The organism is Streptomyces sp. NPDC031265 (genome assembly GCF_055570295.1).
In genome coordinates, this window is the sequence record NZ_JBVIHM010000039.1 from 1 (window position 1) to 57,671 (window position 57,671).

The window sequence follows — 57,671 nt, forward strand, 5'->3', positions numbered from 1 at the left end:
TCTTTCTGTTAGGGCCGAGGGCGTTTGCTCGAACCCACTTCGGGCGGGGAACGGTGCTAGTGGGGCGGGCGGGCCCCCCCTGGTAACCCCTCCCAACCCCCCCGGGGCCGCTTCATATGTGGCGGCCTGCTACGGCTGCCGCTCAAGCAGTACGTATCCGTACGCCACGCCCGTGACCGCGTACCGGGTGCCCGGGTGGAGCTCGCGGGCGTACTCCAGCGGGTTCCCGGCCCAGCCCGAGACGTTGTCGAGCGCGATGTACTCGGGGACGACCCGGCGGGTGTCGCCGACCCAGAACACCCGGCAGCGGGAGGTGAGACGGGCGATCGGCCCGACGTCGGCCTCGACGGTCGCCCCGTCCGGGACGGTCGCCAGCATCCGTTCCCGCTCGGCCACTTCGGGGCTCTTGCGGTAGGTGGCGGACTCGGTGAGCGAGTACAGCGGCAGTGAGGTGGTCAGCGCGAGGGCGGCGGCGGCCGCGGCGCCGGGCAGCTGGCGGGCGTAGGTACGCAGCCAGGGGCGCGGGCTGCGGCGGCCGGTGTCCACGGCGTCGGCCAGGGCGAGCGCGAGGACGGGCATCAGCACGGCGCTGTAGTGCCAGTCGGTGGACCAGTAGTGGTCGTCGGAGGAGAGGAACCGCCAGCCCAGGGTCGGCACGGCGGCCAGGAACAGCGGGGAGCGCACCGCGAGCAGCCCGGTGGGGAGCAGCAGCCACAGCAGGGTGCGCAGCTTGGTGCCGGTGGCGGCGAAGGGTCCGGCGCCCGTGGTCTTGCCCCAGTAGTCGTACGCGCCGGTCGAGTTGAAGGCCGGTATCACCGCGGTGAGGATGACCGCGACGGCCGCGATCCCGAACGCGGCGACGCCGAGCGCGTACGCGGCGGTGCGCGGCGAGTTCCGCCGGGCGCGCAGCGCGACGACCACCGCGACGGCCGCGAGGGTCAGCCCCAGGTCCTCCTTGACCAGCACGAGCGGCAGGGCCCAGCACAGTGCCGCCCGCCAGCGCCGGTCCAGTACGGCCTCCAGGGCGTAGGCGAGCAGCGGCACGGCGAAGCAGATCTCGTGGAAGTCGAAGTCGGCGGCGCGCTGGAGCCCCCAGGAGAGCCCGTACGCGACGCCGACCGCGAGCCCCGCGCCCCGGCCGAGGAGCCGGGCGGCGCCCCGGGTGACCGGCACCGCCGAGAGCGCGAACAGCGCCGCCTGGGCGACGAGCAGGGTGACGGGGGTCGGGAAGAGCCGGTAGAAGGGGGCGAGCAGCGCGGTGACGGGGCTGAAGTGGTCCCCGAGGATGTTCGCGCCCGGCCCCTTGAGGTCGGCGACGGGGGCGCGCAGATGGGCGTAGGCCCGGACCGCCTGCTCGAAGATCCCCAGGTCCCAGGAGAGCGTCTCCATCCGCCGGTACCGGAGCACGGAGACGGTGGCGTACGCGGCGAAGAGCGCGGCGGCCAGGAGGTACGGGTCGCGGGCGCCGGGCGCGCGGATGCGGCTCTTCGGTGCGGTGCCCTCCGGTACGAGTCCGGGGCGGACCCGTTCTTCGGGCAGCGCGAGTAGAACTCCGTGCACGGTGAGGTCCTCGGGTCAGTGGATGCGGGACGGGGTGGCGGTGGGGGACAGCGGCGGGCTCGCGTGGTCGGTCGGGGTGGGCGATCCGGTGTCCCTGGGGCCGCCGGGCAGGGCGCCGCCGGGCGAGCTCTCGGGAGGGGAGGGCGGCGGCACGCTCGACGAGGGGACCGCGCGGGACGCCGAGCCGGACCCGCCGGGCGACGGAGTGCGGACGGCGGACGGGCTCCGCGACGGCGTGCCGTACGACGGCGACCCGGAGGGCGTGCCGGACGGGGTGGGCGGGTTGGCCGGAACCGTCGTCCCGGAGCCGCCCTGGATCTTGAGCGCGGCCACCGCGCCCGTACCGGCCACCAGGCACACGACACAGGCGGCGGTCGCCGCGAGGGTGCGGCGACGGCGCCGCAGCCCGCGCTCGGCGACCCGCGCGGGCGGCTCCGGCACGATCCGGCGCCCGCTCTCGGCGGCGGCCCGCTTCAGCGCCCGGGCCAGGGCCGGATCGCCTTCGCGGCCGTCGGGGGAGCCATGGGGGAATTCAGACACCCTGTTCCTCCTCGGAGGTGAGGTGGGGCCGCAGCGCTGCGCGCGCCCGGGAGAGGTGCGTCTTCACCGTGCCGGTGGACAGGCCGGTCTCGGCGGCCACCTGCTCGACGGTGAGATCGCAGACGTAGTGCAGGACGGCCGCGCGCCGCTGGCGTTCGGAGAGCAGGCGCAGAGCGTCGACGAGGGCGACGGAGGACGGGTCGGGGCCGCGCGCGGCTTCGGAGCGGCCGCCGCTGTGCAGCCGCCAGGCCTCACCGGCCCGGCGGCGCCGGCGCCAGCGGCTCACCGCGAGCCGCCAGGCGACGGTGCGGATCCACGCCTCGGGCCCGGCCTCGCGCCGCAGTTTCGCGCGGCGGCCCCAGGCCCGTACGAATGCTTCCTGGACGACGTCCTGCGCCTCGTGGAGGTCGCCGGTCATCAGATAGACCTGGCCGACCAGGTCCTTGACCGAGTGAGCGTAGAACTCCTCGAACTCGTCGTCGGTCAAGGCGGCTCCCGTCGGATGGACAGACCTGTCGGCGGACAGGTCTCACGGGATGTACGCCTGGCGGCGGCCGTTCGGTTGACAGGTCACCGCAAGAATTTTCGGACGGGACTCAGGAAGGGACTCAGGACGGGTCGCGCGACGGGTCTCACGACGGTCCCGGAAGGGGGCTCAGGACGGGTCCCCGAACCGGTCTCAGAGCTTCTGCAGGCCCTGCTTGAGCCGCTTGCCGAGCGGCCGCTCCACGTACCGGTGCACCAGCCAGGACACCATAAGCATCAGCGCGATCACCCCGCTGACCAGCGGGACCGGCTTCACCTGGGGCGAGAGCGCGCCGATGATCTCCCAGCCGATGTACTCGTGGAGGAGGTAGAGCGGATACGTCAGTGCGCCCGCGTACGGCAGCCAGCGCCACTGGATCCAGGACAGCTTCCCGGTGGCGACCAGGCCCATCACCGCGAAGCACACCCCCACGATCACGGTGACCGGCCAGTCCGGCATCGGGTGGCTGAGGCGCTCCTGGGCGTGCTCCCAGGTGCGGCGGGCGGAAGGCAGCGAGGCGGCGGCGCAGAACAGGACGATGCCGGTGAGCATCAGGTTCGGCCGGAACCGGTACATCAGATAGAACGCGACACCCGCGATGAAGCACCAGCTGTTGTCCGGCATGACGATCATCCGGATCGTGCTGTCGTCGGACTGGTAGGCGAGCGCGCTGGCCACCGCCCAGGCGCAGCAGAAGAAGAGGACACGGCGGTAGGTCAGCCCCCGCCAGGCCACCACTGCGAACAGCAAATAGAACCGCAGTTCGGCAAAGAGGGTCCAGTAGACGCTGTCGACGCTCTCGACGCCCATCGGCTCCTGGAACATCGTGAGATTGGTGAGGACGTCGGAGAACGCCTGCGCCCTCAGCCCGTTCGGGACGGCCGTCACGACCACCGTGGTGGCGATGACCGCGAACCAGTACGCGGGGTAGAGCCGCACCACCCGCGAGACGAAGAACGACTGGAGCGGTTTGCCCCAGCTGCTCATGCAGATCACGAAGCCGCTGATGAGGAAGAAGAGCTGGACGCCGAGCCAGCCGTAGGCGGCGATCGGGTACGTGGCCGGAAATCTGGCCCGCGAGTCGGATTCCGGCCATCGTCCGGTGAGTGCCATGTAATGGAACATGACGACCATGAGGGCCGCGAGGAGGCGCAGACCGTCGAGCGCGTAGATACGGCTCGGCCGGCTCCCCTCGACCGCGGGGCCGGTCCGCTGCGGGGCGCCGGTGCCGCTGAGCACCGGCTCGGGCTGAAGGAGCGCTGTCCGCGCCTGGTCGGGCATGTCGAGCGGGTTCCCCTCGGGCACTGATTTCATGGCGTGGTCGCCGCGACGCCGCCGTCTTGCCAGGCGTTCGGCACGTCCGGGCGAGCCTATGGGGTTCCACAAGATTTGCAAAGGCTCACCCTTTGCTCAGGGGTACCGCCAAAGGGGTGATCCGGCCCACTGTTCCCCTTGGCTTGCTTCCCGCGCGGCTGTCACACCCACGCCGTACGCTGGGAACCCCCGGCCCGTACGACGTGTCGGGTGGTTCGCGTTGCCCTCTCCCCGGGATGGATCCCTTCATGAGCCTGCACGGTCTGCTGGACGCGGTGGTACGAGACCCGGCGCTCGCCGAAGCGGTGAAGGCCGCCACCGACGGCCACCGGATGCACATCGACCTGGTCGGCCCGCCCGCCGCGCGGCCCTTCGCGGTGGCCGCCCTGGCCCGCGAGACCGGGCGCCCGGTGCTCGCGGTGACCGCGACCGGGCGCGAGGCGGAGGACCTGGCTGCGGCACTGCGCTCGCTCCTGCCTCCGGACGAGGTGGCCGAGTATCCGTCCTGGGAGACGCTGCCGCACGAGCGCCTCTCGCCCCGCAGCGACACGGTGGGCCGCCGCCTCGCCGTACTGCGCCGGCTGGCGCACCCCCGGGACGACGACCCGGCGGCGGGCCCGGTCAGTGTGGTGGTCGCGCCGATCCGTTCGGTGCTCCAGCCCCAGGTCAAGGGGCTCGGGGAGCTGGAGCCCGTGGCGCTGCGGACCGGGCGGTCGGCGGATCTGAACGAGATCGTGGAGGGCCTGGCGGCGGCCGCGTACTCCCGGGTCGAACTGGTCGAGAAGCGCGGCGAGTTCGCGGTCCGCGGCGGCATCCTGGACGTCTTCCCGCCGACCGAGGAGCACCCGCTCCGGGTCGAGTTCTGGGGCGACGACGTCGAGGAGATCCGGTACTTCAAGATCGCGGACCAGCGGTCCCTCGAAGTCGCCGAGCACGGTCTGTGGGCGCCGCCCTGCCGCGAGCTGCTGCTCACCGACGAGGTGCGGAGCCGGGCCGCCGCGCTGGCCGAGGCGCACCCGGAGCTGGGCGAGCTGCTCGGCAAGATCGCGGAGGGGATCGCGGTCGAGGGCATGGAGTCGCTCGCACCGGTCCTGGTCGACGAGATGGAGCTGCTGCTCGACGTGCTGCCCAAGGGCGCTATGGCGGTCGTCTGCGACCCCGAGCGGGTGCGCACCCGGGCGACCGACCTGGTGGCGACCAGCCAGGAGTTCCTCCAGGCCTCCTGGGCGGCGACGGCCGGGGGCGGGGACGCTCCGATCGACGTCGGCGCGGCCTCGCTGTGGGGCATCGCGGACGTCCGCGACCGGGCCCGCGAGCTCGGCATGATGTGGTGGTCGGTCTCGCCGTTCGCGGCCGACGACACCGACCTGACGGTGACATCGGCCGCTGACGCGGCGGGTTCAACGCTGAAGCTGGGCATGCACGCGCCGGAGACCTACCGGGGCGACACCCAGCGGGCGCTCGCGGACACCAAGCAGTGGCTCGCCGACGGCTGGCGCGCGGTGTACGTCACGGAGGCCCACGGCCCGGCGTCCCGGACCGTCGAGGTCCTCGGCGGCGAGGGCATCGCCGCGAGACTCGACGCGGATCTGGCCGAAATCAGTCCCTCGGTCGTCCATGTCGCCTGTGGCGCCGTCGAGCACGGGTTCATCGACCCGGCCCTGCGGCTCGCCGTGCTCACCGAGACCGATCTGACCGGGCAGCGCACGGCCAGCAAGGACATGGGCCGGATGCCGGCCCGCCGCCGGAAGACCATCGACCCGCTCACCCTCCAGGCCGGCGACTTCATCGTGCACGAGCAGCACGGCGTCGGCCGCTATCTGGAGATGGTCCAGCGGACCGTCCAGGGCGCCACCCGCGAGTATCTGCTCGTCGAGTACGCGCCCGCCAAGCGCGGCCAGCCCGGCGACCGGCTCTACATCCCCACCGACCAGCTGGAGCAGGTCACCAAGTACGTCGGCGGCGAAGCCCCGACGCTGCACCGGCTCGGCGGCGCCGACTGGACCAAGACCAAGCAGAAGGCCAAGAAGGCGGTCAAGGAGATCGCCGCCGACCTGATCAAGCTGTACTCGGCGCGGATGGCCGCCCCCGGCCACGCCTTCGGCCCGGACACCCCCTGGCAGCGCGAACTGGAGGACGCGTTCCCGTACGCGGAGACGCCCGACCAGCTCTCCACCATCGCCGAGGTCAAGGAGGACATGGAGAAGACGGTCCCGATGGACCGGCTGATCTGCGGCGACGTCGGCTACGGCAAGACGGAGATCGCGGTCCGCGCGGCCTTCAAGGCCGTCCAGGACGGCAAGCAGGTGGCGGTCCTGGTGCCCACCACGCTCCTGGTCCAGCAGCACTTCGGCACGTTCTCCGAGCGGTACGGACAGTTCCCGGTCAACGTGAAGGCGCTGAGCCGCTTCCAGTCGGACACCGAGGCGAAGGCGACCCTGGAGGGGCTCAAGGACGGCGCCGTCGACCTCGTCATCGGCACCCACCGCCTCTTCTCCGCCGAGACCAAGTTCAAGGACCTCGGCCTGGTCATCGTCGACGAGGAGCAGCGCTTCGGCGTCGAGCACAAGGAGCAGCTGAAGAAGCTCCGCGCCAACGTCGACGTGCTGACCATGTCCGCCACGCCCATTCCCCGTACGTTGGAGATGGCGGTCACCGGCATCCGCGAGATGTCCACGATCACCACCCCGCCGGAGGAGCGCCACCCGGTGCTCACCTTCGTGGGGCCGTACGAGGAGAAGCAGATCGGCGCCGCGATCCGCCGCGAACTGCTGCGTGAGGGCCAGGTCTTCTACATCCACAACCGGGTCGAGTCCATCGACCGGGCGGCCGCCCGGCTGCGCGAGATCGTCCCCGAGGCGCGGATCGCCACGGCCCACGGCCAGATGGGCGAGAGCCAGCTGGAGCAGGTCGTCGTCGACTTCTGGGAGAAGAGGTTCGACGTGCTCGTCTCGACCACGATCGTCGAGTCCGGCATCGACATCTCCAACGCCAACACGCTGATCGTCGAGCGCGGCGACAACTTCGGCCTCTCCCAGCTCCACCAGCTGCGCGGCCGCGTCGGCCGGGGCCGCGAGCGCGGGTACGCGTACTTCCTCTACCCGCCGGAGAAGCCGCTCACCGAGACCGCCCACGAGCGCCTGGCGACCATCGCCCAGCACACGGAGATGGGCGCGGGCATGTACGTGGCGATGAAGGACCTGGAGATCCGCGGCGCGGGCAACCTGCTCGGCGGCGAGCAGTCAGGACACATCGCGGGCGTCGGCTTCGACCTGTACATCCGGATGGTCGGCGAGGCCGTGGCCGACTACCGGGCCGCCGTCGAGGGCGGGGTGGAGGAGGAGCCGTCGCTGGAGGTCAAGATCGAGCTGCCGGTCGACGCGCACGTCCCGCACGACTACGCGCCGGGCGAGCGGCTGCGCCTCCAGGCCTACCGGGCGATCGCTTCGGCCAACTCCGAGGACGACATCAGGGCGGTCCGCGAGGAGCTCACCGACCGGTACGGCAAGCTGCCGGAGCCGGTCGAGAACCTGCTGCTCGTGGCCGGGCTGCGGATGCTGGCGCGGGCCTGCGGGGTCGGCGAGATCGTGCTCCAGGGCGCCAACATCCGGTTCGCCCCGGTGGAGCTGCGCGAGTCCCAGGAGCTGCGTCTGAAGCGGCTGTATCCGCGTACGGTCGTCAAGGCGCCCACGCACCAGATCCTGGTGCCGCGCCCGACGGCGGGCAAGATCGGCGGCAAGCCGGTGGTGGGCCGCGAACTGCTGGCGTGGACGGGGGAGTTCCTCACCACGATCCTGGGGTCCTGACGAAGGAGGACGGTGGGCGGCGCCCACCCGGCCTGCGGCCACCGGGACGAGGATCCCCATCCGCGGTCTCCTTCGTCGGGGGAGGCAAGTACGGTCACGACGCTGCGCGCCGCCGCCCCGTTCTGGGCGGGCCCCTGCCGGTGGAGAGGGGCACGGCCGGATGCGGGCCCCGCGCCGCCGTGCGCGGGCGGCCGGCCCGGCCGCGGCTTTCCGCCTTCGGGCCCCTATGGCCGCCGGGTGGCCGGGTGGGACTCTTAGGATCGCGGGGTTCCGCCAACTTCCTTCGAGGACGGCCCGTTGTGATGCGTACGTACCGAATTGCCCTTCCCGCCGCCGCGCTCGCGGCCGCGCTCGCCCTCACCGGATGCTCCGACAGCAAGACCGACGCCAAGAAGGCGAAGCCCGGCGCGCCCGCCGCGCAGGGTTCCGCCGCGGCCGCCGTCGACACCCTCACCGTGAAGGGCCGGGCGGCGAAGACCGGTTACTCGCGCGACCAGTTCGGCAAGGGCTGGACCGACACGGACGCCAACGGCTGCGCCACCCGGGAGGACATCCTCAAACGGGATCTCAAGGACCTGAAGTTCAAGGGCAAGTGCGACGTCGCGTCGGGGACGCTGACCAAGGACGTCTACACCGGCGAGACCATCAAGTTCGTACGGGGCAGCAGCAAGGTCGACATCGACCATGTGGTGGCTCTCTCGGACGCCTGGCAGAAGGGCGCCCAGCAGTGGGACAAGAAGAAGCGGGTGGCCTTCGCCAACGATCCGCTGAACCTGCTGGCCGTGGACGCGAGTGCCAACCGCCGCAAGAGCGACGGCGACGCGGCGACCTGGCTGCCGACGTTCGCGGCGGGCCGCTGCACGTATGTGGCGGACCAGGTGGCCGTCAAGAAGAAGTACGGGGTGTGGGTGACGGACGCCGAGAAGGAGGCGATGAAGAAGGTCCTCACCGAGTGCCCGCAGCAGAAGCTGCCCACGGGGTGAGGCCCGGCCGCCTCTCCGGCCACGGCGTGCGGCCCGGCCGCTGCTCGTGGCACGGCGTCTCCGCTTGGCACGGCTGACGCTGGGCCCGTCTTGAACGTGCCCCTGTTGCCTTGAACGTGCCCTTCGGGGTGCCGGTGGCCTTCGTGCCGCCAAGCGGCTGCTCGGCGAGGGGCATCACCCCGGCCGTGGACATCCTCGGCGCGATCCTGCCGGCCGCCGCCGCCCGGCACGGCGAGGGCTCCCCCGGCCGTGCGGATCCTGCGTAGGGGTACGCGGCGACGCCGATGGGCGACGGCCAGTACCGCCGGGCGCTGCCCGAGCTGCGCCGGCTCGCCGAGGAGCGGGCCGCCGAGGCGGGCCCGGCCGACCCGCGGGCCCTGGCGTTCCGCCACGACGCCGCGCTCCGCCTGGAGCAGCTCGGCGACGGCGCCGCCGCGCTCGCCGGGTACCGCGCGGTCCTGCCGTACTTCGAGAGCCGCTACGGCACCGGCGACCCGGCCCGCGGCCGGGATCCGGCGGCCCGTCGACGGTCTGCTGCGCCTCCCGTCGCCCGCGGGACGCGCTTGACCATTGCCTTTCCCTGACCGGCGGATGCATCCCGCCGGACTTCTTCTGGCAAAAATACGGGAAAGCGCGAAACGGACAGACGGAACAACCCATTCCACTTAAGCAATGGGTTGCTCAAGCAGCTGCCAAGAACAGGTCTGCTGACTGTCATTTAGGTGCTCTTTACGGACAGGATCGGCGCGTTTCTGCCTTTGGCCGATCTGTGCCCATCTCCAGGGAGTCGCCTCGTGCGCCCGCGCCCCTTCCGCCGTTCCATACGGCGGCCTTCGTTGTACCGCCGACGTCAAAGACGTGTGGCGCTGCTGCTGCTCACCAGCCTCGCGCTGATGCTGACCACCCAGCAGGCCATGGCCGACGACGCCCATCTGGGCCGTATATCGCTGCCCAGTCTCAGCTCGATCACCGCCTGGTTCAAGGACCCGCACTGGGGCTCGCTGCCCAAGCAGCAGAGCGGCACCGCCGCCGGGCACAGCCACCACGCCGCCGCCGCCGCGACCAAGGCGAACAAGGGCAAGGGCCACAAGCCGGGCAAGGGCCACGGCGAACTCGACGCGTACCATCCGTACGCGAAGGCCACCAAGGGCGGCAAGAGCCGCTCGGCCCAGGGCTTCAACGCCAAGACGAGCCACCGCAATCCGGCCAAGTCGTCCCGTACCGCCACGGTCTTCGACAACGCGGACGGCACGCTGACCCGGCAGGTCGCCATGGCGCCGGTGAACTACAAGGACGAAGAGGGCAAATGGCAGCCCATCGACGTCGATGTGAGAGCCGGTCCCGACAAGCGCTGGCACGAGTCCGCCAACTCCCTCGACGTGGACTTCGCCGCAAAGGCCGCCGACTCGGCGCTCGCCTCGTTCGCCACTGACGGCTCGCACGCCCTCAGCTACGGCCTCCAGGGCGCGGCCCCCGTCACCGGCACCGCGCACGGCTCGCGCGTCACCTACGCGAACGTGCTCCCCGGCACCGACCTGGAGCTCGCGCCCACCGCGACCGGGCTCAAGGAAGCGATCGTCCTGCACTCGGCGAAGGCCGGGAACACCTGGACGTTCCCCCTCGACCTCAAGGGCATGACCGCCCGCCAGGCCAAGGACGGCTCCATCGACCTGGTGGACACCGCGGGCAGGACCGTCGAGCGCATCCCTTCCGCGTACGCCTACGACGCGAAGGTCGATCCGCGCTCCGGTGACCCGGCCACCACCCACTCCGTGACCTACGAGCTGGTCCGCCAGGGCGCGAAGACCGCGCTGAAGGTCACCCTGGACCCGCGCTGGCTGCACGACCGCGCCCGCGTCTTCCCGGTCACCGTCGACCCGACCGTCACCGACGGCTGGACCACCACCTACGCCGAGTCCGGCGCCCCCGGCGACCACTCCTCGGAGCAGACCGTCAAGGTCGGCTCCTACGACTCCGGCCCGCACTCGGCGGCCGCGTACGTCAACCACTGGTACAACACCTGGGACGGCACGCACGCCACGGTCACCTCGGCGACCCTGCACCTCTTCGACACCTGGGCCTCCACCTGCACCCCGGAGCGGTTCGACGTCGCCCTGGTCACCCAGGCCTGGCAGCCGAACACGGTGACCGGCTACCCCGGCCCGTCCTACGGCTCCTCCATCGGCAACGCCACCCCGAGCGTGCCCAAGGCCTGCGCCAACACCGGCGCCGACCGGACCGTGGGCGACTGGGTGGACGTGCCGCTGACCACCAGCGCGATCCAGGGCTGGTTCAACGGCACCACCGCCGACAACGGCCTCGCCGTCTACGCGGCCACCAACGACAGTCTGCACTGGAAGCAGTTCGGCTCGTTCAACGACCCGGCGCTCGGCCCGTACATGTCGGTCACCTACACCGGCAACGCGGCCCCGCAGATCTACCAGCAGTACCCGAACAACAACGCCGTCGCGAACACCACCACGCCCGAGCTGACCGCCTGGGCCGGTGACGACGTCACCACCACCCCGCAGTACGACTTCCAGGTCTACGACAACACCAACACCAAGATCGCCGACTCCGGGCTGATCGCCAACGGCGACTGGACCGTCCCGGCGGGCAAGCTCAAGTGGGGCCAGACGTACTACTGGACGGTCCAGGGGTACGACGGCTCGCTCTACACCCCGGCCGCCGACTGGTACGCGCTGCAGATCCAGGTGCCCCAGCCGGTGATCACCTCGGGGCTCTCGCAGAACAGCGGCGACCACGGCTTCGACGCCTCCAGCGGCAACTACACCACCAGCGACACGGACGCCTCCCTGTCCACCGTCGGCCCCAGCCTCGACGTGGTGCGCGACTACAACTCCCGTGACCCGCGCTGGACCGGCTCGTTCGGCGCCGGCTGGTCGTCGATCTTCGACACCCGGGCCACCGAGCAGTACAACGCGTCCGGCGCGGTCACCAGCGCGGTCGTCTCCTACCCGAACGGCTCGCAGGTCGGGTACGGCAAGAACGGCGACGGCAGCTTCTCGGCCGGCTCCGGCCGCTTCTCCACCTTCAAGTCGGTCACCGGCGGCTACTCGCTGACCGACAAGGACGACACCGTCTACACCTTCACCCAGGCGCTCGGCTCGGGCGGTTACGGCCTCACCTCGGTGACCGACGCCAACGGCCGCGCCCTGACCTTCACCTGGTCCGGCGGCCACGTGTCCAAGATGGCCTCGGCCGTCTCCGGGCGCGCCCTGAACGTCACCTGGTCCACGCCGTCCGGCGCGACCGCCGCGCACGTGGCGACCGTCGTCACCGACCCGGTCGTCGGCACCGACCAGTCCACCGCGCTGACCTGGACCTACGGCTACACCGGCGACCAGCTCGTCTCGGTCTGCCCGCCGTCCTCCACCACCGCCTGCACCAAGTACACCTACACGGCGGGCTCCCAGTACCAGAACGCGTCGCTCGACCTCGACCCGCGCGCCATGTGGCCGCTGACCGAGTCGTCCGGCACCGTCGCCAAGGACGCCGTCCTCGGCAACGAGAACACCCTCGACGCCACGTACAAGAACGTCACGCTCGGCCAGGCGGGCCCGCCGAACGGCGGCACCGCCGCCGGGTTCAACGGCACCTCCTCCGCCGTGGCGCTCCCCAACGACACCGGCAACAACACCGACTCGGGCGCCCTGTCGCTCTGGTTCAAGACCTCGGCCGGTCCCGGCGTGCTCTACTCGTACGCCTCGCAGCCCATCGACGCGGGCAACGCGGCGGGCTACTACACTCCGTCGATCTACGTCGGCAGCGACGGCAAGCTGAACGCCGAGTTCTGGTACAGCGGCGGCATCGCCCCGCTCACCACCTCCGCCTCGGTCGCCGACGGCAAGTGGCACCACGTGGTGCTCTCCGCCGCGGGCAACTCGCAGTCGCTGTTCCTCGACAACGCCAAGGTCGGCTCGCTTTCGGGCACCGTCTCCATCAAGAGCGGCACCGCCTTCGGCAAGAACCAGCCGTTCAACTACCTCGGCACCGGCTTCCTCGGCGGCAACTGGCCCGACCAGCCGCACCAGAGCAGCACCAGCAAGACCGGCTACGCCACCTACTTCAACGGCTCCATCGCGGGCGCCGCGTGGTACGACCGCCCGCTGGTCGCCGCCGACGTCAGCGCGCTCTACAACTACGGCACACACGCCTCCAGCCTGCTCGCCTCGGTCACCCGCCCGTCCGGCAAGACGTACGCGGCGATGACCTACGACCCGGGCACCGCGGCGCTCACCCAGCTCACCGACGAGAACGGCGGGGTCTGGAAGCTCGGCGCCCCCACGGTCACCGGCTCCAGCCAGACCTACCGGGGCGCGGTCCTCGGTGGCGCACCCGCCACGTACTTCCGCTTCGGTGAGGCGGCGGGCGCGGGCACCGCGGTCGACGAGACGCGCGGCGGCACCGGCACGTACAGCAATGTGACGCTGGGGGCCACCGGGCCGTTCAGCGACCAGAAGACGGCGGCCTTCAACGGGACCAGCTCCTGGGTGAAGGTGCCGGACGTCCAGACCGGCAGCACCTCCGCCTCCGCCGAGCTCTGGTTCAGCACCACGCGCGGCGGCGCGATCCTGATGAACGCGCAGAGCGCGCCGATCGGCGGCACGGTCTCCTCGACCACCCCGCAGCTGTGGATCGGCACCGACAACAAGCTGTACGGCGGCTTCTACACCACCTCCGGCTCCGTCCAGATGGGCACCACCGGCACGGTGACCGACGGCAAGTGGCACCACGTGCTGCTGAGCGCCTCGCCCACCAGCCAGACGCTGTACCTGGACGGCACCCAGGCCGCCACCAAGGCCGGCACGGCCGCGCTCACCACGGGCGGGCGCACCACCGACTACCTCGGCGCCGGCACCACCGGCTCCGGCTGGGCCGGTCTGCCCTACCCGGCGACCGTGTACTTCAACGGCTCGCTCGCCGAGGCCGCGACCTACCGCTCGGCGCTCACCGCGCAGGACGCGGCGGCGCACTTCCAGGCCGCGAAGAACTCCACGGGCCTGCTGCCGGTGTCGACCGTCAAGGTCACCTCCCCGGCCAACGCCACCCTCACCTACCAGTACGACGTCAACCACAACAACCGGACGCTGACGGAGACCGACGGGCTGGGCAACACCACCAGCTTCGGCTACGACACCGGCGGCTTCGAGCACACCGTCACCGACCCCAACGGGGCGACGACGGTCACCGGCCATGACGTCCGCGGCAACACGGTCTCCACGACCACCTGCCAGAACCAGGCCGCCAACGCCTGTTCCACGGAGTACTTCAGCTACTTCCCGGACGACACCACCGAGCAGCTCACCACCGCCGACCCGCGCAACGACATCCTGCTCACCCGGCGGGACGGCCGCTCGGCCTCGGCGGCGGACAACACGTATCTGACGTCCTTCGGCTACGACAGCGCGGGCAACCAGACCACCATCACCGGTCCGGCCGTGGCAGGGTTCCCGAACGGGCGCACCACCACGACCGTCTTCAGCGACGGCACCGCCACCTACCCGGCGACCGGCGGCGGCAACGTCCCCAAGGGCCTGCCGGTGCGCACGGTCAGCCCGGGCGGCGCGGTCAACTCCGTCGCCTACTTCAAGAACGGCGACGTGGCCTCGACCACGGACGCCGGCGGTCTGGTCACCTCGTACACCTATGACGGTGTCGGCCAGGTCCTGAGCAAGAAGGTCGTCTCCGACACCTACCCGGCCGGGCTCACCACGACGTACACGTACGACGCGGACGGCCAGGTCGTGCAGGAGAAGGACCCGCAGCTCACCGACCGGGTCACCGGCGCGGTGCACGCGGCGGTCTCCACCACCGTCTTCGACGTCGACGGCAACATCACCTCGCAGTCGGTGGCGGACGGCAGCGGCGGCGACTACACCCGCACCGAGACGCAGACGTACGACGCGTACGACCACGTCGCCACCAAGAAGGACGCCAACGCCAACGCGGGCGCGTCCAACGGCAACACGGTCACGTACACCTACGACAGCCAGGGCAACAAGACCAAGGAGGTCTCCTCCTCCGGTACCGAGACGCGCTACACGTACGACGACAGCGGTCAGCTGCTGACCCAGGGCGTCATGTACGCGGGCGACCCGGTGAACCCGCAGACCCCGTCGCTGCTGACCGAGTCGTCCCGGGCCTACGACCCGGCGGGCCGGCTCGCGTCGGTCACCGACGCCATGGGCGCGACGACCTCGTACACCTACACCGACAACGGTCTGACCTCGACGGTCACCAAGAAGAGCGCCGACGGCAGCAGCTCCAGCGTCCTGCAGTCCAACTCGTACGACGCGGCGGGCAACCTGCTCTCCAGCACCACCGACAACGGTGAGACCGTCACGACCCACACGGTCGACGCGGCCTCCCGCCACACCTCCACCACCCTCGACCCGGCCGGGGTCGCCCGGGTGACCAGCGTGTCGTACACGCCGGACGACGAGATCGCCACCGAGAACAGCCACGACTCCTCGGGCTGGGACCGCACGGTCACCAACGCGTACGACGCGATGGGCAACAAGATCGCCGAGACGCTGTACGGGGACGCCGCGGGGCACCCGACCGGCTGGTGGAAGCTCGACCAGTCCTCCGGCTCGACCGTCACCGACGCCTCCGGCTCCGGCAACACCGCCGCCGCCACCGGCGTGACCTGGAACGGCTCCGAGGCCACCTTCGCGGGCAACGCGGGCCAGCAGATCGCCACCAACGGTCCGGTGCTCGACACCGCCGCCTCCTACACGGTCTCCGCGTGGGTGAACATGGCGTCGCTGCCGACCCACAACGCGACGGTCGTCGCCCAGGCCGGCACCACCAACAGCGCGTTCATGCTCCAGTACAACTACGCGCACACCAGTGCGCCGCTGTGGTCCCTGGAGCAGACCAGCACGGACGCGCCGGGGACCTCGTTCCCGGCCGCCTACTCCACGGCGAAGCCCGTCGCGGGCAGCTGGACGCACGTGGTCGGCGTGTACAACGCCACCAACGGTGCCGTGCAGATCTACGTCAACGGCACGCTCTCCGGCAGCGCCACCAACAGCGCGCCCTGGAGCGCGCACGGGCCGCTGATGATCGGCGGCGCCAAGTACGGCGGCGCCGTGGGCGACGCGCTGCCCGGCGGGGTCTCGAACGTGCAGGTCTACCAGCGCGCGTTCACCTCGTCCGACATCACCTCGCTCTACGGCAAGGGGCGCACCGGCGGCACCGCCGCCTCCTCGGACGAGCAGAAGACCACGTACACGTACGACAAGCGCGGTCTGCAGACGTCCATGACGGACGCCAACCAGAACACCACCACCTACGCCTACGACGAGGCCGGGAACCTGGCGGTCGCCACCGCCCCGGCCGTCCAGGCGGAGACGGACGGCACCAACCCGCTGACCGTGCGCCCCGTCACCACCAGCGGCTTCAACACCTTCGGTGAGGCCGTCGAGGAGCAGGGCCCGGGCGGCGACGTGACCACCACGGCCTACGACGCCAACGGCAACAAGGTCATGGCGACACTGCCGTCCTACACCCCGGCCGGTGGCAGCGCGTCGGTCACCGCACCCGCCACCTGGACGTACGACAGCGAGGGCAACGAGACGTCGTCGACCACCCCGGGCGGGCGCACCACCAGCTACCTCTACGACCAGCTGGGCCGCGTCGCCCAGGTCACCAGGCCCGACGGCGCCACCGTGCACACCACGTACGACAACGCCGGCGACCCGCTCTCGGTGACCGACGGCACCGGTGCCACCGTCCAGGCGACCTACGACTACCTGGGCCGCCAGCTCACCGCCACCACCCTGGAGCGGTTCCCGTCCACCCGGACGCTGACCAGCACCAACTCCTACGCGGTGACGACGGGCAACCCGTACGGCACGCACATCTCGTCGGCGACGACGCCGGGCGGGGTCACCACCTCGTACGGCTACAACCGGGCGGGCGAGACCACGTCCGTCACGGACGCGGCGGGCAACACCACCCGGTACACCTACGACTTCGAGGGCAACCAGCAGAAGACGATCCTGCCGGACAACACCTGGACGCAGACCGACTACAACGCGTCGGGGCAGCCGACGTACAACAAGCAGTACGACGCCTCGGACACCCTGCTCACGCAGGCCTCCATCACCTACGACGCGGTGGGCAACGCGGTCACCACGACCGACGCGCTGGGCCACACCTCCCGCTTCACCTACGACGCGGCGGGCACGGTCACCCAGGAGATCCAGCCGGTCTCCGACACCTCGTCCATCACCACCAGCTTCGGCTACGACCAGGCGGGCCACCGCACCCGGTTCACCGACGGGCGGGGCAACTCCTGGCGCTACACCTACACACCATGGGGCCAGCAGGAGAAGGTGATCGAGCCGTCCACCGCGCAGTACACCTCGGCGGCGGACACCACCACCACCTTCAGCTATGACGCGGACGGCCGGATGGTGAAGGCGGTCAAGCCGGGCGGTACGTCGACATCCCTGACGTACGACATGAACGACCAGGTCCTGACGATGGACGGGCAGGGCGCAGACGCCGCGACCGCCACCCGCTCCTTCAGCTACGACAAGTCGGGCCGGATCCTGTCGGCCGACACCGCCGAGGCGGGCATCACGGGCCGCGCCGACCACCAGTCGGCCACCCATGAGGCGTTCGGCTACGACGACCGCGGCGACCTGCTCAACGCGTCCGGCTCCGCCGGTTCGTCCAGCTTCACCTACAACGCCGACTCGGCGCCGCTGACCCGCACCGACGCGGCCGGCACGACGACGTACGGCTACGACAACGCGGGCCGGCTGTCCACCCTGGACGACGCGGCCACCGGCAACCGGCTGACGTACACGTACGGCAAGCTGAACGAGATCTCCCAGATCAAGTACGGCGCCACCGGCCAGACCCGCACCTACACCTACGACACCGCCCACCGGCTGACCGGCGACACCCTGATGCAGGGCGCCACCGGCCTGGCGTCCATGGGCTACGGCTACGACAAGAACGGCAACCTGACGTCGAAGACGACGACCGGGGTGCCGGGCGCAGCCACCCACACCTACACCTACGACTACGCCAACCGCCTCACGTCGTGGAACAACGGCTCCACGACGACCAACTACGGCTACGACGCCTCCGGCAACCGCACCCGGGTCGGCGCGGACGTCTACACCTATGACGCCCGCGACCAGCTGACCTCGGACGGCAACCACAGCTACGCGTACTCGGCCCGGGGCACCATGACCCAGCAGGCCGGGTCGGACGGCACGGTCGCCTTCACCACCGACGCGTTCGGCGCCCAGATCACCGCGGGCACCCACGCGTACAACCTGGACGCGGCCGGCCGGAACATCACCGACACCGACACCGCGACCCAGGGCAGCCGCACCTTCCAGTACTCGGGCGCGAGCAACACCATCGCCTCCGACGGCAACTACACCTACACCTACGACCCGTCGGGCTCTCTGGTCGGCGTCGGCAACGGCACCTCCGGCAGCGCGCTGGCCCTCACCGACCAGCACGACGACGTGATCGGCACGTTCACCGCCGGCGCGACCGCGCTGTCGGGCTCGGCGAGCTACGACCCGCTGGGCAAGAACACCGGCACCAACACCGTCCTCGGCCACCTCGGCTTCCAGTCCGGCTGGACCGAGCCCGGCTCGGGCGACGTGGGCACGGCCTCGCGCTGGTACAACCCGGCGACCGGCCAGTTCCGCAACAAGGACTCCATCTCGCTGAACCCGGTCCCGAACTCGGTGTCCGCGAACCCGTTCGCGTACGTCAACGACAACCCGCTCGCGGGCACGGACCAGTCCGGCAACTGCTCCTGGTACGACGTGGTGTGCGGCGCCAAGAAGGTGGCCCACAAGGCCGCCGCGGTGGTGCACCAGGTCGCGGCGCCGGTCTACCACGCCGCCGTCCAGGTGGTGCACCAGGTCGTCCAGGTCGCCAAGCACGTGGCGAAGAAGGTCGTCCACCAGGTCCGCGACGTGTACCGCAAGACGGTCCGCGTGGTGCGCCGCGTCTACCACTACGCCGTACGCAAGGTGAAGCGCGTCTACCACGCGGCGGTACACGCCGTGCATACGGCGTACCACAAGGTCACCAAGACGGTGAAGCGTGTGGTCCACGCCGCGAAGAAGGTCGCCAAGGCGGCCGTCCACACCGTCGCCAAGGCGGCCCGTACGGCCTACCACGCCACCGTGAAGGCGGCGAAGACCACGGCCACGTTCGTGAAGAACCACGCGGCCGCGATCACCTCGTTCGTGGTCTCCACGGCGGTCTTCATGGGCTGCGAGGCGGTCACCGCGGGCGTCGGCTCCATCGGCTGCGCGGCGGTCGCCGGAGCGGTCGGCTCCCTGGTCACCCAGGGCTTCGCCTGCGCCCAGAAGGGCGGCGACGAATGCAGCCTCGGAGCCTTCGCGGGCTCCGCGGCGGAGGGCGCGGTGTCCGGCGCGCTGGGCGGAGTCCTCGGCAAGATCGGCGGCTCCCTGCTCGCCAAGGCGGCCCCGAAGGCGATGAAGGCCGTCGGTGGTCTGTTCGGCAAGGGGGCCGCGGCCGAGGAGACCGCGGCCAAGGATGCGACGGAGGCCGCGGCTTCCCGAGCGGAGGCGCACGGGGCCGGCTCGCGTGCCGAGTCGGGCATCGGCTGCCGTGTGGCCCGTCCGCACAGCTTCACCGGCAACACCAACGTGCTGATGGCCAACGGCACGACCAAGGCCATCGACAAGGTCAAGGTCGGCGACACGGTCGCCAACGCGGTGCCGGGTGCCTCCAGCACCGAGGCGCACAAGGTCACGGCCGTCATCGTGACGAAGACGGACCACGACTTCGTCGACGTCACGATCAAGGCCACCAAGCGCGGCGCGGCGGTCAAGAAGGCCGTCCGCAGGGCGGCGCTGGGCCTCGCGGCCTCGGCGGCGGTGCTGGGCGCGCTGACGGCGACCCCGCAGAAGGCGCAGGCGGCGGAGGTGACCGCCAAGGGCGACCACCTCACCACCACGTTCCACCACCCGTTCTACGACGCCACGCAGTCGGCGTTCGTGGAGGCCAAGGACCTCCACGAGGGCGACGTCCTCCAGACCCCGACCGGCACGGCCGAGGTCACGGGCGTCCGCCTGTACCACGCGAACACGACGACGTACGACCTGACGGTCGGCGACCTCCACACGTACTTCGTGGCGGCGGGCGACACTCCGGTCCTCGTCCACAACTGCGACGCGGACGCACTCGCGGCAGGGGCCAAGAAGCTGGCCGACGACATCCACATGCAGATCCCGAGCGAGTTCGCGCGCAACGTCTTCAGGACGACCGCGGTCACGGTCGCCCGCAACACCGAGGGTGACCTGATCCACGTGGTCACGGGCGCGGGCAAGGGGCTGGAGAAGGCGCAGCTCAACTACATCAAGTCGCTCGGTCGTGACGACATCGTCGCCGCGACGAACATGGAGGGAGCCCACGCGGAGGAGACCGCCGTCCACTACATGGCGCAGAACAATCTGACGCCCGTGGCGGGTGGCGTGTCGCGGAACGCCTGTGCGCCCGGCGGCTGCGAGGACTTCCTCAGCCAGGTGGGTGCGGAAATGGCGGGCCCGATAACCTCAGGCACGAAGGCGAAGATACCCGGGCAGTCCATGTACAAATGGAGCAACCATGAGGCATGGACGAACTTCCTGGGCGCGATGGGCTACCGGTGAGCGAAATGGTGAGTGAATTGGACTGGCGGGAAGACGAAACGATGTCGGCCCAGATCCGCGCCATGAGCCGGGGGCAGCGCCATCAGGCCGCGTACCTCGCTCTGCGCAGGCTGCAGGCACCGCTGCTCGGCATCGCGATGCCGGCCGACTGGGGCATGGACCCCACGGCGCTCGCCACCCTCGTCCGCCAGGGGGCGGCGCAGCTGGACGGAGAGGCCAACGAGGGCCTGGCCCAGGCGATCGCTGAGGTCTGCTCCGCCCCGCTGTTCGAGTCCGAGATCGATCCCGAGTTCACCGAGGGCTTCCAGCTGGAGGTCCTCAACGGCTGGCTCATGCTCGGTGAGGCGCTGGGAGAGATGAGCGAGGACCAGACCGACGCGGTCATCGGCCTCGCCCGGGAGATGGCCTTTTCCCTCGACTCGTACATGGACGCCACGCTCACCGTCGTGGACGGCGAAGAGGCGCGCGAGAGCTATCTCGCGGGCGTCGACGACCGTCTTCGCGCCTACGGGCTCGGCTACTTCGGCACCAGGAACCTGGAGGTCGAAGCAGCCTGCCACGCGGCCGTCCTCTCCGCGTCGGCGGACGAGGACGTGGTCGGCTCTCCGGTCGGCAGCCGACTGGAGGCCGCCTGCGACGAATACAGCGGCCGGCTCCTGTCTGCACTGCGGACGTTCGTCGTGGAATGATCCACTGATCGGCCGGGTTCACCTCGCTCGCGCAGGTCTCCGTTTGTCGGAGGCCTGCGCGAGCGGGCGTTATCCGTACTTTTCTGGCTTCACGCAGAGATAGGAACCAGGGATCCGTTGCCCAAGCACCGCATAACCAAGAAGCACCGCAACCTGGCCATGGCCCTCGGCGGTGTCGTCCTCCTCGGAGGCGGCGCGCTGACCGCGCAGGCCGCCTCCTCCGGCACCGCGGCCCCGGCCGCGGCCGCCGCCAGCCCCGCCCGCCCCGTCTCCCTCTCCAAGCCCGCCACCTTCACCGGCCGGGCCTTCGACACCTGCACCGCGCCGACGCTCGCGCAGATGAAGGCGTGGAAGACGGCCTCCCCGTACGGCGGCGCCGCCGTCTACATCGGGGGCAAGAACCGGGGCTGCGCGCAGCCGCAGCTCACCAGCGACTGGGTGAAAGCGGTCAGCACCGCCGGGTGGAAGCTCATCCCCCTGTACGTCGGCGCCCAGCCGCCCTGCAAGTCCGGGAGCAACCCGGAGAAGATGACGGCCGCCACCGCCGCCTCCCTGGGGGCCACGGACGGCGCCGACGCCGGGGTCAAGGCGTCGGGCCTCGGGATGCGGCCGGGCAGCCCGGTCTACCTCGACATGGAGGGGTTCGACACCGCGAACACCTCCTGCAAGGACACCGTGCTCACCTACACGCGCGCGTGGAACAAGGCCCTGCACGCCAAGGGCTACCGCACCGGCTTCTACGGCTTCGCCTCCTCCAGCGCGGCCGCCGTCGCCGCCGTCTCGCCGGGCACCGACATGCCGGACGCGCTCTGGTACGCGGCGTACGACGACACGGAGTCGACCACCACGGGCTACCCCTTCGGGACCAAGTGGTCGGGCCACCGCCGCGGCCACCAGTACGCCATCAACAAGAAGGAGGCGTACGGCGGCGTGACCCTCACCGTCGACCGGAACGCCTGGGACGCACCGGTCGCCGTCGTGGCGAAATAACCACCGGGTACGACGCGGCGGGTCAGGGGCGCACCAGCGCCCCGGCCCGCCGCTTGCGTACCGCCAGCAGCGCCCCCGTACCGAGCAGCCCCGCCAGCCCCGCCGCCCCCGCCACCGACCCCGCCTTCAGGCCCGGCGGGCGGAAGTCGCAGGAGACCGTGGACGGCGAGCCGGCCCCCGTCAACCGCACTGCCACCAGGCCCAGATAGGCATCCGCCGGCTTCGCCCCGCCGCCGTTCACCGCGCACCGCCAGCCCGCGATCCTCGGCATCGCGAACACCGCCGTGCCGCTCGCCCCGGCGGGCAGCACCGCCCGTACGCCGCTGTCCGTGACCTTCACATCCGTCGCCCCGGTCGTACGGAGATGATCGACCGCCGCCGTCAGCGCGCCCCGGTCCAGACAGCCCAGCCGGGCCTTCTTGTACGCGGGGCGCAGCGTCACTCCGGACGAGGGGCCCGCCGAGACGCCCAGCGGGGCCAGAGCCGCCCGCCGCTTGGGCGCCCCGCCCCGGAACTCGACCCACTTCCCGGTCGTGCCGAGCCGCGCCCAGCCCGTGTACTCGGGCGCCCACAGGAACGCCTCCTGCCCGGCCGCACACCCCTCGGCGACCGTGCGCGGCAGCGTGTACACCCGCGCCCCCAGCAGCGACTCCTGGTTCCGGAACGGCGAGTCGCCGTACTCCGGGCTCCCACCGCCCCGCACCGTCACCAGCGGCGGCACCGGTGCCCGGCTGACCGTCGGCGCCTGCCCCTTCTCCGCGCGCACCCGCGCCCCGACCGCGAACACCGCGTCCGTCACCGGGTTGTCGAGGCTCTGCACGGACCGGCCGCGCGAGGTCCAGCCGCCGCCCAGCGCGGTCATCGTCTTCGTCAGCACGTCCGGGGTGAGGCTGCTGTAGTACGAGGCGCCCTCGCCGCCGAGCAGCAGCGGGTCGTTGCCGGTGATCTGGCGGCGGCCCGGGTCGGTGCGGTACGCGGGCCAGCCGTCGGCCCCGGCCACCGCCGCCTCGCGCGCGTCGTGCGCCGCGCCCCACGCGGGGTAGCTGTCGAGCCGGTGCAGCCGCTCCCGGTCGCCGTAGGCCACCGTCACCGCCGCCTGTGCGGTCTGCGCCCCGGCCAGGAGCAGTACGGCGGCCAGCGCCACCGCCCGTCGGCCCCGGGCCCGCCCGGCGACGAGCAGCGCGCCGAGCGCGGCCGCGAGCCCGCCGAAGAACAAGGGGTACGACCAGGGCGAGACCAGCTCGCTGAAGGCCGCCCCGCCCGCGATCACCGCGAGCACCCCGCCCCCGCCGAGCAGCGCGCGCCGGTCCGGCAGACCGTCCGCCACGCAGATCCACGCGGCGATCACCAGAAGGCCGCTGAGGACGAACGTCTGGCGGTACGGGCTGCCGTTCGGGGTCTGGAAGGCGTGCCAGGCCAGATGCGTCGGCTTCCACTGGAAGGAGAGCGCGACGAGCAGGGCGAGCCCCGTCCACGCGTACCGCTCGCGGTCCGGCACCGCCCTGTTGAACGCCAGCGCCCCCGCGAGCAGCAGCGCCCCGGTGCCCAGGAACAGCGCCGGGCTGGAGAAGCTGTACGTCGCCGGGAGCCACCGGGCCAGGAAGTCGCTCCACGGGACCGGCTGGAACTCCTTGCTCCAGCCCGGATACGCGTGCTTCGTCCCCAGGAAGACCGTGAACAGGACGGGTGCCGAGAGCCCGATGCCGAGCGCCGTCGTCCAGGCCGCGCGGGCCAGCGCCCACACCCGGGCCCGTATCTCCGTCTCCTCCAGGAGGAGACGGAGCAGCAGGACCAGGGCCGCCCCGATCGTGGCCATGTAGGCGGTGTAGAAGTTCGCCGTCCAGGCAAGGGCCACCACGACCGGGCCGACCAGCGCGTGCCTGCGGGCGCGGGCCCACTCGCCGACCAGGCAGAGCATCGGGAACGCGATCAGCCCGTCCAGCCACATCGTGTTGTACGTGGCCTCGATCACCGACCAGCCGCACAGCGCGTACGCCGCCCCCAGCACCCCGGCTGCCCAGCGCCGTCCGGGGGAGGGGCGCAGGGTGAGCAGCAGGACGGTCATGGCGACCGCCGCCACGGCCATCTTCAGGACCGTGATCACATAGACCGCGAGGTCGATCTCGTCGCGCGGGAACACCCCGACCAGCAGGGCGAACGGGCTGCCCAGATACGTACCGATGTCGGGCAGGAACGAAGTCCCGTACCCCGACTGCCAGTTGACCAGGGCGCCACCGTGGGCGCGGCCGTGCAGCAGGTCCCACAGATGGGCGTGGAACGGGACGAACTGGTTGCCCAGGTCGTTGACGCTGCGGGTGTGGTGCCCGAACGGGAAGGTCCGGGCGACGGCGTCGGCGGCGCACACCGAGGCCACGGTGATCAGCGCGGCGAGTGCGGACGCCCGCGCACGGGGGCGGCCGGCCCCGGCGGCCACGGCCGGGGCGGCGGGAAGAAGCTGGACGGCTTCGAGAGTCGGCATGGGGATCCTCTGCTGTTCGCTGCCGTCGAATATGCCGGACCGCTGCACGTAAATCAGCGGGCCGGGGGTTCAGTTCACGTAATCGACGCCCGGTCGTCATTCGGTGAATCCGCCCCGGACGTCTGGCCCGGCTGTTCTTCGTTGACTGCCACAGCCGTACTCCGTATCGACGGGGGAGAACCGTGCTCATCTCGATTGTCGTGCCCTGCTTCAACGAAGAGGAGATCATCGGCCGCTTCCATGATCAGGTAACCAAGGAAATCTCCCGGCTCGACGCGGAATTCGAACTCCTCTATGTCGACGACGGCAGCAAGGACCGTACGTTCCCGCTGCTCCAGGAGATCGCCGCCCGCGACCCGCGCGCCCGTTACGTCTCGTTCAGCCGGAACTTCGGCAAGGAGGCGGCGATGCTCGCCGGGCTGCGGCACGCCGCCGGCGACGCCGTGGTGATCATGGACGCCGACCTCCAGCACCCGCCGGAGCTCATCGGCCGCATGATGGACCTGCACGCCCAGGGCCACGACCAGGTGATCGCCCAGCGCACCCGCAAGGGCGACCGCGTCACGCGCACCCTCACCGCGCGCCTGTACTACCGCCTGATCAACCGCCTGGTCGATGTGGAACTGGTCGACGGCGTGGGAGACTTCCGCATGCTCTCGCGCAGGACGGTCGACGCGGTACTCGAACTCACCGAGTACAACCGCTTCTCCAAGGGGCTCTTCGCCTGGGTCGGATTCCGCACCACCACGTTCAGTTACGAGAATGCGGTACGGGAACAGGGGCGTTCCGCCTGGACGTTCGGAAAACTGCTGAACTACGGCCTGGACGGGATGATCTCGTTCAACAACAAGCCGCTGCGGGCCGCCGTCTATCTGGGCATGCTGCTGCTCGGGATCGCCACGGCGTATTCCGCGTGGATCGTCGGTGTCGCGATGGTGAACGGCGTGGACACCCCCGGATATGTGACCCTGCTCGTCGTGGTCACCGCGCTGGCCGGAGTGCAGATGGTGATGGTGGGCGTGGTCGGCGAATACGTCGGCCGTATCTATTACGAGGTCAAGCGCCGTCCGCACTTCCTGGTGCAGTCGACGAATGTTTCGAGCCAGGACGGGGGCGTGCCGCGCCAGCCGGGACGCGAGAGCACGGACCGGGAGTTCGCCCGCCGATGAAACCGGGAACAGCCGCCCAGATGGTCCGGTTCGCCCTGGTGGGGGTGGTCAACACCGGCACGTACTACGGCCTCTATCTGCTCTTCCTGCCCCGGGTGCCGTACGTCGTCGCCCACATCACGGCCTTCCTGCTCGCCATGGTCGGCTCGTTCTTCCTCACCTCGTACTTCACCTACCGCACCCGGCCCAGCTGGCGGAAGTTCCTGCTCTTCCCGCTCACCAACGCGGCGAACTTCGTGATCACCACGACCGGGATGTACGTCCTGGTGGACCTGCTCGGCCTCAGCAGTACCTGGGCCCCGCTGATCGCCGCCGCGGCGGCGATTCCGGTCACCTTCGTCCTCTCCCGGACGATCATGTTGCGGCCCGAGATTCCCGAGGCGGCCGAATCGTTGGGCGAATCAGTGGCCCGCGCCACTCCGACTGCCTAACATCGATCACCGCAAGGTCATCAGGTCGCTGCACTGCCGCACGATCCGCCGGGAGGCTCCTTTGCACCGCCGCCGTCGCACCGCACTCGCCCTCTCCGTCGCGCTCCTCGGCGCGGGCCCACTCCTGACCGCCTGCGGCAGCGAGGCCCACCCGGGCGCCGCGGCCGTCGTCGGAGGCGACCGGATCCCGGTCTCCGCGCTCCAGGCCCAGGTCAAGGATGTCCGTACGGCGCAGCAGGCCTCGCCGCAGGCGGCCCAGCTGATCAAGAACACCGGCCAGCTCAGCCGCGCCAAGCTGCACGGGCTGATCTTCGACCGGGTGCTCGACCGGGCCGCCGCCGACGCCGGGGTGAGCGTGACCCGCAAGCAGCTCCAGGACGCCCGGGCCGCGATGGCCCAGCAGTCCGGCGGCGAGCAGGCGTTCGCGGCCATGCTCCTCCAGCAGCGCGGGGTCGCCCCCGGCCAGATCGACGACGCGGTCCGCGAGCAGGTGCAGCTGACCGCGCTGGCCGCCGCGACCGGCGCCGACCTGTCCACCCCGCAGGGCCAGGCGTCCGTCACCAAGACGCTCACCGAGGCGTCGAAGAAGCTGAAGATCGACGTCAATCCGCGGTACGGGACATGGGACGACAAGGCGATCCAGCTCGCCGACACCAAGACGCCGTGGATCGCCCAGGTCACCAAGAACGGGCCGGAAGAGGAGGCCCCGGTCACCGGCTGACGGGCCGGGGCCGGGGCGGGGAGCGGTCGGGGTAGGTTCGGGAGGTGACTCTCGAAGAACCCGGCCGCGTCGTCCTGCTCACCGCCAGCCACCGGGTGGCGCCCGGACTGCTGTCCTGGCCCGCCTGGCAGACGCTGCGCGCCGCCGACCGGGTGCTCTGCGCCGACCCGGGCCACCCGCAGCTGCCGTATCTGCGCGAGGCGGGCGTCGAGGTCGAGATCGTGGAACCGCAGGCGCGGGAGCTGGTCGAGGCGTGCGCCGGGGGCCGCACCGTGGTCGTCCTCCCCTCCGGCGAGGGCGACCGTCGGCTCACCGACGGGCTCGCCCGGCTCGCGGGCTCGGGCAGGGTCGCCATGCCGGACCTGGAGCTGCTGCCGGGCTCGTACGACCTGCCGGGCGCCCGGCTGCTCGACCTCGTCCAGGTCATGGACCGGATCCGGCGCGAGTGCCCGTGGTCGTCCCAGCAGACCCACAAGGGCCTGGCCAAGTACGCGCTTGAGGAGGCGTACGAGCTGGTCGAGGCGGTGGAGGAGGGCGACCGCGACGAACTGCGCGAGGAGCTCGGCGACGTACTGCTCCAGGTGGTCTTCCACGCGCGGATCGCGGAGGAGGACCCGGAAGAGCCGTTCTCGGTGGACGACGTGGCCGGGACGATCGTGGAGAAGCTGATCCACCGCCATCCGCACGTCTTCGGCGACGAGCACGCCGAGACGCCGGAGGAGGTCAAGGAACACTGGCTGCGGCAGAAGGCGGCGGAGAAGCAGCGCGACTCGGTGACCGACGGCATCCCGCTCGGCCAGCCCGCCCTGGCCCTGGCGGCCAAGCTCGCCTCCCGCACCCGTATCGGCTCCCTGGACGTCCCCCTGCCGTCCGGCGAGGGCATCGGCTACCGCCTGCTCGCCCTCGCGGTCGCGGCGGAGGCCGACGGCACGGACCCGGAGGCGGCGCTGCGGGCGGCGGCCCGCGCGTACCGGGACGCGATCCGCACGGCGGAAAAGGCCTGACGGCGGTGGAGCCCTCGCCCCCGTCCGGCCGGAACCCGTCCGGCCGGAACCCGTCCGCCCGGAACTCCGGCCCGTCCGGCCAGGACCCGGTTGCGCCCGCGCACGGCTCGGCCCCGGTCGCTCCCGGTTCCCGCCCGTCCGGCGCGGACCGGACCCCCTCGCCCCCCGAGATGTTCACCTGGGAGTTCGCCACCGACCCGTACCCCACGTACGGGTGGCTGCGGGAGCACTCGCCGGTGCACTGGACCAAGCTGCCCAGCGGGGTCGAGGCGTGGCTCGTGACGCGGTACGCGGACGCCAAGCAGGCGCTCGCCGACCAGCGGCTCTCCAAGAACCCCGCGCACCACGACGAGCCCGCGCACGCCAAGGGCAAGACCGGCATTCCGGGCGAGCGCAAAGCCGATCTGATGACGCATCTGCTCAACATCGACCCGCCGGACCACACCCGGCTGCGGCGGCTGGTGTCGAAGGCGTTCACTCCCCGTACGGTCGCCGAATTCGCGCCCCGGGTGCAGGAGTTGACCGACCAGCTCATCGACCGGTTCGCGGCGGGCGGCGAGGCCGACCTCATCCACGAGTTCGCCTTCCCGCTGCCCATCTACGCCATCTGCGACCTGCTCGGCGTGCCGCGCGAGGACCAGGACGACTTCCGCGACTGGGCCGGGATGATGATCCGGCACGGCGGCGGCCCGCGCGGCGGCGTGGCCCGGTCGGTCAAGAAGATGCGCGGGTATCTCCTCGAACTCATCCACCGCAAAAGGGAGAACCCGGGCGACGACCTCATCTCGGGCCTGATCCGCGCCAGCGACCACGGCGAGCACCTCACCGAGAACGAGGCCGCCGCGATGGCCTTCATCCTCCTGTTCGCCGGTTTCGAGACGACCGTGAACCTCATCGGCAACGGTGTGTACGCGCTGCTGCGCAACCCGGACCAGCGCGAGCGGCTGCAAGCCTCGCTCGCGGCCGGGGAGTCGGACCTGCTGGACACCGGCGTCGAGGAACTGCTGCGCTACGACGGGCCCGTGGAGCTCGCCACCTGGCGGTTCGCCACCCGGCCGCTGACGATCGGGGGTCAGGACATCGCGGCCGGCGACCCGGTGCTCGTCGTCCTCGCCTCCGCCGACCGTGACCCCGAGCGGTTCGGCGCCCCGGACACGCTCGACCTCGGCCGCCGCGACAACCAGCACCTCGGCTACGGCCACGGCATCCACTACTGCCTGGGCGCCCCGCTCGCCCGGCTGGAGGCGAAGACCGCGCTGGCGACCCTGTTGCGCCGCCTTCCTGACCTGCGGCTCGGGGCGGATCCTGCCGATTTGCGCTGGCGCGGCGGGCTCATCATGCGCGGACTGCGTACGCTTCCGGTCGAGTTCACGCCCACCCGAACTGACAGCCCGTCAAAACTGTGACTTTGGCGTTATCGCGGGTGCATCGACTTGTGACAAGCGTTCGAGTACGGCTACGTTCACCCCTCGACTCGGCAAACCAGGCTCAACGCCCGGCCCAGTAGTCACAGACGTAGTCACACGGAAGGCCACAGCATGCGCTCCGGGAACGGACGGCACCGCCGACCCCGCCAGGCTCCCGCACTCGTCGTCGCGGCGGGGGTGACCGGCTCGGCCCTCGCTCTTCCGCTCTTCGCCGCGAGCGGTGCGAGCGCCGCCACCGCGACCACGTGGGACCGCGTCGCGGAGTGCGAGAGCGGCGGCGCGTGGAGCGCCGACTTCGGCAACGGCCTGTACGGCGGCCTCCAGCTCTCCCAGGAGACCTGGGAGAGCTACGGCGGCACGGCGTACGCCTCGCGCCCCGACATGGCCAGCCGCGCGCAGCAGATAGCCGTCGCCGAGAAGGTGCTCGCGGCGAAGGGCCCCAAGGCCTTCACCAGCTGCTCGACGGTCTCCGGGCTCACCTCGGGCGGCGGTGCGCCGGCCGTCGACCCGGGCGCCACGCCCTCGCCGTACGTCCCCTCGGAGGAGGGGGCCGCGACCCCGGACGCCTCCACTCCGTCCGCGCCCGCGAAGACGACTCCGGCGCCCACGACGCCGTCCGGTCCGGCCTCCACCGCTCCCAAGCCGTCCACGACGTCCTCGGCGCCGTCCACGGGCGCGAGCGGGCGGCCCGGGTCCACGACGCCGTCCAGCCCGGCCACCGGCTCCACGGACTCCGCCTCCGGCGGCAAGCACCGCGGCACGCCGGACCCGGCCGAGGGTGGCACCCCCGCCACCACCGAGCCGGGCAATACGGAAAACAGTCATGAATCGGGGCGTCACGCCTCGCGAGGTGACGCCGACTCACGTGAGGCGGGCGACGCGCTCACCGGGGGTGGCGGCTACACCGTCCGCGTCGGCGACAACCTGTGGGACATCTCGCGCTCGCACAAGGTCGAGGGCGGCTGGGCAGCGCTCTACAAGGCGAACGAGAAGACGATCGGCTCCGACCCGGACCTCATCGTGCCCGGCCAGAGCCTTGATCTGAACCTGGCAAACACGGACAACCCGGCCACGCCCAAGGGGTAGTTCAGGGGCCTATGTCCACTTCTGTGCAAGTGAGACATGGGTCTCTTTCCGTCAACTGGCGTGTCCCGTCCGTCCGGTACGGGCGTTACGCCCCCGACCTGCGGAAACAGGGGTTGCGGAGGGGTACGTGGGGGCGATTTCTCCCCGATGTGCCCCTTTGAACATCAGGGGTTGGTGTGATTACGGTCGGAGCGCTCGTCACCACGGGCCCCTTCGACCGGGAACGCCGAATCCTGCCGCCGGTCGCGGGGAACAGTCGACGCTCGATGCGCCGTAGGCAGGAGCGGGGGACCCAAGGTAAGCGCCGGGCCCGGCCGTTGAAGGACGTACGCCATACGGCGGGACGTACGAGACGGCCGACAGGACCGGCTTGGGGTGAAGACGCGCCAGCACGGCGCGGCCGGGCCACTCACTCGCCCGAACCCGACAGCTCACCTCGCAGGCGTCGGTGAGGAGAACTCCATGCTGCTTTCCGGCAAGGGCAAGCACCGTCGCCCGTCCAAGGCCGTCCGCGTCGTCACGCTCGCCGGTGTCACCGGTGCGGCCGTCGCCGCCCCGCTGATGGCCGCGGGCTCCGCCTCCGCCGCCTCCGTCTCCACCTGGGACGCGGTCGCCCAGTGCGAGTCCGGCGGCAACTGGTCCATCAACACCGGCAACGGCTACTACGGCGGTCTGCAGTTCTCGCAGTCCTCCTGGGCCGCGGCGGGCGGCACCCAGTACGCCTCCCGCGCCGACCTGGCCACCAAGGGCCAGCAGATAGCCACCGCCGAGAAGCTGCTCGCGATGCAGGGGCCGGGCGCCTGGTCCTGCGCCGGTGCGGGCAACCTGACGTCCGGTGGCGCGTCCGCGAACGTGGACACGTCCGGCTCGTCCTCGAAGGCCGCCACCCCCAAGGCCGCCCCGGCCCCGAAGCGCGAGTCCGCGCCCGCCTCGCGCAGCGAGTCCCGCCCGGCCCCGGTCAAGACCGGCACCGGCGAGTACAAGGTGAAGGCCGGCGACACCCTCGGCTCCATCGCCGCCGCGCACGGCGTCAAGGGCGGCTGGCAGAAGCTGTTCGAGCTGAACAAGGACGTCGTGAAGGACGCGAACCTGATCTACGTGAACCAGCAGCTCCACCTGAGCTAGGCGCTCCGCTCGGGGGTGGGGGCTGCGTTGCGCGGCTGCGGGCCATCCGTGGCTGCTCGCGCAGTTCCCCGCGCCCCTTTTCGGCCCGGTGTTTGTCCGCGGATCGTCTGTGGCTGGTCGCGCAGTTCCCCGCGCCCCTGAAAGCGCCCCTGCGGGGCGATCCCTGCGGCGACCCCAACCCCCCCCCAGGGGCGCGGGGCTGTGACATTTTGCGGCTCCGCCGCGTGGGCGCGACCAGCCAGCCACGGTCCGCAGACGAACACCAGCCAGCCCCGCAGGGCCCCGCATTCCACCGCCCCCCGCCGGGACGGTTTTGTTTTGTTCGGGAACATTTTGCCCCCCGTTTCGTCCCACGGGCCGGTCGGTCGGCTGGTGGATGCCCCGGAGGCGGTTAGGCTCAGGGGTGCCGGACCGCGCGGCCCGGCGTATTCGCGTCACATCCCAGAAGGAGATGCTCGTGCCGTCCATCGACGTCGTCGTAGCCCGGGAAATCCTGGACTCCCGAGGCAACCCCACGGTCGAGGTCGAGGTCGGCCTCGACGACGGCAGCACCGGTCGTGCCGCCGTCCCGTCCGGCGCCTCCACGGGTGCCTTCGAAGCCATCGAGCTGCGTGACGGTGACCCCAACCGTTACCAGGGCAAGGGCGTCGAGAAGGCCGTCCTCGCCGTGATCGAGCAGATCGGCCCGGAGCTCGTCGGCTACGACGCCACCGAGCAGCGCCTGATCGACCAGGCGATGTTCGACCTGGACGCCACGGACAACAAGGGCTCGCTCGGCGCCAACGCCATCCTCGGCGTCTCGCTCGCCGTCGCGCACGCCGCCTCCGAGGCCAGCGACCTGCCGCTGTTCCGCTACCTGGGCGGCCCGAACGCGCACCTGCTGCCCGTTCCGATGATGAACATCCTCAACGGTGGGTCGCACGCCGACTCCAACGTCGACATCCAGGAGTTCATGATCGCCCCGATCGGCGCGGAGTCCTTCTCCGAGGCGCTGCGCTGGGGTGCCGAGGTCTACCACACCCTCAAGGCCGTCCTGAAGCGCAAGGGCCTGTCCACCGGCCTCGGCGACGAGGGCGGCTTCGCCCCGAACCTGGACTCCAACCGCGCCGCCCTGGACCTGATCCTGGAGGCCATCAAGGAGGCCGGTTACGCCCCGGGCAAGGACATCGCGCTCGCGCTCGACGTCGCCGCGTCCGAGTTCTACAAGGACGGCAAGTACGAGTTCGAGGGCAAGTCCCGCTCGGCCGCCGAGATGACCGAGTACTACGAGGAGCTCGTCTCCGCGTACCCGATGGTCTCCATCGAGGACCCGCTGTACGAGGACGACTGGGCCGGCTGGAAGACCCTCACCGACAAGCTGGGCTCCAAGGTCCAGATCGTCGGCGACGACCTCTTCGTCACCAACCCGGAGCGCCTGGCCCGCGGTATCGAGGAGGGCTCCGCGAACGCCCTGCTCGTCAAGGTCAACCAGATCGGTTCGCTGACCGAGACCCTGGACGCCGTCGAGATGGCCCAGCGCAACGGCTTCAAGTGCATGATGTCCCACCGCTCCGGCGAGACCGAGGACGTCACCATCGCCGACCTCGCCGTCGCGGTGAACTGCGGCCAGATCAAGACCGGCGCCCCGGCCCGCTCGGACCGCGTCGCCAAGTACAACCAGTTGCTGCGCATCGAGGAGATCCTCGACGACGCGGCGGTGTACGCGGGCCGCAGCGCCTTCCCGCGCTTCAAGGGCTGATCAGCCGACCGGCTGAGCAGTCCTGACATGGGCTGACCGCCCTGTCGTACGTACGTCCCCGGCCGCGGTCCCGTACCGTGTCCGGGGACGTTGTACGTACGTGAGGGGAGCGGGGCGACATGGCCAAGGGCAACCGGGACCGGTTCTCCACCGCGGCCCGGCTCAAGGGGCTCGGTGAGCAGACCGCGGCCCGGGTCTACCGCTCCCAGACCAAGCGCCAGGCGCGCCGCTCCCGACTCACCGGGCGCGCCGCCCTGCTCGCCCTGGTGATGTGCTCGCTGGTGGTGGCCCTCGCGTACCCGATGCGCCAGTACGTGTCGCAGCGCGGCGACATCGCCGAGCAGCGCCGCAAGGAGCAAGACGCGGCCGCGCAGGTCGAGCGGCTGCGCGACGAGAAGGCGCGGCTCCAGGACGACGCGTACATCAAGCGGCTGGCCCGTGAGCATCTGCACATGCAGTTTCCGGGCGAGACCGGCTACACCGTGACCGACCCGTCGGCCGCCAAGGGCCGCCGCGACGGCAAGGCCGCCACCGGCCGCCCCTGGCACCAGAACCTCTGGGACGGCGTGGACAAGGCCGACCGCCCCGGCAACTGACGCCGCCGGGCCCAGACAGCGACAGATCCAGACAGACAGAGACTGAGACAGAAACCGCGATGGAAACGCCCCCGCCCCAGACGCCCAGCACCGTGCCGACCGACGCGGACATCGCCGCCTTCCAGGAGCAGCTGGGCCGCCCGCCGCGCGGACTGCGCGCGATCGCGCACCGCTGCCCGTGCGGCAACCCGGACGTGGTCGAGACGGCCCCCCGGCTGCCCGACGGCACGCCGTTCCCGACGACGTACTACCTGAGCTGCCCGCGGGCCGCGTCGGCGATCGGCACGCTCGAAGCCAACGGGGTCATGAAGGAGATGACGGAGCGTCTGGCGACGGACCCCGAGCTGGCCGCGGCCTACCGCGCCGCCCACGAGGACTACATCGCCCGCCGCGACGCCATCGAGGTCCTGGAGGGCTTCCCGAGCGCGGGCGGCATGCCGGACCGGGTGAAGTGCCTGCACGTGCTGGTCGGCCACTCGCTGGCGGCCGGGCCCGGGGTGAACCCGCTGGGCGACGAGGCGATCGCGATGCTGCCCGAGTGGTGGGCGAAGGGCCCCTGCGTCACCCCCTGTGTGCCCGGGGAGGGCGAGAAGTGACCCGGGTCGCCGCCATCGACTGCGGTACGAACTCGATCCGGCTCCTGGTAGCCGACGCCGACCCGGTATCCGGCGAACTCATCGACCTGGACCGCCGGATGACGATCGTCCGCCTCGGCCAGGGCGTCGACCGGACCGGCCGCCTCGCCCCCGAGGCCCTGGAGCGCACCTTCGCGGCCTGCCGTGAGTACGCGGCGGTCATCAAGGAGTTCGGCGCCGAGCGCGTCCGCTTCGTCGCCACCTCCGCCTCCCGCGACGCCGAGAACCGGGACGAGTTCGTCCAGGGCGTCCTGGACATCCTGGGCGTCGAGCCCGAGGTGATCACCGGCGACCAGGAGGCCGAGTTCTCCTTCACCGGCGCCACCAGGGAACTCCACTCCGGCGGCGACTACCTCGTGGTCGACATCGGCGGCGGCTCGACGGAGTTCGTGGTCGGCTCGGAGCACGTGCGCGCGGCCCGCTCGGTGGACATCGGCTGCGTCCGGATGACCGAGCGCCACCACCCCGGCGACCCGGCCACGCCCGAGCAGATCGCGGCGATAAGGGCGGACATCGAGGCGGCCCTGGACCTCGCCGAGCAGACGGTGCCGCTGCGCGAGCCCCGCACGCTGGTGGGCCTGGCCGGTTCGGTGACCACGGTCGCCGCCATCGCGCTCGGCCTGTCCGCTTACGACTCGGCGGCGATCCACCACTCCCGTATCTCCCACGACGAGGTCAAGCGGGTCACCGACCGCCTCCTGGCGTCCACCCACGCCGAGCGCACGGCGATCCCGGTCCTGCACCCGGGCCGCATCGACGTGATCGCCGCGGGCGCGCTGGTCCTGCTGGCCGTCATGGACCGCACGGGCGCCCGCGAGGTCGTGGTCAGCGAGCACGACATCCTCGACGGAATCGCCTGGTCGATCGCGTAGAAGGTGCCCCGGAGGGCCCCTCAGGAGCCCTCCGGGCCACCCTCCGCAAGAAAGTTCGTGAACTTCTTCACAAGGAAAACCCGTCAGTTGGCCCCGATCGAGGGCCGTGGGCCTCTCTTCTGCAGGTTCAGGGGCTCAACAGCGCGCGATCCAAGGGTCGGACGGTGTGTTACGGCCATGTGTCCTGACCCAGTGGTCTAGCCCGTGGAGCCGTGTGAGGGCCAGTTCAGGAGGGGTGAACAACGTTCTCCCCTACACCGTGGTTCCCTCCGGCCACCATGACCTGGGTCACGTGGGCCGCGAAGTGTAGCAGAGGCCCCGTCGGACCTTGTGAAGGGGCGCACGAGCGGGGGCCCACAGGGGGGTGGATACTCGATGGCATGAGCACCACGGAGCGTCCCCGAATCCTCGTCGTAGGCGGTGGGTACGTAGGCCTGTACGCGGCACGGCGCATTCTCAAGAAGATGCGCTACGCCGAGGCGACCGTCACGGTCGTCGACCCGCGGTCGTACATGACGTACCAGCCCTTCCTCCCCGAAGCCGCCGCAGGCAGCATCTCCCCGCGCCACGTCGTCGTCCCGCTGCGACGCGTCGTGCGCGGAGCCGAGGTGCTCACCGGCCGTGTCACCAGCATCGACCAGGACCGCAAGGTCGCCACGGTCGCGCCGCTGGTCGGCGAGGCCTACGAGCTGCCCTTCGACTACCTGGTCGTCGCCCTCGGCGCGGTCTCCCGCACCTTCCCGATCCCCGGCCTCGCCGAGCAGGGCATCGGTATGAAGGGCGTCGAGGAGGCCATCGGGCTGCGCAACCACGTCCTGGAGCAGCTGGACAAGGCCGACTCCACGACCGACGAGGACGTCCGCCGCAAGGCGCTGACCTTCGTCTTCGTGGGTGGCGGCTTCGCCGGCGCCGAGACGATCGGCGAGGTCGAGGACATGGCCCGCGACGCGGCCAAGTACTACACCAACGTGAAGCGCGAGGACATGCGCTTCGTCCTGGTCGACGCCGCCGACAAGATCCTCCCCGAGGTCGGGCCGCAGCTCGGCAAGTGGGGCAAGGAGCACCTTGAGGGCCGCGGCATCGAGATCTACCTCTCGACCTCCATGGACTCCTGCGTCGACGGCCACGTGGTGCTGAAGAACGGCCTTGAGGTCGACTCCAACACCATCGTGTGGACCGCGGGCGTCAAGCCCAACCCGGCGCTGGCCCGCTTCGGCCTGCCGCTCGGCCCGCGCGGCCACGTCGACACCGCCCCGACCCTCCAGGTCCAGGGCACCGACTACATCTGGGCCGCCGGCGACAACGCCCAGGTCCCGGACCTCGCCGCCCGCAAGGCCGGCGTGGAGAACGCCTGGTGCCCGCCGAACGCCCAGCACGCGCTGCGCCAGGCCAAGGTCCTCGGCGACAACGTGGTCTCCGGTATGCGGGGCTTCCCGCAGAAGGAGTACGCGCACGCCAACAAGGGTGCGGTGGCGGGCCTCGGCCTCCACAAGGGCGTCGCGATGATCGTCATGGGCAAGATGAAGATCAAGCTCAAGGGCCGTCTCGCCTGGTACATGCACCGTGGCTACCACGGTCTCGCCGTGCCCACCTGGAACCGCAAGATCCGCGTCTTCGCCGACTGGACCCTCGCCATGTTCCTGAAGCGCGAGGTCGTCTCGCTCGGCGCCATGGAGTCGCCGCGCGAGGAGTTCTACGAGGCCGCCAAGCCCGCTCCGGCCCCGGCCGCGAAGGACAAGGTCGAGGAGAAGGCCAAGGCCTCCTGACCCAGGTCACTGCTCAGTACGTCCCGAAGGGGCCGTCCGCCATCCGTGGTGCGGGCGGCCCCTTCGGCGTGCGCTCCACGCGGAAGCCGTCACCTGCGGCCGTCACCTTCGCGCCGCCGATGTACGCCCGTGGCGCTGTAGCGGGATGGCCGGTGCCCGGGGCAATCTTGTCCGGGGGTGCTGGGCAGGTGGGGGTCGACTTCACGGAGGTGTGCGCCATGGCCGACGCCGCGACGCGGCTGACCGCTCTCGCCGGCAAGCTCCTGGGTGAGGACCTTCCGGTCCGCGTCCGCGCCTGGGACGGCAGCGAGGCCGGCCCGCCGGGCGCCCCGGTGGTGGTGCTGCGCCACCGCCGGGCCCTGCGCAGACTGCTGTGGAAGCCGGGCGAACTGGGCCTGGCGCGCGCCTGGGTGGCGGGCGAGCTCGACATCGAGGGGGACCTCTATCTGGCCCTCGACCTGATCGCCGGGCTGATCTGGGACCGCGGCGGCGAACCCAAGGACGCGGTCCACCCCGTACGCGACCCGGGGCTGCGGGCCGCCGCCCGGGAGCTGCTGCGGCTCGCACGCCCCCTGCCGCCGCCCGCCCCGCCCGCCGAGGAACTGCGCCGCCGCACCGGCCGGCTGCACACCAAGCGCCGCGACAAGCAGGCCGTCAGCCACCACTACGACGTGGGCAACGCCTTCTACGAGCTGGTCCTCGGCCCGTCGATGGTCTACTCGTGCGCCTACTGGGAGCGCCCCGACGCCACCCTGGAGGAGGCCCAGCGCGACAAGCTGGAGCTGATCTGCCGCAAGCTGGGCCTCGGGGAGGGCGACCGGCTGCTCGACGTCGGCTGCGGCTGGGGCTCGCTCGCGCTGCACGCGGCCCGCCACCACAGCGCCCATGTCGTCGGCATCACGCTCAGCGCCGAACAGGCCGCCTACGCCCGCAAGCGCATCGCCGAGGAGGGCCTGGCCGATCGGATCGAGATCCGGGTGCAGGACTACCGGGACGTGCGGGACGGTCCGTACGACGCCATCTCCTCGATCGGGATGGCCGAGCACGTCGGCTCCGAGCGCTACCGGGAGTACGCGGACGACCTGTACGCCCTGCTGAAGGACGGCGGGCGGCTGCTCAACCACCAGATCGCCCGGCGCCCCGAGGGGGACGAGACGGCGTACCACGTGGACGAGTTCATCGACGCGTACGTCTTCCCCGACGGGGAGCTGGCGCCGCTGGGGCGGACGCTGTCGACGCTGGAGGACGCCGGGTTCGAGGCGCGTGACGTGGAGGCCATCCGCGAGCACTACGCGCTGACCCTGCGTCAGTGGGTGGCCAATCTGGAGGCGGGCTGGGAGCGGGCGGTGAAGCTGACCAGCCCGGGCCGGGCCCGGGTCTGGCGGCTCTACATGGCCGCCTCCGCGCTGTCCTTCGAGCGCAACCGGATCGGGGTGAACCAGGTCCTGGCGGTGAAGACGCCGGAGGGCGGCGCCTCGGGGATGCCGCTGCGGGCGCGTACTTGGGGGAGCGCTCCGTAAACGCGCCCCTTCGGGGCGCCCTTCAGGGGCGCGGGGCCGGCACCATTTGCGGCTCCGCCGCGATGGGGGTCCCCCCTGTTCGAGCAAAGCCGAGAACCTGGGGGAGCGGCCAGCCCCCGGACGGGCCGCAGGCGGAATGATACGTTCGGCAACCGGGCGGCGATCCTGGCGTCCAAATTGTCATGCATATGTCATATATGGAGTTCGTGTGCACCGCCACCGCACAACCTGGCTGCTGGGTATGGCAGTCGCCCTGATGTCCGCCTTCGCCGCGCCGGGCGCGGCCACCGCCGACACCGTCACGGTCACCAACGGGGCGATCTTCAACGACCCCTCCGGCACCACCGCCGAGCAGGACAAGATCCGCGACCACGTCGTCTCGCTGGTCAACGACGCCCCCGCGGGCAGCACCGTCCAGATGTCGATGTACACCTTCACCGACGACGTCCTGCGCACCGCGCTGATCGCCGCGAAGGACCGCGGCGTCGCCGTGAAGCTCGTCGTCGACTACAAGTCGCACAACTTCAAGCCCGACGGCAGCGAGCTGACCAAGGGCGGCGAGTACGAGAACCTGGCCGCGGCGCTCGGCACCGACCGCACCAAGGCGTCCTGGATCCTGTCCTGCCCGCAGGGCCGCGGCTGCATCGCCAACCGCAAGCTCAACTCCGACGACGACGGCTCGATCAACCACAACAAGTTCTTCCTCTTCTCCCACACGGGAGGGGCGGACAACGTCGTCGTGCAGACCTCGGCCAACATGTCGGGCACCCAGCGCACCGACCTCTTCAACAACGCCGTGACGCTGATCGACGCCGGTCTCTACGCCAACTACCAGGCGTATTTCAACGACCAGGTGGCGAACGGCTCCTCGGGCACCAGTGACAACAACTACTACTCGACGCCGGTCAGTTCGACCGACCCGGACTACAAGACGTACTTCTTCCCCCGCAAGGAGACGTCCGGCACCTCCTACTCGACGGACCCGGCCACCGACACGGTCAAGCTGATCCTCGACAAGGTCACCTGCTCCTCCACCCAGCACTCCGAGGTGCGGATGGCGGCCAACCTCTTCTACCGCGACCAGATCGCCACCAAGCTCGCGGCGATGGTGGACGCGGGCTGCAAGGTGTACCTGGCGGCCGACGCCAACCCCAACGGCGGCGGCACGGGCCTCCCGTCGATGGGCAAGACCGTCGAGTCGATCCTCTACGGGCAGCTCACCCAGCGCGTGGAGTGCTTCGAGACCCCGCCCGCCGGGCACACGGTCAACATCGGCATCCACTCCAAGTACCTGCTGGTGAACGGCACGTACGAGGGCGTCGCCAACGAGAAGGTCGTCTGGACCGGCAGCCACAACTACTCGTGGCAGGCGCTGCGCTCCAACGACGAGACCATCCTGAAGATCAACGACGACGCGGTCTACGACCAGTTCAAGGCCAACCACGACCAGCTGATGTCGTACTGCGCGGGCAGCTGACGCGTACACGCACGAAGGGCCGGACCCCACCAGGGGATCCGGCCCTTCTCGTATGTCCGAGTGCGGGGACTACTCCGTCTTGATCGCCGTCAGCATGTTCAGCCGGGCGGCGCTGCGGGCCGGCCAGAGCGAGGCCAGCACGCCCACCAGGCCCGCCAGGACCAGGAAGAGCCCGATCCGGTCCCACGGGATCACCAGCGCGTAATGCGGGATGGAGCCCTTGACGGTCTGGCCGATGGCCCAGGCCAGGAAGGTGCCGAGGCCCACGCCGATCACCGCGCCGAAGAGCGAGATGACGATCGCCTCCAGGCGGATCATGCGCTTGACCTTGCCGCGCTCCAGTCCGATCGCCCGCAGCATCCCGATCTCCTGCTGGCGCTCGAAGACCGACATGGCCAGCGTGTTGACGACACCCAGGACCGCGATGATCAGCGCCATCGCGAGCAGCCCGTACATGATGTTCAGAAGCGTGTTGATCATGCCGCCGAACTCGTCGCGGATGTCCTTCTGGTCCATGAAGCTGATCGCCGGGTTGTCGCCGAGGGCGTTGACCAGCGCCTGCTCATTGGCCGCGGTGGCCCCGCCGTCCATCTTCACGTAGACCTCCCGGATGTACGGGCGGGTCTGGTGCGGGTCGAGCATCGAGGTCGGGGCGAGCACCGAGGAGAGGAACTCCTGCTTCTTGAAGACCGCGCCCACGGTGAGGGTCTTCTTCTTCTTGTCGGCGAACTCGGCGGGCAGCCTGGTGCCGGCCTTCCAGCCGTGCTTCTCCGCGGTCTCGTCGTCGACCGCGATCTGGCCCCTGCCCAGGGTGGCGAGCGAGCCGGAGAGCGCCTCGACGCGCAGCACCTTCTCGATGTCGCCCGGCGTCACACCGGAGACGTTCTGGAAGTCGCCGTCGAGCTGGATGTTCGAGGGCTGCTGCGGCGAGACCGCCGCGACGCCCGGGGCCTTGCGCAGCTCCGTCACCACGGACTTGTCCAGGTCGCCCCGGTCCGCCATCTGGACCATGTAGTCGGCCTTGATGTTGTCCGTCGTCGTCTTGTCGATGGCCTTGCCCAGCGTGATGCCGAGCACCGAAAGACCGGTCACCAGGGTGAGGCCGATGGCGAGTGCGGAGGCGGTGGCGCCGGTGCGGCGCGGGTTGCGCACCGCGTTCTGGCTGGCCAGCTTGCCGGAGACGCCGAACATCTTGGCCAGCGCCGGGCGGACCAGCGCGATGACCGGGCGGGAGAGCAGCGGGATCAGGATGATGATGCCGACCAGCGCCAGGAACGCGCCCAGGGCGATCATGGTCTTGCCGTCCTTGCCCGTCGCGGCGCCCGACAGGACCGCACCGGCGCCGAGCAGCGTGATGATCGCGCCGATCGTGTTCCGTACGACCAGGGACTTGGTGGTGGCGGCCAAGTGCACGCTGTTCATCGCCGCCACCGGCGGGATCTTCGCGGCGCGCCAGGCGGGCAGCAGGGCGGCGATCAGGGTCACCAGGACGCCGACCGCGAGCGCCGCGATGACCGGGGTGGCCGAGATGATCAGGGAGCCGCCCGGGATCTTCATGCCGAACGACGACATCGCGGAGCGCAGCCCGGCCGCCAGGCCGATGCCCAGGCCGAAGCCGATCGCGGACGCGGTCACGCCGACCACCAGCGCCTCGGTGAGCACCGAGCGCCGCACCTGGGAGCGCGAGGCGCCCACCGCGCGCATCAGGGCCAGTTCCCTGGTGCGCTGGGCGACCAGCATGGTGAAGGTGTTGGAGATCAGGAAGATGCCGACGAAGAGCGCGATGGCGGCGAAGGCGAGCAGCGTCTGGTTGAGCGCGCCGAGACCCTCCTCGATGTCCTTCGCCTCCTGGTCCGCGAGCGCCTGGCCGGTCCTGGCCGTGGCGTGCTCGGGGATCAGCGGGGTCACCTCGGAGAGGATCTTCTGCGCGTCGGCGCCGGGCTTGGCGGAGATGTTGACGTTCTGGAAGAAGCCCGGCTTGAGGTAGAGCTGCTGGGCGACCTTGGTGTCGAACAGGACGAGGCTGCCGCCCGCGTTGACCCCGCCGTCCTCGGTGGTGAAGACACCCGAGAGCGTGTACGTCTTCACCGGCCCGTTGGTGGCCACCCGCACCCGGTCGCCGACCTTGTACTTGCCCTTGGACGCGGTGTCCTCGTCGAGCGCGATCTGCCCGTCCTGGACCGGCCCGGAGCCGTTGGTGAAGGTGTAGGCCGGGTCCTTGCCGTCCTTGCCGGGGGAGTAGTTCCCGCCCTTGTTGGCCCAGCCCTGGCCGATCAGCTTGCCGTGGCGGTCGGCCACGCCGGCGAACCCGTCGACGCGCCCGTTGACCGAGGCGACCCCGTCCAGGGCCTCGATCTTCTTGACGGTCTGCCTGCTGACGCCGGGGTCCTGCTTGTCGTCGCCGCTCCCGTACGAGGTGACGGCGACGGCCACGTTGTCGTAGCTCTTGGCGGACTGGTTCTTGAAGGCGCTCTTGAGGGTGTCGGTGAAGACGAGGGTGCCGGAGACGAAGGCCACGCCGAGCATCACAGCGAGCACGGTCATCAGCAGCCTGGCCTTGTGCGCCAGCACGTTGCGCAGGGCGGTTTTGAACATGGGGCTTTTCTCAGTCCTGGAGGGTTCGGCCTGGAGGGATTCGGCAGGGGGCGGGTGGCTGGGGCCGGTGGGCCCGCGGATCAGCTCGTACGGCCCTTCGCGTCGAACTCCTTCATGCGGTCGAGCACGCCGTCGGCGCTCGGGTGGAGCATCTCGTCGACGACGCGGCCGTCGGCCAGGAAGATCACGCGGTCCGCGTACGACGCGGCGACCGGGTCGTGGGTGACCATGACCACGGTCTGGCCGAGCTCGCGCACCGAGTTGCGCAGGAAGCCCAGGACCTCGGCGCCCGAGCGCGAGTCCAGGTTTCCGGTCGGCTCGTCACCGAAGATGATCTCGGGCTGGGAGGCCAGGGCGCGGGCCACGGCCACGCGCTGCTGCTGGCCGCCGGAGAGCTGGGTGGGCCGGTGCGAGAGGCGCCCGGAAAGGCCCACCATGTCGATGACCTGGTCCAGCCACTGCTTGTTCGGCTTGCGGCCCGCGATGTCCATCGGCAGCGTGATGTTCTCGGCCGCGGTCAGCGTCGGCAGCAGGTTGAACGCCTGGAAGATGAAGCCGATCTTGTCCCGGCGCAGCTGGGTGAGCTGCTTGTCCTTGAGCGAGCCGAGCTCGGTCTCGCCTATGCGGACCGACCCGGAGCTGAACGAGTCGAGCCCGGCCACGCAGTGCATCAGCGTGGACTTGCCGGAGCCCGACGGGCCCATGATCGCGGTGAACTCGCCCTGGTGGAAGTCGACCGTCACCCGGTCGAGCGCGACCACCTGGGTCTCGCCCGCCCCGTAGACCTTCGACAGCTCGGTGGCGCGGGCGGCCACCGCGGTGGCGCGGTGTGCGGTGGGGATGGTGGTCACGGAGGACTCCTGTCGGACGTGGTGCGGGGACTCCTCCATCCTCAATGCAGCAGGACCCCCGGATCGTCAGTCCCTGTACCCGTTCCCCGGCCCTCTTGAGTCTTATACGAGCGCCGCTCGCCTCCTCCTCCGGTATGACACCGCCCCCGAGACGGCCCTGCCCGCCGCGGCCGCGCGGGCGGGCCGGGGAGCAGGAGTCGAATTCGCGTCATTCCGCTACGCACAGTCCGGCTGACCGGTATGCCTGCCAACCGCCTGCGGCATGTGCCGCAACCGTTTCGGCCCGGGCTGACGCTCCCTCAAGCGCCAATAAAATAAGACAACATCGGCCATCGTTCCGCCGGGTGGGGGAGCCGTCCCGATAGGCTCTTCGGGCGAACGTAGGAACCGCGCGACCAGCCCGGATGGTGGAATGCAGACACGGCGAGCTTAAACCTCGCTGGCCCTAGGGCCGTGCCGGTTCAAGTCCGGCTCCGGGCACCTCCCGCCCCCTCCGGGGAGAGGTGGAAGAACCGATAATTCGGTGCACAGAACGACCGCGGAACGACTACGGAACGGCCGACGCGGCCGGATTACCGGCGAATGAGTGGCGCGTGGGTAAACAGTTCCCGCACGCGCCCGACGGGCGGCCCCGCGCCGCGTCCCTCCTCCGCCCCAGGACACCCCGCCCGGCCCGCCGCAGCTCCCGGCCGATGCCCGTCCGGTGTCTTCCGTTGTCTCCCGTGGCACTCTTGTGACCGCGAGGCCCCTGGTGTACGTCTCGCCTGGCGAGGAAAGATCCTCCCAGAGCACTAGGGTGATTGTTTTGCTTTCCCATTACCCTTGACGGCAAGGCCGCGCTCGGCGGCCATGGAGGAGTGAGATGAGGAGCAGCAACCCGGTCTTCTCGCGACGGGGGTTCAGCCGCGACAACGGCTACGCGGGCTTCAACACCGCGCCGCAGGCCGGGGGCAACCCGTACGCGCAGGCACCGACGAGCCCGTCCGCGACGAACCCGTACGCGACGAACCCTTACGCCCAGCAGGACACGCAGTACGGCGCCCCTCAGGCCCCGACCCGCGGCAACGTGATGACGATGGACGACGTCGTCTCGCGGACCGCGATCACGCTGGGCGTGGTGGCCGCGGGCGCGGCCCTCGCCTGGACCCTGCTGCCGGTCTCCTCGACCAGCTACGGGCTCGCGATCGGCGCCTCCCTGGTGGCGTTCGTCCTCGCCATGATCCAGTCGTTCAAGGCGAAGCCCGTCCCCGCGCTGATCATCGGTTACGCCGCGTTCGAGGGCGTCTTCCTCGGCGTGATCAGCGAGATGTTCAACGAGCGCTGGTCCGGCGCGCCCTTCCAGGCGGTCCTGGGCACCCTGGCGGTCTCCGGCGCGACGCTGTTCGCGTACAAGCAGCGCTGGGTCCGCGTGACCGCGCGGTACGCGCGCATCGGCATGACCATCGCCATCGCCTTCGTCCTGGTGATGATGGTGAACCTGCTGGTGGTCGCCTTCGGCGGCGCCGACGGCGGCGGTCTGCGCAGCTTCGGCCCGCTCGGCTTCGCGGTCGGCGTGCTGGCCATCCTGATCGGCTGCTTCTTCCTGACGCTTGACTTCAAGCAGATCGAGGACGGCATCACGTACGGCGCCCCGCGCGAGGAGTCGTGGCTGGCGGCCTTCGGCCTGACCATGTCGCTGGTCTGGATCTACCTGGAGATGCTGCGACTGGTGGCGATCCTCCAGGGCGACGACTGACGCCCGTAAGGCAGTGATGAGGGGCCCGTCCGGCGAGAGCCGGGCGGGCCCCTCCGCGTGGTGGCCGGGACGGCACTGCGCCCCGCCGTGGTCGGATCGGCGGGGCGGAGCGCAAGAGGTCCCTTCCTAGAGCAGGCGGCGCGCGGCCCGCCTCAGGTCGTACTCATGGATGATCGCCTTGGCATGACCGTAGGCGAGATCGTGCTCGCTCCGGAGCCAGCTGACCTTCTCCTCGAAACGTACGAGGGAAGGGCCTTCGTCGACGGTGCGAAGCCAGTCGGAGACTTCACGACCGGTGCAATTGGGGATGCGGGAGAGCAGGTTGCGATGGGTTTCTTCGAAGAAGACTTGGGACATCGGCGCCTCCGGACGCATTGCGCTGGGGGTCCCCCCTGCTCGGGCGGAGCCGAGAACCCGGGGGAAGTCCTTCATGCCACCGTGCCTGAGCGTTCGCGTATTGGCAACAGTCCCGGGGCGGCGCGTAGGGTCGCGGCGTGCTTGATGTGACACCGCTCCTCGCCGCCGTGGACCGCTTCGCCGACCGCCTCCGCGCCGCCCCGGAAAGCCGCCTGCGCCGCGGCGCCGCCGCCGAAGGCCTCGCCCTGGCCAGGGAATTGTCGGCCCGGTCCCAGCTCGCCGAGACCCCCGACGCCGAGCCGCGCGTGATGCCGGACGCAGGGGCCTTCGCGGTCGCGGACCAAGTGGCGGTGGCGGGGAGGGATTTGGCCGAGGCGCTGCGTACGGGGGTGGCGCCGGCCGGGGGTTTGGAGGAGGCGGTGGGGCTGGTGGAGGGGGCGATGGGGCGGGCGTTCGGGTAGGGGGCGAGGGGCGCCGTCGCCAAGCCCCGGAACCTGCCCCTGCGCGCCGGGTCGGATTCAGCCTTCCACGTCGCAGGCGGCGCAGCCGACGTTGAACGGTTTCCGGGTCGCGAGGTCGACGGTCAGCGTCACGCCGAGCCCGTGGGGGCAGACCCGGCGGGGCCGCCTCCCGGGACGCCGCTCCGTCCGGCGCCTCGCCCAGCGCGCCATCACGTCGCGATACCGGGGGTCACTCCATACGGCCGTGTCTTTGGACCTACAGCGAAGCGATGACCCGGTCCGCCAGGATGTACACGCTCTCCTCGCCGCACGAGAACGTCAGCGCGTACGCGCCGGAGATGCCCGAGCCGCCGAGCAGCACCGGGGTGTCGCCCTCGCGGAGGGCCTCGGCGAGGCGTTCGGAGGTCTCGCGGTGGCCGGGGGTCATGCACAGCGTGGTGCCGTCGGCGAAGACGTAGACGTCGAGGGTGCCGAGCGGTCCGGGGCGTACGTCCGCGAGCTCCGTACGGGCCTCGGCCAGCTGCTCCAGGCGCGAGACCGTGGACTCGTGGTCGGCCACGACCGACGTCTGCACCGGGACGAAGTCGGGGTGCGAGGGGTGGCGGCGGCGGGCCGCGGCGAGCTCCGGGGAGTCCTCGGGGAACTCCTCGTACGGCTCGGCGGCCAGCTCCATGCCCTCCAGGCCGGCGAAGTCGGTCTGCCGGGGGAGGAACAGGGAAGCATCGTCGCCGAGGCCCGCGAGGCCTCCCAGGAGCGACGGGGCGTCCGCCGCGTCGCGCGCCTCCTGTGCGGCCCAGAACGCCCGCGCCTCGGCGAGCTCGCGCTCACGCTCCTCGGCGAGCGCCTCGGCGACGGCCGCGCGTATCTCCGCGACGGGCGTCTCGGCGCCGCGCGCCTGGTGGGGCACGGTGGCGGACCGACCGGCGTTCGTGGCCGCGAGGTCGGCGCGCAGCGCCACGACCTGCTTGCGCAGCCCGTGGGCGGCGTGCAGGGCAGCGGCGCCCACGGCCGTGGCGGCGGCCGTGGTCAGCAGCAGGGCAAGAGACATGGCGCTCACTGACTTACTCCCGGATTCAAACGATTCCCCCGACTTCCTACATCAGCTTGTCGGGCGTCCGCTCCCCTTGTCAGTGCATTACGTCACGAAACGGACAGGTCTTTGTGCTTGAGGTTTATCCCTGCGGCCCCTGAAAGCGCTGTGACCTGCGGGAATGTCTCTCCCCCGGGATGTACGTCACATCCTGGGGGAGATTCGGTCACGAACCGGACGCGGCGGGGTTGAGGCGGGCCGAAACGGGTTGAAAGGTGTCGCCCAGACGGTCCCCCCATCCGGACGCCCCAACATGCCCCCTGCCGCAGCGTAGGGCCTCGTCAGCTGAGCCGCGCGTTGACTTGGTCGCGTTCCGCTTCGCTTCCGCTGCGGGCAGGTGCCGCCCTCGTTCCTCGGGCGACCCCTGCCCTCCGCTACAGCTCAGCTCAGCCGCTCGATGACCATGGCCATGCCCTGGCCGCCGCCCACGCACATCGTCTCCAGACCGAACTGCTTGTCGTGGAACTGGAGGGAGTTGATGAGCGTGCCGGTGATGCGCGCGCCCGTCATGCCGAAGGGGTGGCCGACGGCGATGCCGCCGCCGTTGACGTTCAGCTTGTCGAGCGGGATCTCCAGGTCGCGGTACGAGGGGATCACCTGGGCGGCGAAGGCCTCGTTGATCTCGAAGAGGTCGATGTCGCCGACGGTGAGACCCGCGCGCTTGAGGGCCTGCTTCGACGCCTCCACCGGGCCGAGGCCCATGATCTCGGGCGAGAGGCCCGTGACGCCGGTCGAGACGATCCGGGCGAGCGGGGTGAGGCCGAGCTCGCGGGCCTTGGTGTCGCTCATGATGACGAGCGCCGCGGCGCCGTCGTTGAGCGGGCAGCAGTTGGCGGCGGTGACCATGCCGTCGGGGCGGAAGACCGGCTTGAGGCCCTGGACGCCCTCCACGGTGACGCCGGCGCGCGGGCCGTCGTCCGTGGAGACGACCGTGCCGTCCGGGGTCGTCACCGGGGTGATCTCGCGCGCCCAGAAGCCGTTCTTGATGGCTTCCTCGGCGAGGTTCTGCGACCGTACGCCGAACTCGTCCATGTCCGCGCGCGTGACGCCCTTCGCACGCGCCAGGTTCTCGGCGGTCTGGCCCATCGCGATGTACGCGTCGGGGACCAGGCCGTCCTCGCGCGGGTCGTGCCAGGAGGCGCCGGCGGACTCCGCGACGGCGGCCGTACGGGCCTCGGCCTCGGCGAAGAACGGGTTGTGGGTGTCGGGCATCCCGTCGGAGGAGCCCTTGACCGAGCGGGAGACCATCTCGACGCCGGCCGAGATGAACACGTCACCCTCGCCCGCCTTGATGGCGTGCAGCGCCATGCGGGAGGTCTGGAGCGAGGAGGAACAGTAGCGGGTGATCGTGCAGCCTGGCAGGTGGTCCATGCCCATCTGCACGGCCACGATGCGGCCCAGGTTGTGGCCCTGCTCGCCGCCGGGGAGGCCGCAGCCGAGCATCAGGTCGTCGATGTCGCGCGGGTCGAGCTCGGGGATCTTGGCGAGCGCGGCCTGGATGATGGTGGCGGTGAGGTCGTCCGGCCGCAGGTCCTTCAGCGAGCCCTTGAAGGCGCGGCCGATGGGGGAACGAGCAGTCGAAACGATTACGGCTTCGGGCATCACGGGCTCCATGGGGGCGGCGGGACGGGCTCAGAGACCTCGGGGACTCTCTGGGAAGTTACCCGTACGTACGGAGTTGGTCATCGGGAGGCGCGTGTGATGCGGGCCTCTTTTCTAAGCGGGCGCTCAGTGACTGCCTCGCGCCGCCCCACGGGAAAGGGGGCGCCCCACCCCGAAAGGTGTGGCGCCCCCTCGACCAGCGGGACTACTTCGCCGCGTCCTTCGCCAGGAACGCCAGCAGGTCCTGGCGGCTGACCACGCCCGTGGGCTTGCCCTCCACCAGGACGATCGCCGCGTCCGCCTCGCCCAGGACCGCCATCAGCTCCGAGACCGGCTCGCCCGAGCCGACCTGCGGCAGAGGCGCGCTCATGTGCTTCTCCAGCGGGTCGGAGAGCGAGGCGCGCTGGGCGAACAGGGCCGCCAGCAGCTCCTTCTCCACCACCGAGCCGATGACCTCCGCGGCCATCACGTCGGGGTGGCCCGCGCCGGGCTTGACGATCGGCATCTGCGAGACGCCGTACTCGCGCAGCACCTCGATCGCCTCCCCGACCGTCTCCTCCGGGTGCATGTGGACGAGCGACGGCATGGCGCCCTCCTTGTCGGCGAGGACGTCGCCGATACGGGCCGAGGGGCCGGCCTCCTCCAGGAAGCCGTGCCCGGCCATCCACTCGTCGGAGAAGATCTTGCTGAGGTAGCCGCGGCCGGAGTCGGGGAGGAGGACGACGACCACGTCGTCCGGGCCCAGGCCCTCGGCCACGCGCAGCGCCGCCACGACCGCCATGCCGCAGGAGCCGCCCACCAGAAGGCCCTCCTCCTTGGCGAGGCGGCGGGTCATCTGGAACGAGTCCTTGTCCGAGACCGCGACGATCTCGTCCGTGACCTCACGGTCGTACGCCGTCGGCCAGAAGTCCTCGCCCACGCCCTCGACCAGGTACGGCCGGCCGGAGCCGCCGCTGTAGACCGAGCCCTCGGGGTCCGCGCCGACGACGCGCACGGACCCGCCGGAGACCTCCTTGAGGTACTTGCCGGTGCCGGAGATCGTGCCGCCGGTGCCGACGCCCGCCACGAAGTGCGTGATCTTCCCGTCCGTCTGCTCCCACAGCTCGGGACCGGTGGTCTCGTAGTGCGAGCGCGGGTTGTTCGGGTTGCTGTACTGGTCGGGCTTCCAGGCGCCGGGCGTCTCGCGCACCAGGCGGTCCGAGACGTTGTAGTACGAGTCCGGGTGCTCCGGGTCGACCGCCGTCGGGCAGACGACGACCTCGGCCCCGTACGCGCGCAGGACGTTGATCTTGTCGAGCGACACCTTGTCCGGGCAGACGAAGATGCACTTGTAGCCCTTCTGCTGGGCCACGATCGCGAGGCCGACACCCGTGTTGCCCGAGGTGGGCTCCACGATCGTGCCGCCCGGCTTGAGCGCACCGCTCTGCTCAGCCGCTTCGATCATGCGCACGGCGATCCGGTCCTTGACCGAGCCGCCCGGGTTGAAGTACTCGACCTTGGCCAGGACGGTCGCCTGGATGCCCGCGGTCACACTGTTGAGCTTCACCAGCGGGGTATTGCCGACGAGGCTGATCATCGAGTCGTGGAATTGCACCGTTGTCTCCGGGGTCTCCGTGATGGTGCCGCCAGCGTATGCGCAGAGCGAGCGCCCGTTCACCTCACGGCGGGGATTGAGCGACACCCGTCACCGGGCAGGTAGCTGATGTACGGCTCCAAGGAGGTGGCGGTGGCTGGGAGTGTGTCGACCGTTTCGGCCGGGGTGTCGGCCGGATCGAGGGCGAGGGTGGCGCGCCGGATCGCGGCGGGCGCGGCGTTCGGCGGCGGCGGGATCGGTCTGATCGGGGCGGCCGCCGTCGGCGTGCTGCTCGCGGAGGCGGCGCTGGCCAAGCGGTCGGTGGGCGGCGCCACCGCCCCGCACCCGCCGAGCGCCGACGGGCTGTACGGGGTGGCCTTCGCCAATGGCACGCCCCCGCTGCGCATGGGCATCCTGGGCGACTCCACGGCCGTCGGGCAGGGTGTGCGGCGGGCCGGGCAGACCCCGGGCGCGCTGCTCGCCTCCGGGCTCGCGGCGGTGGCCGAGCAGATGGTCACGCTGCGGAACGTGGCGCAGCCGGGCGCCCAGTCGGACGATCTGGACCGCCAGGTCTCGCAGCTGCTGGCGGACCCGGTCCGGATCCCCGACGTCTGCGTGATCATGATCGGCGCGAACGACGTCACCCACCGGATGCCGCCCACCACGTCGGTGCGCCATCTGGCGGGTGCGGTGCGGCGGCTGCGGACGGTGGGCGCCGAGGTGGTCGTCGGCACCTGCCCCGACCTGGGCTCGGTCGAGCCGGTCTACCAGCCGCTGCGCTGGCTGGCCCGGCGGGTCTCGCGCCAGCTCGCGGCCGCGCAGACGATCGTGGTGGTCGAGCAGGGCGGGCGGACGGTCTCGCTCGGCCATCTGCTCGGCCCCGAGTTCGAGGCGAACCCGCGCGAACTGTTCGGGCCCGACAACTACCACCCGTCGGCCGAGGGGTACGCGACGGCCGCGATGGCCGTGCTGCCCACGCTCTGCGCCTCGCTCGGGCTGTGGCCGGACGCCGACCGGCTCGACGCGGCCCGCGACGAGGACATCCTGCCGGTCGCCAAGGCGGCGGCCGAGGCGGTCGCGGAGCCCGGTACCGAGGTCAGCGGGGCCCGCGCGCCCTGGGCACTGCTCAAGCACCGCCGCCGGCGGCGGCTGACCGCCACCGAGCCGTCCACCGCCCACCCGGCGCACCCGGCCCACCCCTGACCGCCGTACGCCCCCCGGCAGTTGACGGTCCGTCGTGTTGGTCGCGGAACTGGTACGAGCGCGACATGTCCGCGCAGCACCCGCTTAACACGAGTGCGGCACATTGGTGGATGTCGGCGGGGGAGACCCGGCCGGCACCACCAGCGGCGTCAAGGAAATCCGGAGCGGCTCCCGGACCTCCAGGCGCCCAGGACGCGGCGACCGGCCCTGACCCGGGACCGTGTCCCGCGCGGGGACCGCCGTCGTCCCGCCCCCCGGGCGACCGGGGGTGCGGCGGTCCCCGCGCTCACCTTCCTCAGTCGCTAGTCGTCGGCGCCGTCGTCGGGGCGGCGGCGCGGCCACGGCCACGGGCGGGCGGCGTGCACGGCGTTCACGCCGAAGATGCCCAGCCAGGTGACGAAGAGGCCGCTCAGCCCCGCGTTCACGGCGCCGATCGCGGACAGCGGTATGGCGAGGACCAGCGAGACCATGCCGAACCCGAAGCGCTCCGCGAAGCCCATGTCGGGGCTCTGCCCGGCCGGGCGGCCGCCGCGGGCCACCACCATCTGCTGTTCGGCGAGCTGGCGCCGCACCCGGCGGTCGATCGCCGGGTCGAGGCGCTGTTCCACCTTCTCCAGGAACGAGTCGACGAGCGCGGGCTCGTACTCCTCGCCGAGCTCCCTGCGGGCGTGCAGGGTGGCGTCGAGTTCTTTTCTCAGATCGGCGTCGCGGGCTTCCATGCTTCCCCACGGTACGGAGGGGGCCGCCCGGGCACAGTGGGGGTAGCCCCCGTACTTGCCCGTCTGCATATGGTCATGCAGAGTTCTGGGCGACTGAATATCGTGGAGTTCCGGGCGTGAGGAAGGGGGACGGCATGAGCGACGGCCCTGCCGCACGGCTGCAACAGCTCTTCGAGGGGCGCCGGCTGACACCGACCCAGCGGCGGATCGCCCACTCCATGGTGCGCAGGGCGGCCGATGTGCCGTTCCTGTCGAGCGTGGAACTGGCGGAGCTGGCCGGGGTGAGCCAGCCGTCCGTGACGCGCTTCGCGGTCGCGCTCGGCTTCGACGGGTACCCGGCGCTCCGCCGCCATCTGCGCGAGGTGGTGCCCGCGTCCTCGCCCAAGGAGGGCGAGGACGAGTACAACGAGTACCAGCAGGCGGTCCAGGCCGAGATCGAGAACCTGCGCCATCTGGCGGGCCTGCTCGCGGACCCCGCGCCGGTCGAGGAGGCCGGCCGGCTGCTCGCCGCCAGCCGGCCGCTCCCGGTGCTCGGCCTGCGCGCGGCCTCCTCCCAGGCGCGCGGCTTCGCCTACTTCGCCGCCAAGGTCCACCCCGACGTACGGCTGCTCGACGAGGGCGGCTCGATGCTGGTGGACCGCATCGACGCGGCGCGCCGGGCGGGCGCGTCGGCGCTGCTGTGCTTCGCGCTGCCGCGCCACCCGAAGGAGGTGGTGGACGCGCTCGCGTACGCGCGCTCCAAGGACCTCACCGTCGTCACGGTCGCCGACTCCGCGTTCGCCCCGGTGGCCCGCCACAGCGACCTGCTGATCCCGGCGGCGGTCGGCACCGGCCTCGCCTTCGACACGGCCTGCGCCCCGATGCTGCTCGGCCGCGTCCTCCTTGAGGCGATGTGCGACGACCTGCCGGACGCGCAGGCGCGGCTGGAGGAGTTCGACGCGGGGGCCGCGGGGCGCGGCTTGTTCGTGGAGTAGGCCGCCTGCTCGGCAGGGGCGCGTTTTCGTCTGGGGGCCGGTGGTGGCTGGTCGCTCCCCCAAGTTCTCGGCTTCGCTCGAACAGGGGGGACCCCCATCGCGGCGGAGCCGCAAATGTCACAGCCCCGCGCCCCTTGGGCAGTCCGCCGCAGCCAGTCCTTCAGGGGCGCGGGGAACTGCGCGAGCAACCCAGTACGGTCCGCACACGAACGAGGGTTTTCAGGGGCGCGGGGAACTGCGCGACCAGCCACCCACAGAACCGCGCGACCAGCCCCCACCGGCCCGCAGACGAAGAACACGGCTAGAAAAGCAGCAGCGCGTCCGGGGTGGCGCCCCCCGACTCCGCCACGATCTCCGCCAGCGTCTGCGGCTCCCGCACCACCGCGAAGCGGACGCCGTCCGCCGACGCGGTGAAGCCGTAGACGCCCGGCCTGGCAAGGCTGTTGTACGCGTAGTGGTGGGCGAAGTAGTACGCCCCGGTGTCCAGCACCGCCGCGTAATCCCCCTGCTCAAGCCGCGGCAGCATCCGCGCCTCGGCCAGCAGGTCCCCCGCGAAACAGGCGGGCCCCGCCACGTCCTGGAGGACGGGCGGGCCGGGTTTGGGGCGGCCCTTCGGGCCGTACACGGCGATCCGCAGCGGCCAGGAGGCGGGCGCGTACACCGTACGGGCGGCGATCTGGACGCCCGCGTGGGTGACCGCGATGGGCCGCCCGCCGGACGTCTTCGCGTACTCCACCCTGGCCAGCACCGTCCCGTGCTTGGCGAGCAGCGAGCGGCCGAACTCGGTCACCAGCGCGTACGAGCCGTCGAAGAGGCCGGGGACCTTCGCGCGCAGCAGCCGCGCGTACTCCTCGTACGTCGGGCTCTCCTCGTCCGAGGCGAAGTTCACCGGCAGCCCGCCGCCGAGGTCGACGGTGTCGATCTGGCGGCGGCCCACGCGCGCGTTGACCTCCTCGGCCAGCTCGTAAGCGGTCCGCACGCCCTCGGCCATCAGCGCGAGCGGCACGCCCTGCGAGCCCGCGTGGGTGTGCAGGCGGGTGAGCCAGGGGCGGGCCGCGTACGCCCCCACGACCCACTCCCGGGCCCCCTCGTCCCGCAGCCCCACCCCGAACTTCGAGGTCCGCGTCGCCGTCGAGAGCGCGCCGATGGACCCCGCGCCCAGCTGCGGGTTGACCCGCAGGCCCAGCGGCGAGGCGGTCGCGGCGGTGGCGACAAGGGCGTCCAGGCGGGCCAGCTCCTGCGGGTTGTCGGCGTTGACGGCGATGCCCAGGGCGAGGGCCTCGCGCAGCTCGGCGGGGGTCTTGGCGGGGGAGTCCAGGACGGTCTGGCCGGGGCCGATCCCGGCGGCGCGGGCCAGCGCCAGCTCGCCGGGGCTGGCGACCTCCGCGCCGAGCCCCTGGGCCGCGAGCAGCCGCAGCACGGGGACGAGCGGGCACGCCTTGACGGCGAAGGCGTGCAGTACGGGTGCGTCGGTCACGGCCGCGAAGGACGAGGTCAGCGAGGCCGCGCCGAGCCGGATCCCGGTGACGTCGAGGAGGGCCGCGAGCGGGGCGTCCGGACCGACGAGCCCCTGCTCCACGGCCGCCCGCACGGCCTGGTCGCGGCGCGCCGCCGCCGGTGTGCCGGTCATGGCATCAGGCTCGGTCATGGAATCAAGCCAAGCACCGGCCGCCCGGCGGCGCAGGGATACGGCCGGATTCCGTGCCCCCTTTGCTCTTCCTCTTCGCCTTTCTCCCCACCCGGTCTATTGACTAGTTCTATTCAGACGGCCAGGATGTGAATATCTGAGTCACGTCGTGAGGAGGCCTCGCCATGTCAGGACCCCGCCCCGTACGGGCAGCGCGCGGTACGGAACTGAGCACCCTGGGATGGCAGCAGGAAGCCGCCCTCCGGATGCTCCAGAACAACCTCGACCCCGAGGTCGCCGAGCACCCCGACAAGCTCGTCGTCTACGGCGGCACCGGCAAGGCAGCGCGCGACTGGCGCTCCTTCGACGCGATGGTGCGCACCCTGCGCACGCTCAAGCAGGACGAGACGATGCTCGTCCAGTCCGGCCGCCCGGTCGGCGTGATGCAGACCCACGAGTGGGCCCCGCGCGTCCTGATCGCCAACTCCAACCTGGTGGGCGACTGGGCGAACTGGGAGGAGTTCCGCCGTCTGGAGGCGCTCGGCCTCACCATGTACGGCCAGATGACGGCCGGTTCGTGGATCTACATCGGCACCCAGGGCATCCTCCAGGGCACCTACGAGACCTTCTCGGCCGTGGCGGCAAAGAAGTTCAACGGCACGCTGGCCGGGACGATCACGCTCACCGCAGGGCTCGGCGGCATGGGCGGCGCGCAGCCGCTCGCCGTGACGATGAACGACGGCGTCGCGATCTGTATCGACGTGGACCCGCGCGCCATCGAGCGCCGCATCGAGCACCGCTACCTGGATGTGCGCGCGGATTCGCTCCAGCACGCCCTGCGGCTCGCCGTCGAAGCCCGTGACGCCCGCCGGCCGCTCTCCATCGGCCTGCTCGGCAACGCGGCGGAGCTGCTGCCGCAGATGCTGGCCGAGGGCGCCCCCATCGACATCGTGACCGACCAGACCTCGGCCCACGACCCGCTGGCGTACCTGCCGATCGGCGTCGACTTCGACGACATGGCCTCGTACGCGGCGAAGGACCCGGCGGGCTTCACGACCCGGGCGCGCGAGTCGATGGCCAAGCACGTCGAGGCGATGGTCGGCTTCATGGACGCGGGCGCCGAGGTCTTCGACTACGGCAACTCCATCCGCGGCGAGGCCCAGCTGGCCGGGTACGACCGGGCGTTCGCCTTCCCCGGCTTCGTCCCCGCGTACATCCGCCCGCTCTTCTGCGAGGGCAAGGGCCCCTTCCGTTGGGCGGCGCTGTCGGGCGAGGCGTCGGACATCGCCAAGACGGACAAGGCGATCCTGGACCTGTTCCCGGAGAACGAGTCCCTGCACCGCTGGATCAAGCTGGCGGGCGAGCGCGTCCACTTCCAGGGCCTGCCCGCGCGTATCTGCTGGCTCGGCTACGGCGAGCGCGACAAGGCGGGCGAGCGCTTCAACGACATGGTCGCCTCCGGCGAGCTGGCGGCCCCCCTCGCCATCGGCCGCGACCACCTCGACTGCGGCTCGGTGGCCTCCCCGTACCGCGAGACCGAGGCGATGCTCGACGGCTCCGACGCGATCGCGGACTGGCCGCTCCTGAACGCCATGGTGAACGTGGCGTCCGGCGCGTCCTGGGTCTCCCTGCACCACGGCGGCGGCGTCGGCATGGGCCGCTCCATCCACGCGGGCCAGGTCACGGTGGCGGACGGCACGGCGCTGGCGGGCGAGAAGATCCGGCGCGTGCTGACGAACGACCCGGGGATGGGTGTGATCCGGCATGTCGACGCTGGGTACGACATCGCGGAGTCGGTCGCGGATGAGCGGGGCGTGCGGGTGCCGATGCGGGAGGGTGACGCGTGACGGGGGGTACCCCGTCGGCCCCTGTTGGTCCGGGGGACCCTGGGTCGTCGGCCGTCTCACCGCCGGTGGGGGCTGGTCGCGCCCACGCGGCGGAGCCGCACATGTCACAGCCCCGCGCCCCTGAAGGGGCGCACGTCCCTGGCGGGGCGCAGCCCCCGCCGGCGGGGCCGGGGGCGGAGCCCCGGGGGAACACCCCTTCCCCCGCCCACCCCCACCCGCGGAGCGTTTCGGGGAGGGGCGGGGTGGGGGAGGCTCCCTCATTTCAGGCGATGTGGCGCGAGCTCGCCCCCATCGGTCGCGACTCCGGCACCCGCGGCTACCGCCGCCACGCCTGGACCCCCGCCGACGCCGAGTGCCGAGCCTGGTTCCGGGCGCAGGCCGAAGCCCGGGGGCTGTTCCACGAGCTCGACCGGAACGGGAACCAGTGGGCCTGGGCCGGGGACCCCGCCGCCGGGGACGCCGTCGTCACCGGGTCGCACCTGGACTCCGTGCCCGACGGCGGGGCCTTCGACGGCCCCCTCGGCGTCGTGTCGTCGTTCGCCGCGTTCGACGAGCTCCGCCGGCGCGGGGCCGTCCTCACCCGGCCGCTCGCCATCGTCAATTTCGGCGACGAGGAGGGCGCCCGCTTCGGGCTCGCCTGCGTCGGCTCCCGGCTCGCCGCCGGTCAGCTGACCGTGGAGGCCGCGCACCGGCTGCGGGACGGCGACGGGATCAGCCTGCCGCAGGCGATGGAGGCGGCCGGGTACGACCCGGACGCCATCGGGCCCGACCCCGAACGGCTCGCCCGTATCGGCGCGTTCGTCGAGCTGCACGTGGAACAGGGCCGCGCCCTGGACCTCAGCGGCGACGCCGTCGGCATCGCCTCGGCGATCTGGCCGCACGGGCGCTGGCGC

The 57,671-nt window shown here is 71.2% G+C and carries 39 protein-coding genes, 1 tRNA gene, 1 pseudogene and 1 riboswitch (1 of these 42 running past the window's edge); of the genes and pseudogenes, 27 read left to right on the top strand and 14 right to left on the bottom strand.

Translation table 11 applies throughout. From position 1 onward, the window contains the following. Nucleotides 1-129 precede the first annotated feature (129 nt). From ACZ499_RS36170 to ACZ499_RS36185, 4 genes are all read right to left on the bottom strand, one after another. Nucleotides 130-1,560: a DUF2079 domain-containing protein gene (locus ACZ499_RS36170; RefSeq protein WP_468680939.1), complete on the bottom strand. Its 1,431-nt coding sequence runs from the start codon at nucleotides 1,558-1,560 to the stop codon at nucleotides 130-132. 15 nt (nucleotides 1,561-1,575) lie between these two features. Continuing rightward, the gene (locus tag ACZ499_RS36175) at nucleotides 1,576-2,100 is read right to left on the bottom strand and encodes a hypothetical protein (protein ID WP_468680941.1); all 525 of its coding nucleotides are present in this window, start codon (nucleotides 2,098-2,100) and stop codon (nucleotides 1,576-1,578) included. Further along, entirely contained in the window at nucleotides 2,093-2,587 is a 495-nt protein-coding gene (locus ACZ499_RS36180) for a SigE family RNA polymerase sigma factor (protein WP_468409987.1), read from the bottom strand. The genes ACZ499_RS36175 and ACZ499_RS36180 overlap by 8 nt, the downstream gene beginning before the upstream one ends. Before the next feature lie 192 nt (nucleotides 2,588-2,779). Beyond that, entirely contained in the window at nucleotides 2,780-3,940 is a 1,161-nt protein-coding gene (locus ACZ499_RS36185; protein WP_468680943.1) for an acyltransferase family protein, read from the bottom strand. A gap of 248 nt (nucleotides 3,941-4,188) precedes the next feature. Here ACZ499_RS36185 and mfd point away from each other — a divergent pair, with 248 nt between their 5' ends. From mfd to ACZ499_RS36215, 6 genes and pseudogenes are all read left to right on the top strand, one after another. After that, on the top strand, nucleotides 4,189-7,746 hold the full coding sequence (gene mfd, locus ACZ499_RS36190; RefSeq protein WP_468680944.1) for a transcription-repair coupling factor: 3,558 nt from the start codon (nucleotides 4,189-4,191) through the stop codon (nucleotides 7,744-7,746). A 302-nt stretch (nucleotides 7,747-8,048) separates the two neighbouring features. Further along, nucleotides 8,049-8,729, top strand: coding sequence for an HNH endonuclease family protein (locus tag ACZ499_RS36195; protein WP_468680946.1), 681 nt, complete (start codon nucleotides 8,049-8,051; stop codon nucleotides 8,727-8,729). 148 nt (nucleotides 8,730-8,877) lie between these two features. After that, nucleotides 8,878-9,292: pseudogene (locus ACZ499_RS36200) on the top strand (serine/threonine protein kinase); the annotation flags it as partial. Between the two features lie 297 nt (nucleotides 9,293-9,589). After that, nucleotides 9,590-20,419, top strand: a complete 10,830-nt coding sequence (locus ACZ499_RS36205; RefSeq protein WP_468680948.1) for a LamG-like jellyroll fold domain-containing protein — start codon at nucleotides 9,590-9,592, stop codon at nucleotides 20,417-20,419. A 41-nt stretch (nucleotides 20,420-20,460) separates the two neighbouring features. Then, nucleotides 20,461-21,108 (top strand): hypothetical protein, encoded by a 648-nt coding sequence (locus tag ACZ499_RS36210; RefSeq protein WP_468680950.1) that lies wholly within the window; start codon nucleotides 20,461-20,463, stop codon nucleotides 21,106-21,108. Between the two features lie 117 nt (nucleotides 21,109-21,225). After that, a complete protein-coding gene (locus tag ACZ499_RS36215; RefSeq protein ID WP_468680952.1) occupies nucleotides 21,226-22,098 on the top strand; it encodes a glycoside hydrolase domain-containing protein in 873 nt (290 codons plus the stop codon). Between the two features lie 22 nt (nucleotides 22,099-22,120). Here the strand turns inward: ACZ499_RS36215 and ACZ499_RS36220 are convergent, their stop codons facing one another. Beyond that, the gene (locus ACZ499_RS36220) at nucleotides 22,121-24,577 is read right to left on the bottom strand and encodes a YfhO family protein (protein WP_468680955.1); all 2,457 of its coding nucleotides are present in this window, start codon (nucleotides 24,575-24,577) and stop codon (nucleotides 22,121-22,123) included. Nucleotides 24,578-24,759: 182 nt separating this feature from the next. On the opposite strand from ACZ499_RS36220, the gene ACZ499_RS36225 reads away from it, so the two are divergent. The 12 genes from ACZ499_RS36225 to ACZ499_RS36280 all read left to right on the top strand — a co-directional run bounded on the left by ACZ499_RS36225 (nucleotide 24,760) and on the right by ACZ499_RS36280 (nucleotide 37,147). Continuing rightward, the gene (locus ACZ499_RS36225; RefSeq protein ID WP_468410007.1) at nucleotides 24,760-25,746 is read left to right on the top strand and encodes a glycosyltransferase family 2 protein; all 987 of its coding nucleotides are present in this window, start codon (nucleotides 24,760-24,762) and stop codon (nucleotides 25,744-25,746) included. Continuing rightward, complete coding sequence (locus ACZ499_RS36230; protein ID WP_468680956.1) at nucleotides 25,743-26,177, top strand: GtrA family protein; 435 nt, start codon at nucleotides 25,743-25,745, stop codon at nucleotides 26,175-26,177. Before ACZ499_RS36225 ends, ACZ499_RS36230 begins: the two co-directional genes overlap by 4 nt. A 61-nt stretch (nucleotides 26,178-26,238) precedes the next feature. Continuing rightward, complete coding sequence (locus ACZ499_RS36235; protein ID WP_468410011.1) at nucleotides 26,239-26,898, top strand: SurA N-terminal domain-containing protein; 660 nt, start codon at nucleotides 26,239-26,241, stop codon at nucleotides 26,896-26,898. A 44-nt stretch (nucleotides 26,899-26,942) separates the two neighbouring features. Then, complete coding sequence (locus ACZ499_RS36240) at nucleotides 26,943-27,902, top strand: nucleoside triphosphate pyrophosphohydrolase (RefSeq protein ID WP_468410013.1); 960 nt, start codon at nucleotides 26,943-26,945, stop codon at nucleotides 27,900-27,902. Nucleotides 27,903-28,072: 170 nt separating this feature from the next. Then, entirely contained in the window at nucleotides 28,073-29,308 is a 1,236-nt protein-coding gene (locus tag ACZ499_RS36245) for a cytochrome P450 family protein (RefSeq protein WP_468680986.1), read from the top strand. A gap of 132 nt (nucleotides 29,309-29,440) precedes the next feature. After that, the gene (locus ACZ499_RS36250) at nucleotides 29,441-30,415 is read left to right on the top strand and encodes a transglycosylase family protein (RefSeq protein ID WP_468680958.1); all 975 of its coding nucleotides are present in this window, start codon (nucleotides 29,441-29,443) and stop codon (nucleotides 30,413-30,415) included. Between the two features lie 259 nt (nucleotides 30,416-30,674). Next, a riboswitch (cyclic di-AMP (ydaO/yuaA leader) is annotated at nucleotides 30,675-30,875 on the top strand. Between the two features lie 2 nt (nucleotides 30,876-30,877). Then, nucleotides 30,878-31,540, top strand: coding sequence for a transglycosylase family protein (locus tag ACZ499_RS36255; RefSeq protein WP_468680960.1), 663 nt, complete (start codon nucleotides 30,878-30,880; stop codon nucleotides 31,538-31,540). A gap of 451 nt (nucleotides 31,541-31,991) precedes the next feature. Further along, nucleotides 31,992-33,278 (top strand): phosphopyruvate hydratase, encoded by a 1,287-nt coding sequence (eno, locus tag ACZ499_RS36260; protein WP_468410019.1) that lies wholly within the window; start codon nucleotides 31,992-31,994, stop codon nucleotides 33,276-33,278. 119 nt (nucleotides 33,279-33,397) lie between these two features. Further along, entirely contained in the window at nucleotides 33,398-33,874 is a 477-nt protein-coding gene (locus ACZ499_RS36265; RefSeq protein WP_468680962.1) for an FtsB family cell division protein, read from the top strand. Between the two features lie 59 nt (nucleotides 33,875-33,933). After that, on the top strand, nucleotides 33,934-34,470 hold the full coding sequence (locus ACZ499_RS36270; protein ID WP_385546249.1) for a DUF501 domain-containing protein: 537 nt from the start codon (nucleotides 33,934-33,936) through the stop codon (nucleotides 34,468-34,470). Continuing rightward, nucleotides 34,467-35,381: a Ppx/GppA phosphatase family protein gene (locus ACZ499_RS36275; protein WP_468680965.1), complete on the top strand. Its 915-nt coding sequence runs from the start codon at nucleotides 34,467-34,469 to the stop codon at nucleotides 35,379-35,381. The genes ACZ499_RS36270 and ACZ499_RS36275 overlap by 4 nt, the downstream gene beginning before the upstream one ends. A gap of 380 nt (nucleotides 35,382-35,761) precedes the next feature. Continuing rightward, entirely contained in the window at nucleotides 35,762-37,147 is a 1,386-nt protein-coding gene (locus ACZ499_RS36280; protein WP_385546254.1) for an NAD(P)/FAD-dependent oxidoreductase, read from the top strand. Nucleotides 37,148-37,160: 13 nt separating this feature from the next. Here ACZ499_RS36280 and ACZ499_RS36285 read toward each other — a convergent pair whose 3' ends face one another. Next, nucleotides 37,161-37,367, bottom strand: coding sequence for a hypothetical protein (locus tag ACZ499_RS36285; RefSeq protein WP_468680967.1), 207 nt, complete (start codon nucleotides 37,365-37,367; stop codon nucleotides 37,161-37,163). Here ACZ499_RS36285 and ACZ499_RS36290 point away from each other — a divergent pair. Beyond that, complete coding sequence (locus tag ACZ499_RS36290) at nucleotides 37,366-38,667, top strand: class I SAM-dependent methyltransferase (protein WP_468680969.1); 1,302 nt, start codon at nucleotides 37,366-37,368, stop codon at nucleotides 38,665-38,667. The genes ACZ499_RS36285 and ACZ499_RS36290 overlap by 2 nt on opposite strands. A gap of 241 nt (nucleotides 38,668-38,908) precedes the next feature. After that, nucleotides 38,909-40,144, top strand: a complete 1,236-nt coding sequence (locus tag ACZ499_RS36295; RefSeq protein ID WP_468680973.1) for a phospholipase D-like domain-containing protein — start codon at nucleotides 38,909-38,911, stop codon at nucleotides 40,142-40,144. 69 nt (nucleotides 40,145-40,213) lie between these two features. On the opposite strand, the gene ACZ499_RS36300 is transcribed toward ACZ499_RS36295, so the two are convergent. Together ACZ499_RS36300 and ACZ499_RS36305 are read right to left on the bottom strand one after the other, a co-directional pair. Next, nucleotides 40,214-42,739, bottom strand: coding sequence for an ABC transporter permease (locus ACZ499_RS36300; protein WP_468680975.1), 2,526 nt, complete (start codon nucleotides 42,737-42,739; stop codon nucleotides 40,214-40,216). Between the two features lie 80 nt (nucleotides 42,740-42,819). Further along, nucleotides 42,820-43,590 carry an ABC transporter ATP-binding protein gene (locus tag ACZ499_RS36305; RefSeq protein ID WP_385546265.1) on the bottom strand — a complete coding sequence of 257 codons (771 nt, stop codon included), beginning with the start codon at nucleotides 43,588-43,590 and terminating at the stop codon, nucleotides 42,820-42,822. A gap of 398 nt (nucleotides 43,591-43,988) precedes the next feature. Here ACZ499_RS36305 and ACZ499_RS36310 point away from each other — a divergent pair. Beyond that, nucleotides 43,989-44,070 (top strand) — tRNA-Leu (locus ACZ499_RS36310). Between the two features lie 382 nt (nucleotides 44,071-44,452). After that, on the top strand, nucleotides 44,453-45,325 hold the full coding sequence (locus ACZ499_RS36315) for a Bax inhibitor-1/YccA family protein (RefSeq protein WP_468680977.1): 873 nt from the start codon (nucleotides 44,453-44,455) through the stop codon (nucleotides 45,323-45,325). 126 nt (nucleotides 45,326-45,451) lie between these two features. On the opposite strand, the gene ACZ499_RS36320 is transcribed toward ACZ499_RS36315, so the two are convergent. Then, entirely contained in the window at nucleotides 45,452-45,682 is a 231-nt protein-coding gene (locus ACZ499_RS36320; RefSeq protein ID WP_468680978.1) for a DUF4287 domain-containing protein, read from the bottom strand. A 137-nt stretch (nucleotides 45,683-45,819) separates the two neighbouring features. Here ACZ499_RS36320 and ACZ499_RS36325 point away from each other — a divergent pair, with 137 nt between their 5' ends. Beyond that, nucleotides 45,820-46,143, top strand: a complete 324-nt coding sequence (locus ACZ499_RS36325) for a hypothetical protein (RefSeq protein WP_468680979.1) — start codon at nucleotides 45,820-45,822, stop codon at nucleotides 46,141-46,143. A gap of 256 nt (nucleotides 46,144-46,399) precedes the next feature. Here ACZ499_RS36325 and ACZ499_RS36330 read toward each other — a convergent pair whose 3' ends face one another. From ACZ499_RS36330 to ACZ499_RS36340, 3 genes are all read right to left on the bottom strand, one after another. Continuing rightward, complete coding sequence (locus ACZ499_RS36330) at nucleotides 46,400-47,191, bottom strand: hypothetical protein (protein WP_468680987.1); 792 nt, start codon at nucleotides 47,189-47,191, stop codon at nucleotides 46,400-46,402. Between the two features lie 423 nt (nucleotides 47,192-47,614). Beyond that, nucleotides 47,615-48,835, bottom strand: coding sequence for an acetyl-CoA C-acetyltransferase (locus tag ACZ499_RS36335; protein WP_468680980.1), 1,221 nt, complete (start codon nucleotides 48,833-48,835; stop codon nucleotides 47,615-47,617). Nucleotides 48,836-49,040: 205 nt separating this feature from the next. Continuing rightward, nucleotides 49,041-50,429 (bottom strand): cystathionine beta-synthase, encoded by a 1,389-nt coding sequence (locus ACZ499_RS36340; RefSeq protein ID WP_468410042.1) that lies wholly within the window; start codon nucleotides 50,427-50,429, stop codon nucleotides 49,041-49,043. Nucleotides 50,430-50,618: 189 nt separating this feature from the next. Here ACZ499_RS36340 and ACZ499_RS36345 point away from each other — a divergent pair, with 189 nt between their 5' ends. Then, nucleotides 50,619-51,611, top strand: a complete 993-nt coding sequence (locus tag ACZ499_RS36345) for an SGNH/GDSL hydrolase family protein (protein WP_468680988.1) — start codon at nucleotides 50,619-50,621, stop codon at nucleotides 51,609-51,611. A gap of 302 nt (nucleotides 51,612-51,913) precedes the next feature. Here the strand turns inward: ACZ499_RS36345 and ACZ499_RS36350 are convergent, their stop codons facing one another. Continuing rightward, entirely contained in the window at nucleotides 51,914-52,330 is a 417-nt protein-coding gene (locus ACZ499_RS36350) for a hypothetical protein (protein WP_468680981.1), read from the bottom strand. A 134-nt stretch (nucleotides 52,331-52,464) separates the two neighbouring features. Between ACZ499_RS36350 and ACZ499_RS36355 the strand changes: the two genes are divergently transcribed. Beyond that, nucleotides 52,465-53,304, top strand: a complete 840-nt coding sequence (locus tag ACZ499_RS36355; RefSeq protein WP_468410046.1) for a MurR/RpiR family transcriptional regulator — start codon at nucleotides 52,465-52,467, stop codon at nucleotides 53,302-53,304. 301 nt (nucleotides 53,305-53,605) lie between these two features. On the opposite strand, the gene ACZ499_RS36360 is transcribed toward ACZ499_RS36355, so the two are convergent. Next, nucleotides 53,606-54,952 (bottom strand): type III PLP-dependent enzyme domain-containing protein, encoded by a 1,347-nt coding sequence (locus ACZ499_RS36360; protein WP_468680982.1) that lies wholly within the window; start codon nucleotides 54,950-54,952, stop codon nucleotides 53,606-53,608. Between the two features lie 164 nt (nucleotides 54,953-55,116). On the opposite strand from ACZ499_RS36360, the gene hutU reads away from it, so the two are divergent. Beyond that, nucleotides 55,117-56,778 (top strand): urocanate hydratase, encoded by a 1,662-nt coding sequence (hutU, locus tag ACZ499_RS36365; protein ID WP_468680983.1) that lies wholly within the window; start codon nucleotides 55,117-55,119, stop codon nucleotides 56,776-56,778. Between the two features lie 269 nt (nucleotides 56,779-57,047). Next, nucleotides 57,048-57,671, top strand: partial view of an allantoate amidohydrolase gene (locus tag ACZ499_RS36370; protein ID WP_468680984.1) — the 5' portion only. 567 nt of this gene lie beyond the right edge of the window; 624 of the gene's 1,191 nt are visible here — the first part of the coding sequence; the start codon lies at nucleotides 57,048-57,050; its stop codon lies off the right edge, out of view.

What these genes read in the sequence shown, in the direction of transcription:
- ACZ499_RS36185 (WP_468680943.1), bottom strand. Translation starts at nt 3,940, where the DNA reads ATGAAATCAGTGCCCGAGGGGAACCCGCTCGACATGCCCGACCAGGCG.
- mfd (WP_468680944.1), top strand. Translation starts at nt 4,189, where the DNA reads ATGAGCCTGCACGGTCTGCTGGACGCGGTGGTACGAGACCCGGCGCTC.
- ACZ499_RS36195 (WP_468680946.1), top strand. Translation starts at nt 8,049, where the DNA reads ATGCGTACGTACCGAATTGCCCTTCCCGCCGCCGCGCTCGCGGCCGCG.
- ACZ499_RS36210 (WP_468680950.1), top strand. Translation starts at nt 20,461, where the DNA reads ATGTCGGCCCAGATCCGCGCCATGAGCCGGGGGCAGCGCCATCAGGCC.
- ACZ499_RS36220 (WP_468680955.1), bottom strand. Translation starts at nt 24,577, where the DNA reads ATGCCGACTCTCGAAGCCGTCCAGCTTCTTCCCGCCGCCCCGGCCGTG.
- ACZ499_RS36230 (WP_468680956.1), top strand. Translation starts at nt 25,743, where the DNA reads ATGAAACCGGGAACAGCCGCCCAGATGGTCCGGTTCGCCCTGGTGGGG.
- ACZ499_RS36245 (WP_468680986.1), top strand. Translation starts at nt 28,073, where the DNA reads ATGTTCACCTGGGAGTTCGCCACCGACCCGTACCCCACGTACGGGTGG.
- ACZ499_RS36250 (WP_468680958.1), top strand. Translation starts at nt 29,441, where the DNA reads ATGCGCTCCGGGAACGGACGGCACCGCCGACCCCGCCAGGCTCCCGCA.
- ACZ499_RS36255 (WP_468680960.1), top strand. Translation starts at nt 30,878, where the DNA reads ATGCTGCTTTCCGGCAAGGGCAAGCACCGTCGCCCGTCCAAGGCCGTC.
- eno (WP_468410019.1), top strand. Translation starts at nt 31,992, where the DNA reads ATGCTCGTGCCGTCCATCGACGTCGTCGTAGCCCGGGAAATCCTGGAC.
- ACZ499_RS36265 (WP_468680962.1), top strand. Translation starts at nt 33,398, where the DNA reads ATGGCCAAGGGCAACCGGGACCGGTTCTCCACCGCGGCCCGGCTCAAG.
- ACZ499_RS36270 (WP_385546249.1), top strand. Translation starts at nt 33,934, where the DNA reads ATGGAAACGCCCCCGCCCCAGACGCCCAGCACCGTGCCGACCGACGCG.
- ACZ499_RS36280 (WP_385546254.1), top strand. Translation starts at nt 35,762, where the DNA reads ATGAGCACCACGGAGCGTCCCCGAATCCTCGTCGTAGGCGGTGGGTAC.
- ACZ499_RS36290 (WP_468680969.1), top strand. Translation starts at nt 37,366, where the DNA reads ATGGCCGACGCCGCGACGCGGCTGACCGCTCTCGCCGGCAAGCTCCTG.
- ACZ499_RS36285 (WP_468680967.1), bottom strand. Translation starts at nt 37,367, where the DNA reads ATGGCGCACACCTCCGTGAAGTCGACCCCCACCTGCCCAGCACCCCCG.
- ACZ499_RS36295 (WP_468680973.1), top strand. Translation starts at nt 38,909, where the DNA reads ATGGCAGTCGCCCTGATGTCCGCCTTCGCCGCGCCGGGCGCGGCCACC.
- ACZ499_RS36300 (WP_468680975.1), bottom strand. Translation starts at nt 42,739, where the DNA reads ATGTTCAAAACCGCCCTGCGCAACGTGCTGGCGCACAAGGCCAGGCTG.
- ACZ499_RS36315 (WP_468680977.1), top strand. Translation starts at nt 44,453, where the DNA reads ATGAGGAGCAGCAACCCGGTCTTCTCGCGACGGGGGTTCAGCCGCGAC.
- ACZ499_RS36320 (WP_468680978.1), bottom strand. Translation starts at nt 45,682, where the DNA reads ATGTCCCAAGTCTTCTTCGAAGAAACCCATCGCAACCTGCTCTCCCGC.
- ACZ499_RS36330 (WP_468680987.1), bottom strand. Translation starts at nt 47,191, where the DNA reads ATGTCTCTTGCCCTGCTGCTGACCACGGCCGCCGCCACGGCCGTGGGC.
- ACZ499_RS36335 (WP_468680980.1), bottom strand. Translation starts at nt 48,835, where the DNA reads ATGCCCGAAGCCGTAATCGTTTCGACTGCTCGTTCCCCCATCGGCCGC.
- ACZ499_RS36350 (WP_468680981.1), bottom strand. Translation starts at nt 52,330, where the DNA reads ATGGAAGCCCGCGACGCCGATCTGAGAAAAGAACTCGACGCCACCCTG.
- ACZ499_RS36355 (WP_468410046.1), top strand. Translation starts at nt 52,465, where the DNA reads ATGAGCGACGGCCCTGCCGCACGGCTGCAACAGCTCTTCGAGGGGCGC.
- ACZ499_RS36360 (WP_468680982.1), bottom strand. Translation starts at nt 54,952, where the DNA reads ATGACCGAGCCTGATGCCATGACCGGCACACCGGCGGCGGCGCGCCGC.
- hutU (WP_468680983.1), top strand. Translation starts at nt 55,117, where the DNA reads ATGTCAGGACCCCGCCCCGTACGGGCAGCGCGCGGTACGGAACTGAGC.